The organism is Glycocaulis alkaliphilus, assembly GCF_004000605.1.
GTDB lineage: Bacteria > Pseudomonadota > Alphaproteobacteria > Caulobacterales > Maricaulaceae > Glycocaulis > Glycocaulis alkaliphilus.
On record NZ_CP018911.1, the window covers coordinates 171,298 to 227,207 of the forward strand.

57 protein-coding genes and 1 tRNA gene (2 of these 58 only partly in view) are annotated in these 55,910 nt (G+C 64.2%); 18 read left to right on the forward strand and 40 right to left on the reverse strand.

The features are described 5' to 3' along the window. The 5 genes from mtaB to X907_RS00840 all read left to right on the forward strand — a co-directional run. Nucleotides 1-176 carry the final stretch of a tRNA (N(6)-L-threonylcarbamoyladenosine(37)-C(2))-methylthiotransferase MtaB gene (gene mtaB, locus X907_RS00820; RefSeq protein WP_127569214.1) on the forward strand. It extends 1,132 nt beyond the left edge of the window, so only the last 176 of its 1,308 coding nucleotides appear in the window; its start codon lies off the left edge, out of view; its stop codon occupies nt 174-176. Next, nucleotides 173-1,330, forward strand: coding sequence for a signal recognition particle-docking protein FtsY (gene ftsY / locus X907_RS00825; protein ID WP_127565175.1), 1,158 nt, complete (start codon nt 173-175; stop codon nt 1,328-1,330). The genes mtaB and ftsY overlap by 4 nt, the downstream gene beginning before the upstream one ends. Then, nucleotides 1,330-2,175: a DMT family transporter gene (locus tag X907_RS00830; RefSeq protein WP_127565176.1), complete on the forward strand. Its 846-nt coding sequence runs from the start codon at nt 1,330-1,332 to the stop codon at nt 2,173-2,175. The genes ftsY and X907_RS00830 overlap by 1 nt, the downstream gene beginning before the upstream one ends. A gap of 254 nt (nt 2,176-2,429) precedes the next feature. After that, nucleotides 2,430-3,164: an inner membrane-spanning protein YciB gene (locus X907_RS00835; protein ID WP_127565177.1), complete on the forward strand. Its 735-nt coding sequence runs from the start codon at nt 2,430-2,432 to the stop codon at nt 3,162-3,164. 90 nt (nt 3,165-3,254) lie between these two features. Further along, nucleotides 3,255-3,986 (forward strand): DUF1223 domain-containing protein, encoded by a 732-nt coding sequence (locus X907_RS00840; protein ID WP_127565178.1) that lies wholly within the window; start codon nt 3,255-3,257, stop codon nt 3,984-3,986. Between the two features lie 12 nt (nt 3,987-3,998). Here the strand turns inward: X907_RS00840 and X907_RS00845 are convergent, their stop codons facing one another. From X907_RS00845 to X907_RS00860, 4 genes are read right to left on the reverse strand one after another with little or no spacing between them, the layout of a single operon-like run. Beyond that, on the reverse strand, nt 3,999-5,036 hold the full coding sequence (locus X907_RS00845) for a DUF4340 domain-containing protein (protein WP_127565179.1): 1,038 nt from the start codon (nt 5,034-5,036) through the stop codon (nt 3,999-4,001). Beyond that, nucleotides 5,033-6,871, reverse strand: coding sequence for a Gldg family protein (locus tag X907_RS00850; protein ID WP_127565180.1), 1,839 nt, complete (start codon nt 6,869-6,871; stop codon nt 5,033-5,035). Before X907_RS00850 ends, X907_RS00845 begins: the two co-directional genes overlap by 4 nt. Then, nucleotides 6,868-7,608 carry an ABC transporter permease gene (locus X907_RS00855; protein ID WP_127565181.1) on the reverse strand — a complete coding sequence of 247 codons (741 nt, stop codon included), beginning with the start codon at nt 7,606-7,608 and terminating at the stop codon, nt 6,868-6,870. The genes X907_RS00850 and X907_RS00855 overlap by 4 nt, the downstream gene beginning before the upstream one ends. After that, nucleotides 7,605-8,372, reverse strand: a complete 768-nt coding sequence (locus X907_RS00860) for an ABC transporter ATP-binding protein (RefSeq protein WP_127565182.1) — start codon at nt 8,370-8,372, stop codon at nt 7,605-7,607. The genes X907_RS00855 and X907_RS00860 overlap by 4 nt, the downstream gene beginning before the upstream one ends. Before the next feature lie 331 nt (nt 8,373-8,703). Here X907_RS00860 and X907_RS00865 point away from each other — a divergent pair, with 331 nt between their 5' ends. Continuing rightward, a complete protein-coding gene (locus X907_RS00865; protein WP_127565183.1) occupies nt 8,704-9,030 on the forward strand; it encodes a DUF2794 domain-containing protein in 327 nt (108 codons plus the stop codon). Nucleotides 9,031-9,254: 224 nt separating this feature from the next. On the opposite strand, the gene X907_RS00870 is transcribed toward X907_RS00865, so the two are convergent. From X907_RS00870 to X907_RS00940, 15 genes are all read right to left on the reverse strand, one after another. Beyond that, nucleotides 9,255-10,016, reverse strand: a complete 762-nt coding sequence (locus tag X907_RS00870) for a Bax inhibitor-1/YccA family protein (protein ID WP_127565184.1) — start codon at nt 10,014-10,016, stop codon at nt 9,255-9,257. A 121-nt stretch (nt 10,017-10,137) separates the two neighbouring features. After that, nucleotides 10,138-10,827, reverse strand: coding sequence for a tRNA (guanosine(46)-N7)-methyltransferase TrmB (trmB, locus tag X907_RS00875; protein ID WP_127565185.1), 690 nt, complete (start codon nt 10,825-10,827; stop codon nt 10,138-10,140). A gap of 4 nt (nt 10,828-10,831) precedes the next feature. Then, on the reverse strand, nt 10,832-12,016 hold the full coding sequence (gene metK / locus X907_RS00880; RefSeq protein WP_233352446.1) for a methionine adenosyltransferase: 1,185 nt from the start codon (nt 12,014-12,016) through the stop codon (nt 10,832-10,834). Nucleotides 12,017-12,089: 73 nt separating this feature from the next. Beyond that, on the reverse strand, nt 12,090-12,509 hold the full coding sequence (locus X907_RS00885) for a helix-turn-helix domain-containing protein (protein WP_127565187.1): 420 nt from the start codon (nt 12,507-12,509) through the stop codon (nt 12,090-12,092). Between the two features lie 91 nt (nt 12,510-12,600). Then, nucleotides 12,601-14,217 (reverse strand): apolipoprotein N-acyltransferase, encoded by a 1,617-nt coding sequence (gene lnt, locus X907_RS00890; RefSeq protein WP_127565188.1) that lies wholly within the window; start codon nt 14,215-14,217, stop codon nt 12,601-12,603. Further along, nucleotides 14,217-15,089 carry a hemolysin family protein gene (locus tag X907_RS00895; protein WP_233352447.1) on the reverse strand — a complete coding sequence of 291 codons (873 nt, stop codon included), beginning with the start codon at nt 15,087-15,089 and terminating at the stop codon, nt 14,217-14,219. The genes lnt and X907_RS00895 overlap by 1 nt, the downstream gene beginning before the upstream one ends. Nucleotides 15,090-15,124: 35 nt before the next feature. Next, a complete protein-coding gene (gene ybeY, locus X907_RS00900; protein ID WP_233352450.1) occupies nt 15,125-15,589 on the reverse strand; it encodes an rRNA maturation RNase YbeY in 465 nt (154 codons plus the stop codon). Continuing rightward, a complete protein-coding gene (locus X907_RS00905) occupies nt 15,579-16,577 on the reverse strand; it encodes a PhoH family protein (RefSeq protein WP_127565189.1) in 999 nt (332 codons plus the stop codon). The genes ybeY and X907_RS00905 overlap by 11 nt, the downstream gene beginning before the upstream one ends. After that, complete coding sequence (miaB, locus tag X907_RS00910) at nt 16,574-17,968, reverse strand: tRNA (N6-isopentenyl adenosine(37)-C2)-methylthiotransferase MiaB (protein ID WP_127565190.1); 1,395 nt, start codon at nt 17,966-17,968, stop codon at nt 16,574-16,576. Before miaB ends, X907_RS00905 begins: the two co-directional genes overlap by 4 nt. A gap of 12 nt (nt 17,969-17,980) precedes the next feature. Then, nucleotides 17,981-18,403 carry a Fur family transcriptional regulator gene (locus X907_RS00915; protein WP_127565191.1) on the reverse strand — a complete coding sequence of 141 codons (423 nt, stop codon included), beginning with the start codon at nt 18,401-18,403 and terminating at the stop codon, nt 17,981-17,983. Nucleotides 18,404-18,486: 83 nt separating this feature from the next. Continuing rightward, entirely contained in the window at nt 18,487-18,930 is a 444-nt protein-coding gene (rimI, locus tag X907_RS00920) for a ribosomal protein S18-alanine N-acetyltransferase (protein ID WP_127565192.1), read from the reverse strand. Continuing rightward, nucleotides 18,927-19,583 carry a tRNA (adenosine(37)-N6)-threonylcarbamoyltransferase complex dimerization subunit type 1 TsaB gene (gene tsaB, locus X907_RS00925; protein WP_127565193.1) on the reverse strand — a complete coding sequence of 219 codons (657 nt, stop codon included), beginning with the start codon at nt 19,581-19,583 and terminating at the stop codon, nt 18,927-18,929. Before tsaB ends, rimI begins: the two co-directional genes overlap by 4 nt. A gap of 7 nt (nt 19,584-19,590) precedes the next feature. Beyond that, nucleotides 19,591-20,217 (reverse strand): malonic semialdehyde reductase, encoded by a 627-nt coding sequence (locus tag X907_RS00930; RefSeq protein WP_127565194.1) that lies wholly within the window; start codon nt 20,215-20,217, stop codon nt 19,591-19,593. A gap of 334 nt (nt 20,218-20,551) precedes the next feature. Next, nucleotides 20,552-21,112, reverse strand: a complete 561-nt coding sequence (locus tag X907_RS14705; RefSeq protein WP_127565195.1) for a NifU family protein — start codon at nt 21,110-21,112, stop codon at nt 20,552-20,554. Nucleotides 21,113-21,217: 105 nt separating this feature from the next. Next, entirely contained in the window at nt 21,218-21,691 is a 474-nt protein-coding gene (locus X907_RS00940; protein WP_127565196.1) for a universal stress protein, read from the reverse strand. A gap of 55 nt (nt 21,692-21,746) precedes the next feature. Between X907_RS00940 and X907_RS00945 the strand changes: the two genes are divergently transcribed. Beyond that, nucleotides 21,747-22,334 (forward strand): hypothetical protein, encoded by a 588-nt coding sequence (locus tag X907_RS00945; RefSeq protein WP_127565197.1) that lies wholly within the window; start codon nt 21,747-21,749, stop codon nt 22,332-22,334. Here the strand turns inward: X907_RS00945 and X907_RS00950 are convergent. After that, a complete protein-coding gene (locus X907_RS00950; RefSeq protein WP_127565198.1) occupies nt 22,331-23,227 on the reverse strand; it encodes an ATP-grasp domain-containing protein in 897 nt (298 codons plus the stop codon). The genes X907_RS00945 and X907_RS00950 overlap by 4 nt on opposite strands. A 164-nt stretch (nt 23,228-23,391) precedes the next feature. Between X907_RS00950 and X907_RS00955 the strand changes: the two genes are divergently transcribed. The 6 genes from X907_RS00955 to X907_RS00980 all read left to right on the forward strand — a co-directional run bounded on the left by X907_RS00955 (nt 23,392) and on the right by X907_RS00980 (nt 29,127). Next, nucleotides 23,392-24,402 carry an adenosine kinase gene (locus X907_RS00955; RefSeq protein ID WP_127565199.1) on the forward strand — a complete coding sequence of 337 codons (1,011 nt, stop codon included), beginning with the start codon at nt 23,392-23,394 and terminating at the stop codon, nt 24,400-24,402. A gap of 145 nt (nt 24,403-24,547) precedes the next feature. After that, nucleotides 24,548-26,644 (forward strand): putative bifunctional diguanylate cyclase/phosphodiesterase, encoded by a 2,097-nt coding sequence (locus tag X907_RS00960; protein ID WP_127565200.1) that lies wholly within the window; start codon nt 24,548-24,550, stop codon nt 26,642-26,644. A gap of 326 nt (nt 26,645-26,970) precedes the next feature. Next, entirely contained in the window at nt 26,971-27,585 is a 615-nt protein-coding gene (locus X907_RS00965) for a hypothetical protein (RefSeq protein ID WP_127565201.1), read from the forward strand. 26 nt (nt 27,586-27,611) lie between these two features. Continuing rightward, nucleotides 27,612-28,421: an exodeoxyribonuclease III gene (xth, locus tag X907_RS00970; RefSeq protein ID WP_127565202.1), complete on the forward strand. Its 810-nt coding sequence runs from the start codon at nt 27,612-27,614 to the stop codon at nt 28,419-28,421. Nucleotides 28,422-28,513: 92 nt separating this feature from the next. Then, nucleotides 28,514-28,795: a type II toxin-antitoxin system RelE/ParE family toxin gene (locus X907_RS00975; protein WP_127565203.1), complete on the forward strand. Its 282-nt coding sequence runs from the start codon at nt 28,514-28,516 to the stop codon at nt 28,793-28,795. A gap of 29 nt (nt 28,796-28,824) precedes the next feature. Beyond that, complete coding sequence (locus X907_RS00980; RefSeq protein ID WP_127565204.1) at nt 28,825-29,127, forward strand: HigA family addiction module antitoxin; 303 nt, start codon at nt 28,825-28,827, stop codon at nt 29,125-29,127. A gap of 9 nt (nt 29,128-29,136) precedes the next feature. Here X907_RS00980 and pgeF read toward each other — a convergent pair whose 3' ends face one another. The 4 genes from pgeF to X907_RS01000 all read right to left on the reverse strand — a co-directional run bounded on the left by pgeF (nt 29,137) and on the right by X907_RS01000 (nt 32,580). Then, nucleotides 29,137-29,922 carry a peptidoglycan editing factor PgeF gene (pgeF, locus tag X907_RS00985; protein ID WP_127565205.1) on the reverse strand — a complete coding sequence of 262 codons (786 nt, stop codon included), beginning with the start codon at nt 29,920-29,922 and terminating at the stop codon, nt 29,137-29,139. Further along, nucleotides 29,919-31,367 carry a protein adenylyltransferase SelO family protein gene (locus tag X907_RS00990; RefSeq protein WP_127565206.1) on the reverse strand — a complete coding sequence of 483 codons (1,449 nt, stop codon included), beginning with the start codon at nt 31,365-31,367 and terminating at the stop codon, nt 29,919-29,921. The genes pgeF and X907_RS00990 overlap by 4 nt, the downstream gene beginning before the upstream one ends. After that, nucleotides 31,367-32,275, reverse strand: coding sequence for an alpha/beta hydrolase (locus X907_RS00995; protein ID WP_127565207.1), 909 nt, complete (start codon nt 32,273-32,275; stop codon nt 31,367-31,369). The genes X907_RS00990 and X907_RS00995 overlap by 1 nt, the downstream gene beginning before the upstream one ends. 65 nt (nt 32,276-32,340) lie before the next feature. After that, complete coding sequence (locus X907_RS01000; RefSeq protein ID WP_233352452.1) at nt 32,341-32,580, reverse strand: hypothetical protein; 240 nt, start codon at nt 32,578-32,580, stop codon at nt 32,341-32,343. A 296-nt stretch (nt 32,581-32,876) separates the two neighbouring features. Here X907_RS01000 and X907_RS01005 point away from each other — a divergent pair, with 296 nt between their 5' ends. Continuing rightward, nucleotides 32,877-34,181 (forward strand): UDP-glucose dehydrogenase family protein, encoded by a 1,305-nt coding sequence (locus X907_RS01005; RefSeq protein WP_127565208.1) that lies wholly within the window; start codon nt 32,877-32,879, stop codon nt 34,179-34,181. A 9-nt stretch (nt 34,182-34,190) separates the two neighbouring features. Here the strand turns inward: X907_RS01005 and X907_RS01010 are convergent, their stop codons facing one another. The 8 genes from X907_RS01010 to X907_RS01045 form a co-directional block, all read right to left on the reverse strand. Continuing rightward, on the reverse strand, nt 34,191-36,356 hold the full coding sequence (locus tag X907_RS01010) for an AGE family epimerase/isomerase (protein WP_127565209.1): 2,166 nt from the start codon (nt 36,354-36,356) through the stop codon (nt 34,191-34,193). Nucleotides 36,357-36,517: 161 nt separating this feature from the next. Further along, a complete protein-coding gene (locus X907_RS01015; RefSeq protein ID WP_127565210.1) occupies nt 36,518-37,189 on the reverse strand; it encodes a spermidine synthase in 672 nt (223 codons plus the stop codon). After that, nucleotides 37,186-37,500: a DUF6481 family protein gene (locus tag X907_RS01020; protein WP_127565211.1), complete on the reverse strand. Its 315-nt coding sequence runs from the start codon at nt 37,498-37,500 to the stop codon at nt 37,186-37,188. Before X907_RS01020 ends, X907_RS01015 begins: the two co-directional genes overlap by 4 nt. 100 nt (nt 37,501-37,600) lie before the next feature. Next, entirely contained in the window at nt 37,601-37,963 is a 363-nt protein-coding gene (locus X907_RS01025) for a TraR/DksA family transcriptional regulator (protein ID WP_127565212.1), read from the reverse strand. 11 nt (nt 37,964-37,974) lie between these two features. Beyond that, a complete protein-coding gene (locus X907_RS01030; protein WP_127565213.1) occupies nt 37,975-38,829 on the reverse strand; it encodes a universal stress protein in 855 nt (284 codons plus the stop codon). Nucleotides 38,830-38,839: 10 nt separating this feature from the next. Further along, a complete protein-coding gene (locus X907_RS01035) occupies nt 38,840-40,345 on the reverse strand; it encodes a SulP family inorganic anion transporter (RefSeq protein ID WP_127565214.1) in 1,506 nt (501 codons plus the stop codon). Between the two features lie 245 nt (nt 40,346-40,590). Beyond that, nucleotides 40,591-45,447 carry an autotransporter domain-containing protein gene (locus X907_RS01040; protein WP_127565215.1) on the reverse strand — a complete coding sequence of 1,619 codons (4,857 nt, stop codon included), beginning with the start codon at nt 45,445-45,447 and terminating at the stop codon, nt 40,591-40,593. A 272-nt stretch (nt 45,448-45,719) separates the two neighbouring features. After that, nucleotides 45,720-45,796: transfer RNA gene (locus tag X907_RS01045), tRNA-Arg, on the reverse strand. 117 nt (nt 45,797-45,913) lie between these two features. On the opposite strand from X907_RS01045, the gene X907_RS01050 reads away from it, so the two are divergent. Then, nucleotides 45,914-47,962: a potassium/proton antiporter gene (locus X907_RS01050; protein WP_127565216.1), complete on the forward strand. Its 2,049-nt coding sequence runs from the start codon at nt 45,914-45,916 to the stop codon at nt 47,960-47,962. Between the two features lie 11 nt (nt 47,963-47,973). On the opposite strand, the gene X907_RS01055 is transcribed toward X907_RS01050, so the two are convergent. The 4 genes from X907_RS01055 to X907_RS01070 form a co-directional block, all read right to left on the reverse strand. Further along, complete coding sequence (locus tag X907_RS01055) at nt 47,974-48,591, reverse strand: hypothetical protein (protein WP_127565217.1); 618 nt, start codon at nt 48,589-48,591, stop codon at nt 47,974-47,976. 1 nt (nt 48,592) lies between these two features. After that, entirely contained in the window at nt 48,593-48,838 is a 246-nt protein-coding gene (locus X907_RS01060; RefSeq protein WP_127565218.1) for a helix-turn-helix transcriptional regulator, read from the reverse strand. A gap of 117 nt (nt 48,839-48,955) precedes the next feature. Beyond that, nucleotides 48,956-49,306 carry a hypothetical protein gene (locus X907_RS01065; RefSeq protein ID WP_127565219.1) on the reverse strand — a complete coding sequence of 117 codons (351 nt, stop codon included), beginning with the start codon at nt 49,304-49,306 and terminating at the stop codon, nt 48,956-48,958. 45 nt (nt 49,307-49,351) lie between these two features. Continuing rightward, complete coding sequence (locus X907_RS01070) at nt 49,352-50,332, reverse strand: ABC transporter ATP-binding protein (protein ID WP_127565220.1); 981 nt, start codon at nt 50,330-50,332, stop codon at nt 49,352-49,354. A gap of 145 nt (nt 50,333-50,477) precedes the next feature. On the opposite strand from X907_RS01070, the gene X907_RS01075 reads away from it, so the two are divergent. Together X907_RS01075 and X907_RS01080 are read left to right on the forward strand one after the other, a co-directional pair. Then, entirely contained in the window at nt 50,478-50,714 is a 237-nt protein-coding gene (locus X907_RS01075) for a zinc-finger domain-containing protein (protein ID WP_127565221.1), read from the forward strand. A gap of 100 nt (nt 50,715-50,814) precedes the next feature. Further along, complete coding sequence (locus X907_RS01080; RefSeq protein ID WP_127565222.1) at nt 50,815-52,332, forward strand: SLC13 family permease; 1,518 nt, start codon at nt 50,815-50,817, stop codon at nt 52,330-52,332. On the opposite strand, the gene X907_RS01085 is transcribed toward X907_RS01080, so the two are convergent. From X907_RS01085 to X907_RS01100, 4 genes are all read right to left on the reverse strand, one after another. Continuing rightward, the gene (locus X907_RS01085) at nt 52,333-52,629 is read right to left on the reverse strand and encodes a winged helix-turn-helix domain-containing protein (protein ID WP_127565223.1); all 297 of its coding nucleotides are present in this window, start codon (nt 52,627-52,629) and stop codon (nt 52,333-52,335) included. Between the two features lie 4 nt (nt 52,630-52,633). Continuing rightward, nucleotides 52,634-53,263: a hypothetical protein gene (locus X907_RS01090; RefSeq protein ID WP_127565224.1), complete on the reverse strand. Its 630-nt coding sequence runs from the start codon at nt 53,261-53,263 to the stop codon at nt 52,634-52,636. Between the two features lie 427 nt (nt 53,264-53,690). Beyond that, the gene (locus X907_RS01095; protein WP_127565225.1) at nt 53,691-54,626 is read right to left on the reverse strand and encodes a tyrosine recombinase XerC; all 936 of its coding nucleotides are present in this window, start codon (nt 54,624-54,626) and stop codon (nt 53,691-53,693) included. Continuing rightward, the gene (locus X907_RS01100) at nt 54,623-55,306 is read right to left on the reverse strand and encodes a DUF484 family protein (RefSeq protein ID WP_170175406.1); all 684 of its coding nucleotides are present in this window, start codon (nt 55,304-55,306) and stop codon (nt 54,623-54,625) included. The genes X907_RS01095 and X907_RS01100 overlap by 4 nt, the downstream gene beginning before the upstream one ends. 148 nt (nt 55,307-55,454) lie before the next feature. Here X907_RS01100 and X907_RS01105 point away from each other — a divergent pair, with 148 nt between their 5' ends. After that, nucleotides 55,455-55,910, forward strand: partial view of a primosomal protein N' gene (locus tag X907_RS01105; RefSeq protein ID WP_127565227.1) — the 5' end (the start) only. It continues 1,734 nt past the right edge of the window; the window shows 456 of its 2,190 coding nt (coding positions 1-456); the start codon lies at nt 55,455-55,457; the stop codon falls past the right edge of the window.

A 55,910-nucleotide genomic window follows, 5' to 3' on the forward strand; every position in this document is an offset into this window, starting at 1 on the left:
CCTCCATGGTGGGGCGCGAAGAGGTGCTGCTGGTTGAGAAAGACGGTCTGGCGCGCGCGGGCAATTTCGCGCCCGCCCGCATGGACAGCCCCGCCCGGCCCGGCGCGCTGGTGCGCGCGGCCATTACGGGCCATGACGGCACCCATCTCATCGCAGACGCGCTGGAGGCGGTATGAACTGGTTCGGCTTTGGCAAGAAGAAGAGCAAGCCCGAAGAGGCCGCGCCGGAACAGCCTGCCGAAGCTCCGGCAGAGCAGCCTGACGCGCCTGCCCCGGCCCCGGTGGGGGAGACACCTGCGCCGGTTGCCGGTCCCGTACAGGGTGATGCGCTGACGCCGGTACCCGATCCGGCGATGGAGCCCGCGCCCGCGCCGGCGCCAGCACCCGAACCCGAAGCGCCGCCTGCCGCGCCGGTTCCGGCCAAGCCTGAAGGCTTCTTCAAGCGGCTCTCATCCGGCCTCTCCAAATCCTCCGCCCAGCTGTCTGGCGTGTTCACAAAGCGCAAGCTGGATAGCGAAGCGCTCGACGAGCTGGAAGAATTGCTGATCGCGGCCGATCTCGGCGCCGCCACAGCGGCCAAGGTGATCGACCGGCTGGCAAAGGACCGCTTCGACAAGGACGTTACCGACACCGAAATCCGTCAGGCGCTGGCCGATGTCATCACCGAGACGCTGGAGCCCTTTCAGGCCCCGCTCGATATTTCCGGCTCCGCCCCGCAAGTCCTGCTCTTCGTGGGCGTCAACGGGTCCGGCAAGACGACGACGCTCGGCAAGCTGGCGGTGAAGATGACGCGCGAGGGCGCCAATATCATCACCGCGGCGGGAGACACGTTCCGCGCAGCGGCGGTGGAGCAGCTGGAAGTCTGGTCAAAGCGCGCGGGCGCGCACTTTCTCTCCCGGCCCCACGGGGCGGACGCGGCGGGCCTCGCCTATGACGCCGTGCAGGAAGGTCGGCGCATTGGCGCCGACGCCGTCCTCATCGACACGGCAGGCCGCCTGCAGAACAAGGCCGAGCTGATGGAGGAGCTGCGCAAGATCCTGCGCGTGATCGCCAAAGTGGACGAGGCCGCGCCCCACCATGTCGTGCTGGTGCTGGACGGCACGGTCGGCTCCAACGCCATCTCGCAGGCTGAAGCTTTCATGGAGGCGGCAAAAGTCACGGGGCTCGTGATGACCAAGCTGGATGGGACAGCGAAAGGCGGCGCGCTGGTCCAGGTGGCCGAAAAATTCGCCCTGCCCATCCATTTCATCGGCGTCGGCGAGGGAGAGGACGATCTCCAGCCCTTCATTGCGCGTGACTTCGCGCGGGCGCTGGCGGGGCTTGAGGCCTGATGGACGTAACAGCGCTCGCCGCGCTCGCCATGATCGGCTCGGCCATGGCGCATTCGGTGATGACGCTGTTCACCAAGCAGGCAAAGGACACGCTGGTCTTCCGCGCCGTCACGATCGTGCTGTGCGTGCCGGTCTGCCTGCCGCTGGCGATTATCCTGCCCTTTCCCGGCTGGGAGGTGTGGCGCTTCCTGCTCCTGGGTGCCGCCATCATCTGGGCGTTCAACATGTTCCTCATCGCCGCCTTCCAGCGCGGCGAGATGAATCTGGTCTATCCGGTGATGCGCGGCGCTGCGCCCGCCATGGCGGGGCTGTTCGCCTTCTTCTTTCTCGATGAAACGCTGAGCCTCATTGCCATTATCGGCCTTGCTACCGCGTCAGGTGCCATCGTTGCCTTCGCCTGGCCGGAGAAGAACGGCGTGCCCAAGGCGGCGGCGCTGGGTTTTGCGCTGTCTGCCGCTGTGATGACGGCGGGCTATACGGTGGTCGACGCATCGGGCGTGCGCGCCGCCGGAGACCCGATCCTCTATGCGGTCTGGTTCTTCCTGCTGTCGGCGGTGACAATGTCGCTGACGGCGATTGCCCGGCGTGGCCGCCGCATCGTGACAGCGGCGCTGCAGGAGCTCCCCGGTTCTGCCAAGAGCATGATCTTCAATCTCGCCACCTACACGCTCGCGCTCTACGCCTATTCGATCGCGCCCGTGGCGCCGATGGCCGCACTTCGCGAAACCTCCATCGTGTTCGGGGCGGTTCTGGCGGCCCTCGTGCTGAAAGAGCCCTTCGGCCTGCGCAGGGGCGTGCTGGCGCTGATCCTGGCAGGCGGTCTGGCGCTTCTGCAGCTGGGGTAATGCTATTCCGGGGAGGTCGGTTGTCCTCCCCCGTTTACGGGGGAGGTGTCGAGCGCAAGCGAGACGGAGGGGGGGAGCATTTCTGAGTTATCCCCCCCTCGGCCTTTCAGGCCACTCCCCCCGCAGGCGGGGGGAGAAACCGTCAGTGGCTCAGCTCTGACAACACCCCCACTACCAATCCGGCTGGCCAAGGCTTGCGTAATCAGGCAAGGCTGCGCTGAGCAGATAAAGACGCCCCGGAGGCAAGGACACGCATGAGCACCAACGGCAAGACACTCTCCCAAGGGTCCAGACTGCTGGTTGATGTCGGCCCGGCTGCGGTCTTCATGATCAGCTATAATATCGCCAACCGGGTGCTGGACGAGGGCGCGATCTACTGGTCGACCGGCCTGTTCATGGCGGCGACGGCGATTGCGCTCGCCTATGCGGCGATCTCCCAGAAGCGTTTCCCGCCCATGCTGATCGTCACCTTCGTGATCGTCACCCTTTTTGGCGCGATGACGATCTATCTGCAGGACCCGATCTTCATCTTCATCAAGCCGACCATCATCAACCTGTTGTTTGCGTTCACGATCCTGTTCAGCTTCGCCTTCGGCTTCAATGTGTGGAAGGCGCTGTTCTCCTCCGTCTTCGAGATGCCCGAACGCATCTGGACCATTCTGGCGATCCGCTGGGCGCTGTTCTTCATCTTCCTGGCGGCCGTCAACGAAGTGCTGTGGCGCCACATCACCGACAGCGTGGTGGTGGACTCCGCGCGCATGTTCGACTGGTTGGAGCTGTCGGAAGCCTTCTGGGTCAATTTCCGGCTTCTGGGCACCTATCCGATCTTCGCGGTCTTTGTGGCCCTTAACATCCCGATCACGCTGAAATGGGCGCGCGCACCCGGCGAGGGCGAGGATGAGGAAGGCGGCGAGCGGGAAGAGACCGGCGAGGAAATTCCGCAAGGCGAAACCGCCGGGAGCGAACCGGACGCCACGCCTGCTCGGTAGTGCCGTGAAAAGCTCTCTCGCCAGCGCTCTTGACTATGGTCACGGCGAGTTGATTGTGCAGGTGCGAGCCTCGCGCATTACAGTTAGTTCATGATGATGATCCCAGCTCTTCTCGCCCTGTCGCTCATTGCGGCGGACGTCCACTATCCCGCCGGTATCGGCGAGACGCCCAATCCGGATCATTCCGAGGACCGGCCGGTCGTGGTGGAGCTGTTTACCAGCCAGGGCTGCCCGCCTTGCGTGGAAGCCAATCGCCGTTTCGGGGACATCGCGGCGCGCGACGGTGTGATCGCGCTCTCCTACGGGGTCGATTACTGGGACATGTTCGGCTGGGAAGACCAGTTCGCCCAGCCCGCCTTCGCAGACCGCCAGAAGGATTATATCCGCGCGGGCGAGGCGAACCGGGTGTTCACGCCCCATTTTGTCATTAATGGCGGGCCGGAGCGTTTGCGCTTCACCCGTGACGATGTGCCAGGGCGCGTAGCCAGAACCCTGCCTTTGTCAGGCATTATCAGCCTGACCCCGCTTTCCGGCGGCCAGGTCCAGCTGGAGCTTGAAGGCCCGGTGCGTGCCAGTCCCGCAGAGGTCTGGGCGATCACCTACCGGCCTGGCCTCATCGTGGTGCCGATCGAGGGCGGGCGTAATGAGGGCGCACAGATGGAGCACCACAACACGGTGGCCTCGCTGGAACGCCTCGAGGACTGGCATGGCGGCGATTACAGCCTTGAATTTGCCGGTCCGGCGGAGGATTTCGGCCTCGCCGTGCTGGTGCAGGATGGTCCCGGCGGGCGGCTGCTCGCGGCCTCGCGCCTGCGCGACTAGCGTACAGGCGCCCTATTCGGTGACAGGCGTGACAGAGCGCGTGGCGGCCTGCTCCAGCGGCCGGGTCATGCGCTCATAGGCGTCCTCGCTGACGGCGAACCAGAAACCTTGCGCATTGCGGCGCAAGCCCGACGCCTCGTCCATCACATCGTGATCGCTGGCATCGATGTTGATCCGGGCCCGGATGGCGCCCTCTTCCCGGTAAAAGCGGTACTCATAGACCAGCCCGTCAAAGGTGGAGGCGCGGTGAAGCGCAACCGGCGCGCCGGCATCGCCGCTGGCCTCGCCCACATCGCGAAAGCGCACGCGCGCGCCGGCGCTCGCAACCCCGTTGGCGGCGCCGGCCGTAATCAGCTGCCATGTGCGCGGGCTGGCAAGGTCGAAATTGCGCGTTGCCGGGCTTTCGCGTTCCAGAATATAGGCCGGGCCGCTCTCCGGCACGATATAGGCCCGCGCAATGCGTGACGGCTCCACATTGAAGAAATCAAGGCCCAGCCAGCGGCCCGGATCGGCAATGTCCGGCAGGCTGCCCTGCACGGCGAAGGCGCGCTCCTGTCTGCCGGTGCGGATATAGAGCCGGTCGTCTCCGCGCGTATGGCCCACGATCAGCGAGGCGAGCCGGTTCCCGTCTGCATCGGTGATGACCAGGCTGGTGCCCGATCCGCCTGCCGCCGGATCATCCACGCCCAGCCGGTCAAACCGGCCGGCATCATTGGTCAGCGCTGCCGCATAGCTCAGTGATGACAGGCCTGCATCAAGCTCGGCCAGATGTTCCGCCCTCACGGGATAATTGCCCCGCGACGGCATGGTCCAGCCCTCTGGTGTGCGCTCCATGCGGAACAGAGTGTCAGGTGTGATGATCTCTATCGCCGCGGCCTGTCCCGCCATCTCGCTCCAGCCCGGCAGAACCGGCCCGGACACGTCCGGGCGGGCATCGCGCACCGCATCGGCCACCAGTGCAGCCATTCCGGCAGCCAGAAGCACCAGTCCGCTCCCGGCGATGATGAAGGCGCGGCGGGCGCGCCGTCCGAACAGGCGATAACGGATCATGGGCGCCGCCTCCGCCGTAACAGGGTTGTCAGTATCGCCAGGCCGATCACCAGCAAGGGGGGCACCCAGATGGTCCAGAATTGCAGCCGGCTTTCCAGGGCCACGATCTCACGCCGGAAACCGCGCTCCACATCGCGTAGTGCCGCGCGGGCAGCGACAATACGCTCCCTGAGAGCCTCCGCGCGCGCGGCGCTTGCCGGAGCGGCTCCGCCGAGCGTGGAGGCCTCTCCGGCGGCACTCAGGCGTGCCAGAGAGCCTTCCGCATCGGAGAGCTCGGCGCGCAGCGCGTCCTGCAGCTCCCGGAAGCGCGTCTCGGCTTCGCTGCGTAAGGCCTCCACCCGCAGCATGGGCCGCGCAGATCCGGTGCGCGAGCGCAGATTGACCAGTGCCGGATCACCGGCCAGCGCGTCAGCCAGATTCAGCATCAGGGCCAGATTGTCAGCGACCATCTGCTCGCCGCCTGCGCCGTCGGCCCGCAGATAGAAGGCCGGATCAAGCCAGTCGGCATCAGCGATCACGATAATCTCCGCGTCCGCCGGCCCGGCAAGGTGCTGCGAGGCTTCAAAGCGGATGTCGCCAGTGGGCGGACCGTCCGGGAAGGCGGTGCTGACAGGGCCGCTCAGCCGCGCGGCAAGGGCCAGCGGCGCGTTGCTGTCCGGTATGTAGTCACGCTGCAGCACATCCGGCGACGGCGAGGTGGCGGCGATATCGCTGTCGATGCGCGCACCTTCCTGCCCTGTGGCGGCCAGCACGGTGAAATCGGCCTCCCCGCCGAGATGTTGCACGATGCCGGGCGATCCGAAATTCACCCCCTGGGACAGGGCCGCCGTCGCAGGCATCGTGCCGGACAGTCCTGATGGCGGCACGGAGAACCAGAGCGGATAGGCGCGCGTGCGCGTCCGGCCCGCCTCATTCACCTGTACCGGCAGGCCGTGCTCACGGTCCATGGCGGTATAGGTCGGATCATAGCCAATGCCCCAGCGCGACAGGAGGCGCGGCAGGCGCGAGGTGCGAAGCGCATTGACCGGCGGCAGGCCGTCCGGCCCTGTGCGTAGTGCCAGATGGGCCAGAGGGTCGATACTGACAAACACCCGGCCGCGGCGCAGGACATGCTGGTCGACCAGATAGAGCTGCTCTTCGGTCAGGTTGGGCGGGTGCAGCAGGAAGAGGGCATCGGCGTCGGGAATGGCGCTGAAGCGCTCATCCAGCCAGCGCACATCATAGGTCTGCGCGAGCGCATCGATCATGGGATTGGCAGAGCGACCGTCCTGTCCCGGCGCGAAGGGCAGGGAGGAAATGATGGCGATGACGGGGGTGCGCGCGCGTTCCAGCTCGGCAATTACCCGCACGATCTCATATTCCAGCCGGGCTTCTTCCGCCGGATCGAAAAAGGCGATGATGCGTGTGCCGTCCAGCGTATTGGTGCCGGCCAGACCGAAGAATAGCTGGCCGCCATCTTCTGTCGGCACCGCTTCCAGACCGGCGGCAATGGCGGCGTCTTCTGCCGTGCTGAAGGGCTGCGGGTCTATTTCTGAAAGCTGGATACGTCCGCCGGAGCGCGCCGCGACACCGCGCAAAAGCTCGCGCACGCGCGCGCCATAGGCGCGCAGCGCCGGATAGCGGGCCGCCGCCCCGCGCGAATAGTAGAAATTCAGGGTTATCGGCTCTTCCAGCCGGTTGATGACCTCTATCGTGCCGGGGCTGAGCTGGTAGAGCCGCCCTTCGGTGAGGTCCAGCCGCACCCCGTCGGCAAACAGGCTCGCCAGCAGGTTCAGGCCCAGAAAGCCCGCCACCAGACCTGAAACGACCAGTGCCAGAAGACGCGCCGGATTCATCGCCCGCCTCCGCGCCGCGTATCGATCAGCGCCATGGCAAGGGCGAGGCCCGTGGCGATGAGCGATATGAAATAGATGAGGTCAGCCAGGCTGATGACGCCGCGCCGCAGGGAGTCAAAGCGCGACAGCGCGGACAGGCCTGCCATGGCCTCGGCAAACACGCCGGGCAGGCGTGAGGCGACGGCGTCCAGCACCAGCGGCAGGCCGGCCGCTGTCAGGACAAGGCAAACCCCCATGGCCAGCACGAAGGCGACAACCTGGTTGGAGGTGGTCCCCGAGAGGGCCTGCGAGATTGCCAGATACCCGCCAGCCAGCAGCAGGCCGCCAAAATAGGCGGTCGCAATGGCGGCATTGTCAGGATTGCCCAGATAATTGACCGCCATCCACAAAGGAAAGGTCAGTGCCAGTGCCAGCGCGGCGATGGTCCAGGCGGCGAGGAACTTCGCCAGCGCGGCTGCCCAGAGCGGTATGGGCGCGGCCAGCAGCATTTCCAGCGTGCCGGTTTCACGCTCCTCCGCCCAGGCGCGCATGGCCAGCGCGGGCATCAGCACCATCAAAAGCCAGGGCAGATAGTCAAAAAGCGGTGTCAGATCGGCGCGCCCGGACTCAAACAGTCCGCCCACATGCCAGGCAAAGCTGGGCGCGGCGATCGAGAAGGCGGTCAGGAACACCCAGGCCAGCGGCGTTTCAAAATAGGCGGCGAGCTCACGCCGGTAGACAGCCCATAATGGCGTCATGGCAACGCCTCCTTGCGGCTGCGTCCCGGCTTTTGCGTTGCCTGTTCCTCGCTATGACGCGTCAGCAGGCGGAAAGCCCCTGCCAGGCTCTGGTCCGGCGCTGTGCTGATGAGGCCGGCGGGCGTCGTATCGCTGACAATCCGGCCGCCGGTGATGAGAATCGCGCGGGTACAGATCGCCTCCACCTCATCGAGCAGGTGGGTGGAGATCAAAATGGTCTTCTCTGGCGCCATCATGCGGATCAGGGCGCGCACCCCGTCCTTCTGGTTGGGATCCAGACCGTCGGTCGGCTCATCAAGGACGAGGACCGCCGGGTCATGGGCAATCGCGGCGGCCAGCGCGGCGCGGCGCTTGAAGCCTTTGGACAGCATGCCGATGGGCCGGTCTGCCGCCTCGCCCATGCGCGCGCGCTCCAGCGCCAGCTCTGCCGCATCACGAAGCGCCTTGCCGGTGAAGCCGCGCACGCGCAGATGAAAGCGGGCAAAGGCGCGCGGTGTCATGGCCGGATAGGCGGGGGCGCCCTCGGGCAGATAGCCAAGCGCACTCTGGGCGGCGTGGCGCGCGCGCACCGCATCATGGCCGGCGATCAGGGCGGTGCCCGAATCCGGTTCAAGACACCCGGTCAGCATGCGCATGGTGGTGGATTTGCCTGCCCCGTTAGGGCCGAGCAGGGCAACGACCTCGCCCTTCTGCGCGGAAAAGCTGATCCCGTCGACGGCGCGCGTGGAGCCGAAATGTTTCACGAGGTCATGCGCGTCGATCATGGGCGGGCAAGAACCTGAGTGGCAGGAAAGGGATGAGCCAAATCCATAGCGTGCCTTGCGCGCCGCGGCTAGCGGATCATGCGTTCTGGCTGCAGGTTCTGCGTCGGAATTTCTGGGTGTACCGGCCAGCCCGGCAGGCCCGGATCCGGGGGGCTGGGGGGGCTGAAATCCAGATCAGGCCTGTGGCCCGGAACCGGCCGGCAGGGTCAAAATGGGCACGCGGTGAGGCGCGCGGACGGCGGGAATAAGGCGGGACTGTGGCAGAGCATGAAATCTTTGTAAGCCGCGCCGAATTCGCGCAGTGTGTCTCTCACGCAAGCTGGACCCGGAAATGAAATCATTGAATGCGCAGACTGCGGAGCCGAAGGTGATGTTTGATCGCCGCGAGCTGGATACGATTTTGCGCGTGTATGGCATGATGGTGGCAGCGGGCGAATGGCGCGACTACGCGATTGATGGCCTCAAAGACCGCGCGGAGTTTTCCGTTTTCCGCCACGCCGCCGAGTTTCCCCTCTACCGTATCGTCAAGACGCCCGCCGATGCGCGAAAGCAGGGCGCGTGGAAGATAGTGTCGGCCACGGGTGTGATCCTCAAGCGCGGCCACGAGCTGCATCTGGTGCTCAAGGTTTTCGACAAGGCGCGCCTGCGGCTGGCGTGAAGTGGCGATCTCTCTTGTCCTCCCCCGTTTACGGGGGAGGTGGTCCGAAGGACCGGAGGGGGGATGTTTTATTATGAGTTCCCCCCCCCCTCGCCGCTTCGCGGCACTCCCCCCGTGAACGGGGGGAGACAGGGACAAGCCGGGCCATGACAACAATCAGGCAATAAAAAACGCCCCGGCCAGATGACCGGGGCGCTTGCTGTTTCACTTAGGGGCGTTGAAGCCTAGTCGCGGCCCAAGAGCGACATCAGCACCTGGAAGATGTTGATGAAGGCGATGTAGAGGTTCAGCGCGCCATAATTGGTCAGCACGGCCATGGAACGCTGGTCGCCTGCAACGCTGGCATAGGTCAGCTTCAGGTTCTGCGTCTGCCAGGCGGTGACGCCCGCCATCAGCACCAGCACCGCGATCTGGATCAGCAGCTCGGTCATGCCGGACTGGATGAAGAAGGCGTTGATCAGGCCAATGGCGATCACACCCAGCACACCCATGAAGAGGAAGACCCGCAAGGGCTGCAGGTTCGTCTTCGTGGTATAGCCGTAGAGCGAAAGGCCAAGGAAGGCGGCAGCCGTCATGGCAAAGGCCTGGGCGATGGTGCCGAAATCAACACTGAGCGTTGCCCCGCCAGCCGTCTGCACGGCCATTCCGCCGGTGGCCATGGCCACCCAGATGGACAGGCCCGTGCCGATCAGGGCGACAATCGTCCAGTACAGCAATGCCGATCCCATCGGGGAGGGATTGCGCATGAAGAACATGGAGCCGAACAAGAGCACGATCGGGCCGAACTGCACGACGAACAGAAGCGGCGTGCCCAGCACGGCCTGGGTCAGTGCCGGAACGCTGCCGACAACAAAGGCCAGCGCGCCTGACACAAGCAGGCCAAGGGCCATCTTGTTGTAGACGCCCAGCATGAAGCTGCGAAGCCCGGCATCGACAGATGTGTCGAGCGTGCCTGCGCCATAGGCGGGTCTGGAAAACTGGTTCATGGGTGTCTCACTAACCTCATTGCAAACAGGGGCAGCGGACGGGTGCGAAGGCACCCACGCTTGGAGCTATATATCAGGGTGAAACCCGCGCAGTTCAAGGAAAACCGGCTGATATTGTGCGTCAGGCGGCTTTGCGCTCGAAATCCATGAAGACCGGCTCGATGTCGCCCAGATGCTTGGACTGGTAGCGCGTCGTGATGTGGTCGGTGGGCGCGACACGCCAGTCATCGGCGCCGCTGGCTGTCCAGCTGAACTCTGGCACGTCCAGAAGCAGGGGCAGCGCCCAGTCGGCATAGACCCGCACATCGGTGGCGACACGCAAAGTGCCGCCGGGTTTGAGGATGCGCGCCAGCTGCGCTGCCGTATCTTCCTGCACAAACCGGCGGAAGGCGTGGCGCTTTTTCGGCCAGGGATCAGGAAAGAGCAGAAACACCCGGTCAAATGAGGCATCGGGCATGCGCTCGATCTCGTCACGCGCATCGGCGCGTTTCACCCGCACATTGGAAAGCCCGTGCTCCTCAATGCCGGTGAGCGCCTTGGCCACGCCATTGAGGAAGGGCTCGATACCGATAAAGCCGGTATCGGATGCACGCGCCGCCTGTCCGATCAGATGCTCGGACGCGCCAAACCCGATCTCCAGCACATGGGTGTCAAAGCCCGCCAGCAGGGCGCGCGGATCAAGCGCGCCCTCATCGGCCCAGCTCAGCCCCGGCAACATCGTGTCGACAAGCTGCTGCTGGCGCGCGGACAGGGGATGGCCCTTCGCCCGCCCGTAAAGGCGGCGCGACTGGGGGTGCGGCGCGTCACTCATGGCGTCAGGCAAGGCCCTTGAGCTGGTCAACGAGGTCGGTCTTCTCCCAGGAGAAGCCGCCATCAGCGTCCGGCGTGCGGCCGAAATGGCCATAGGCCGCCGTGCGCGCATAGATGGGCTTGTTGAGCTGGAGATGGGTGCGGATGCCGCGCGGCGACAGATTCATCAGCTGCGGCAGGGCGCTTTCCAGCTTGGCTTCATCAATCTGCCCGGTCCCGTGGAGGTCCACATAGACCGCCAGAGGCTTGGCCACGCCGATGGCGTAGGCGAGCTGGATGGTGCATTTGCGTGCCAGACCTGCAGCCACGACATTCTTGGCCAGATAGCGCGCCGCATAGGCCGCCGAGCGGTCGACCTTGGTCGGATCCTTGCCGGAGAATGCGCCGCCGCCATGGGGCGCCGCGCCGCCATATGTGTCCACGATGATCTTGCGGCCCGTCAGGCCGGCATCGCCGTCAGGCCCGCCAATGACGAACTTGCCGGTCGGGTTCACATAGAACTCGTCCTCGGGCGGGAACCAGCCCTCCGGCAGGACCGACTTCACCACCGGACGCACCAGATCACGCACCTCGTCGAGCGAGGTGGAGGCGGTATGCTGGGTGGAGACGACCACGCTGGTTACACCGACAGGGCGGCCATTCTCATAACGCAGCGAAACCTGCGACTTGGCGTCCGGCTCGAACTGCTTGACCGCGCCGGTTTTACGAAGCCGCGCCATCTCTTTCAGGATCTGGTGGGAGTAGAGGATGGGGGCAGGCATCAGCTCGGGCGTCTCGTCGGTGGCAAAGCCGAACATGATGCCCTGATCGCCCGCGCCTTCCTCGGTGTAGGAGCCGGTGCCCTCATCCACACCGGCCGCGATGTCGGCGGACTGCTCGTGGAGATAGTTGGAGAAGGCCGCCGTTTCCCAGTGGAAGCCGTCCTGCTCGTAGCCGATATCCTTTACCGCCGCGCGCACCGCCGCCTCGATCTCGCCGCTGGAGACGTCATGGGCGCTGCGCACCTCGCCTGCCAGAACAATCCGGTTGGTCGTGGTCAGCGTCTCGCAAGCCACCCGGGCAACCGGGTCCTTGTCCAGGTAGAGGTCGACAATCGTGTCGGAAATCCGGTCACAGACCTTGTCAGGATGGCCTTCGGATACACTCTCGCTGGTAAAGATATAGGATGAACGCGCCACTAGCGACCTCATATAAAGCTTCCTTTATATGAGGGCTTAAAGACCATCTGGGCCGCGAACGCAAGCGTGTAAGTGTAAGCTTGCCCTATTCGGCGGCCTGATCGGTATCGGCCAGAGAGCGGACAAGCTCCAGTACGCGGCGGCGCACCTTGGGGTCGGTGATCTTCGAGAAGGCCTGCGCGAGCGCCACGCCGTCGGGCGATTGCAGGAAGTCATTGACGATCGGGGTCTGGTCGCCTTCGGCAAATCCGGTGGGCTGCTGTGCCGTGCCTGTGGCGCCATCGTAGAAGAAGGCAACCGGCACTTCGAGAACCCGCGCCAGATGCCAGAGCCGCCCTGCGCCTATGCGATTGGCCCCGCGCTCATATTTCTGCACCTGCTGGAAGGTGACGCCGAGCTCCTCGCCAAGCTTCTCCTGGCTCATCGCCATCATCTGCCGGCGCAGGCGGACGCGCGAACCGACATGACGGTCAATCGGATTGGGCTCTCGCGGGTTTGGCGACATGACAAACTATCCTCGAATAAACGAGCCCGCATGTCCTTGATAAACAATACCACGGTTAGTTTCACTATCGAAGTGAAAACAATCTCCGGTGTTACTGTCTCTGGTTTCGGGCAGAGGCAATGAAAACGGCAAGTTGCAGGCAACCGAGTAATAGAAGCCCACATACAATCCATGGGATGTTCCCGTAGATCGCATAAGGTACTGGTTGGAGCGCTGAAGGCACGTTTATGTCAAGTGTCTCGCTCATTCGCGGATCAGTTAACCGGACTGCCCGGCCATAGGCATCAATCAGGCCCGATGCGCCTAGCGAGGCCGAGCGCACCATGGGCAGACCTTCCTCAATGGCCCGGTAGCGCGCCTGATTGAGATGCTGGCGCGGGCCGGCCGAATTTCCGTACCACGCGTCGTTGGAGATGTTCAGAAGGAAGCCGGGCCGGTTCTCCCCGCGCGGCGCGAAGCGCGGAAAGATCACCTCATAACAGATCAGCGGCGCGAAGGCGGGAAAGCCGGCTATCTGCAAGGTCTGCGCTCCCGGCCCCGGCGTGTAATAGGGCGCGTTCATGGACAGGGTGGTGAAGCCGAACAGCCCGGTGATCAGCTGGACCGGATTGCCCTCACCAAACGGCACCAGACGCACCTTGTCATAAATCGCCTCGACCGCCCCGGCTCCGCCCTCGAAATGCAGCGCGGCCAGCGAGTTGTAGTAAAGTTCGCCTTCGGGGAAGCGCTCGCGGCGGGTGACGCCGCTCCACAGCCGTGTGCCGTCCGGCAGCGTGTCCTCGATCCTCATGAGAACGGAGCTGTCTTCCAGCATCACGGTGGGAATGGCGCCTTCGGGCCAGATGACCGCGTCCACATCTTCAAGGCCGGGCTGCATCGTCAGGTCGAGATAGGTCTGGAGAATGGGCAGCCGGTTGGCAAAGCGCTTTTCGCGCTGGTCGACATTCACCTGCACGATGCGCAGCCGTGTATCGGTGAGGCTGCCTTCAGCTCCGGCGAGCCGCGTACTGCCCCAGCCCCACATGCCGGCCAGCATCACCGTGCTGAGGGCCAGCGGTATGGCGCGCACCAGCCAGTGGCCGCGCCCGGAGAGGGCCGCCGGGCTGGCAAAGGCGAAGAGCACAAAGGCGGAGAGTCCCAGCGCGCCAATAAGGCTCGCCATCTGGCTGATGGGCGTGCCCGCTTCAAAGACATGGCCGGGCAGATTCCACGGGAAACCCGAGAACAGCACCGAGCGGGCAAACTCCACCAAGGTGAACAGGACGGCAAACAGGGCGATGCGCATCGGGCCTTCTGGTGCGAAGCGGACATAGAGGCTCGCCACCAGCCCCCAGAACAGGGCAAGCCCGCCCGGCAGCAGGGTCAGCGGCGCCCAGATCAGCCAGGCATGTTCTTCCGCGCTGACGAGGAAGGCATTGGCGACCCACCACGTGCTGCCAAGGAAATAACCGGCGGCAAATGTCCAGCCGCGCCAGAAGCCGGCGCGCAAGCGCCGCTCGCGCCTCCGCGCCGCGTCCAGAGAGAGGACCAGCAGGACAAGACCGAAAATAAGCGCTGGAGCGGAGTGGAAGGGTGCATGGGCCAGCGTGGAGAGAAAGCCGAGTGCAAACAGGGCAAGCCCGATGCGCCAGCCGCGCGCAGTCTGCCACCAGTCGAGCAGTGCCCCGCTGACGCGTGCTCCGCGGCGGACCATGTCAACTGCGCGCATTATTGCAGATTTCCGGCGTCTCCCGCGCCGTCCTTGCGCGAACGGATACGTACCCGGCGGATGCGCCGCGGATCGGAATCGAGAATTTCAAACTCCAGCCCGGTCGAGTGGGCGATCACCTCGCCGCGTTCAGGCACACGCCCTGTCAGCATGAAGACAAGCCCGCCCAGCGTATCGACATCCTCGATCTCGTCTTCGGTGGCGACCGGACGGCCGATTGCCTCGGCCAGCTCATCAAGCGAGGTACGCGCATCGGCTTCCCACACATGGGGGCCACGCGCCCGGATCAGCGGGCCTTCGGCCTCGTCATGCTCGTCATCAATCTCGCCAACGATCGGCTCCAGCAGGTCTTCCAGCGTCACCAGCCCGTCCGTGCCGCCAAATTCGTCGACGACAAGCGCCATGTGCATGCGGCGTGACTTCATCCGTACCAGCAGGTCGGCGGCGCGCATTGAGGGCGGGACATAGAGCAGGGGACGGCGTACCTGCGGCAGGATTTTTGCCGCCGCCCAGTCTTCCGGGCGCTGGCCATCGGGATTGCCGGCCAGATGCGCGATGAGATCCTTAATGTGAACCACGCCGACCGGATCGTCGAGCGTTTCACGATAGACCGGCAGGCGCGAGTGTGACGCGTCGGCGAACAGGCGCGCTGCATCGCCCAGCGCAGTGTCGATCTCCATCGCCACGATGTCGGCGCGCGGCACCATCACATCGGCCACACGCAGCGCATCCAGCGCGTTCACATTGAAGGAGAGTTCCCGGTCGGCGGTCTGGCCCGCCTGGTTTGTGCCGGCCTCGTGGGTCTCCGTATGGAGAGCTGCCGCGAGGTCCGGGACGGGGCGCCGGTGAATGGCGCCTTTCAGCCGGGCCATGAGACTTCGTCTTGGCGGATCGTCACTCATCACGCTCATATGCGTTCTTTATAGGGATTCGCGATACCCAGCCGGGCCAGAGCCGCGATTTCCACTGCCTCCATCTGTTCTGCCTCGGCCTCTTCCTTATGGTCAAAACCGTTAAGATGAAGAACGCCGTGTACCGCAAGATGGGCCGCGTGATCCACAAGCGCAATGGCGCGCGTGTTCGCTTCGGCCTGACAGGTCTCGAAAGCAAGAGCAATATCGCCCGGATACTGTTCCGATTCCGGCGCCGGGAAGGACAATACATTGGTCGGCTTGTCCTTGCCCCTGAAACGCTGGTTAAGCGATTGCAGCTCGCCATCGCCGGCAAACAGGATCACGGCCGGGCCGGGGCGGGGGTCTTCGATCATTGCAAGGACGGCTGACACCGCTTCAAGACAGCGCGCCTCCAGACCGGCCACCGCTTGCCAGCCTTCGTGTTCGATCACGATCTCGCAGGCGCCCTCATCCACCATGCTTGGCATCCGCACGTTCATAGGCATCGACGATCATCCCCACCAGATCGTGGCGGACCACATCGGCGCGGGTAAACCGCGTGACCGCAATGCGCGGCACGCCAGAGAGGATGTTGAGCGCATCGGCCAGCCCGGACGGTTCGCGCGGGCCCAGATCAACTTGTGAGGGATCGCCGGTAACCGCCATGCGCGAACCCTGACCCAGCCGGGTCAGCATCATGCGCATCTGGGCGCGGGTGGTGTTCTGGGCCTCGTCACAGACTATGAAGGCCCGGTTGAGCGTGCGCCCGCGCATGAAGGCGAGCGGGGCTACCTCGATACGGCGCTCCTCACGCATCTTGTCGACGACTTTCTGGGTCAGCGCATCGCGTAGAGAGTCCCAGATTGGCAGGAGATAAGGATCGATCTTCTCGTTGAGATCACCGGGCAGGAAGCCGAGGCGTTCACCGGCCTCCACCGCCGGACGGGTGATGACCAGCCGGTCGATCTCCCCGCGCGCCAGCTTTGCCGCGCCCCACGCAACTGCGAGCAATGTCTTGCCGGTGCCGGCAGGCCCGACACCAAAAATCATGTCGTAGCGGTCTTCATCCTTCAGCGCGCGGACATACTCCGCCTGGCCATTGGTGCGGGCGGCAAAGCTCACCCCGCGCGGCACGCGGATAATGGTCTCGTCGCCGGCGCTGACGGGCGTGTCGTCCATACGGCAGGCCGCGCGCACGGTTTCAGGGTCGATGACCAGCCCGGATTCGGCGCGCGCATAGAGCGCATGGACCACGCGGGAGGCATCGGTTCTCGCGCGCTTGTCTCCGCCCGACAGCAAAAGCTGGCCGCCACCGGGCGCCTCGACATGCACGCCAAGCTCGGTTTCCAGCGCGATCAGATTGGCATGGCCGGGGCCTGCCAGCGCGCGTACATGGGCCGCTTCATCGAAATGCAGGGTCTCGGCAGGTGCGCGCTCTGTGCGCTTGGGTCGCGGGGTCCGGCTCACGCGGCGCAGCTCTCCCCGCTCAGCAGGCGGCCGCCAAGCGCGTTCTTCGAGGCAGAGACGATCTCTACCATGGCGATCTGGCCGATAAGGCTCGCAGGGCCGTCACAATGGACACCTTGCAGATACGGGCTGCGCCCGCCCAGCTGGCCGGGATTGCGCCCCTTACGTTCAAAGAGCACGGGCAGGCTCTTGCCCACCATCGACGCGTTGAAGGCCTGTTGCTGGGTGTCCAGCAGGGCCTGCAGGCGGGCGAGGCGTTCGGTCTTCACCGCTTCATCCACCTGGCCTGCCATGGCCGCGCCCGGCGTGCCGGGACGGCGCGAATACTTGAAGGAGAAGGCCGATGCATAGCCAACCGTCTCGACCAGCTTCATCGTATCGGCAAAATCGCTTTCCTGCTCGCCGGGGAAGCCGACAATGAAATCTCCGGAGAGGGCGATGTCGGGGCGCAGGACACGCAGCCGCTCGATGAGAGCGACGTACTCAGCCACTGTGTGCTTGCGGTTCATGGCCTTGAGGATGCGGTCAGAGCCCGCCTGCACCGGCAGATGCAGATAGGGCATCAGCTTTTCTTCTGATGCGAAGGCCTCAATCAGATCCTCATCCATGTCGTTCGGGTGGGAGGTGGTAAAGCGGATGCGGTCAATCCCGCCAATCATGGCCAGATGCCGGATCAGGCGCGCCAGTCCCCAGCGCCCGCCTGCTTCTTCGCCGGCCGGCGCTTCGCCCGAATAGGCGTTGACGTTCTGGCCCAGCAGGGTGATCTCGCGCACGCCTCGGGCTGCCAGCGCGCGCACTTCGGCGGTGATCTGGGCGGCAGGGCGGGAGTATTCCGCGCCGCGCGTATAGGGCACCACGCAGAAGGAGCAGAACTTGTCGCAGCCCTCCTGCACCGTCACGAAGGCGCTGAAACCCTCCACATGGCGCTTGGGCGCGGCCAGCGCGTCGAACTTCTCCTCGACCTCGAACTCGGTCTCCAGCGCCTCGCCGCGCTCGCGATGGACCCGCGCGATCAGTTCGGGCAGGCGGTGATAGGTCTGCGGGCCGACGACCAGATCGACGACCGGCGCGCGGCGCTGGATTTCCGCGCCTTCGGCCTGCGCCACGCAGCCAGCAACCGTTACCGTCATTTGCCCGCCAGCGGCTTCCTTCTCGGCTTTCAGCGGCTTCAGACGCCCCAGCTCTGAATAGACCTTCTCGGCGGCCTTTTCGCGGATATGGCAGGTATTGAGGATGACAAGGTCGGCGCCCTCTGGCGCATCCGCCGGCTCATAGCCGAGCGGGACCAGCAGATCGCGCATGCGCTCTGAATCATACACATTCATCTGGCACCCATAGGTGCGGATGAAGAGGCGTTTGCGGGCCGTCGTTTCAGTCTGTTTGGCGGTCATGGGCAGAGGCGATTATCCTTTTTCGCCGTCTTTGAGTTTCACCGCGTAAAGCTCCAGCCGGTGATCGACGAGCTTGTAGCCGAGGCGGCGCGCAATGGCTTCCTTCATCTTCTCGATCTCTTCGTCATAGAACTCGACGATATCGCCGGATTTGAGATCGATCAGGTGATCGTGGTGATCCTCGGTCGCTTCCTCATAGCGCGAGCGCCCGTCGCGGAAATCATGGCGCTCGATAATCCCGGCATCCTCAAACAGACGCACCGTGCGGTAGACGGTGGCCAGCGAGATGCGGTTGTCCACGCTGGCGGCGCGGCGATGCACCTCCTCGGCGTCGGGATGGTCTTCGGCTTCCGACAGCACGCGCGCGATCACGCGGCGCTGTTCGGTCATGCGCAGACCTTTTTCGATGCATAATTGTTCAATGCGATCTGACATGGGTCAGCCTCCATGAAGCGCTCGTCCGCGCAAGGCTATTACACTCTGTCCTTAGCCTTGCAGGCCAAATCTGTCCATTCCTGCTATAGGCTGCGCGACATTACCAGCGCATCCGAGCCATCGCGATAATAGCGCGTCCGGTGTCCGGCCTCGTTCCATCCGGTAGTGCGGTATAGCGCGATAGCCGCCGCATTGTTCACTGACACCTCAAGGAACGCGTTTGCCGCGCCGCGCCGCTGCGCTGCTTCCAGCCCTGCCTTGACCAGCGCCCGGCCAGCGCCAGCCCGGCGCGCCGATGGCAGGACGGCCAGTGTCAGCATCTCTGCCTCATCGGCTATCGTGCGCATCAGTATGAAGCCCAGCGGCGCCTCTCCCTCGCGGGCAATAACCGCATCCATCCCCGGCCCCGCCAGCAGGGCCTCAAAGGCTGCCGCGTCCCAGACCTCCCCGCCATCAAAGGCTTTCGCGTGCAGGGCTGCGAGCAATTCGCTGCTCTCAGGCCCAGCAGCAAGAATGTCCGCGCTCACGGGATGATGCCGCCCGGCAGCGCCGCGTCCGGCGGGCGGGCATAGTGGGGGCTCGGCAGGGGCGTGTCGCTGCCTGCTTCACGCGTCAGTGTCAGCAGCGCCTCAAGGGGTGGATGATCTGCCCAAGTCGCAGACGGGTCGAGAAGCTGTGCGCCAGACCCGGCAAGGTGATCCGCGCCGCTGGCGGTAAAGGCTTCTTGGGCATCTGCCACGTCGCTGCGAACCGGCTCGCCCTGCGCCGCGCCGCGGCTGAACACCTGCCAGACCAGCTCGCTGCGGCGGGCGTCATGGACAGTAAACACCGCCGCGCGGCCTTCCGGATCGGCTTCGTGTGCCATCGCCGCCAGGCTGGAAATGCCAACCGCCTGCGCGCCGCTCCCCAGTGCCAGCCCGCGGGCAAAGGCCGTTCCAGCGCGCGTCCCGGCAAAACTTCCCGGTCCCGTCGCGACGCCGATGCGCCAGAGCTCGCCCGGCGCAATACCAGCCTCATCAAGCAGTTCGCCCACCAGAGGCGCCAGCCTTTCAGCCTGCCCGCGCTCCATCGCCTCGTCGCGCTGGAGGATCCGGCCATCGGCCAGCTGCAGCGCAGCCGCGCACCATCGCCCGGTCGTGTCGATGACCAGAACCGGGCGATGGAGGGGGGCACTTGCCATGAGGGGCCTATTTCAGAATGCGCGCAGCCTCGTCAAAGGCGAGGCGCGGCAGGCGCGGGAAGAGTTTCTCGGTCGTTCCATAGCCGATATTGACCAGGAAGTTCGAGCGCCAGTGCTTCATCTTCGGGTCGGACGCGAAAAACTCCTCATCCACCTTGGCCGCGTCGAACCCGCTCATCGGGCCGCAATCAAGGCCGAGCGCACGGGCGGCCAGGATCAGATACGCGCCTTGCAGCGTGCCATTGCGCACGCCATTGGCCTTGCGCGCCTCGTCGGAGGCAAACCATTCCTTGGCTCCGGGATCATGCGGGAAAAGCTGGGGCACCTTCTCGTGAAATTCCCAGTCCCACGCCACGATGGCCGTCACCGGCGCACTCATCGTCTTGTCGATATTGGACGGGATCAGGAAGGGCCTGAGCCGTTCCTTGGCCGCGCCTTTCAGGAAGATGAAGCGCGCGGGCGAGTTGTTCGCGCTGGTCGGGCCGTATTTGAGAAGGTCGTAGAGCGCCTGGATTGTCGTGTCCGACACATCCTTGTCCTCCCACGTGTAGAAGGTGCGCGCACCCCGGAACAGCTGGTCCAGCGCGTGGTCGGGCAGGGTTTTGTGGCGGTCTTCCAGTACCAGTTCGCTCATGGGGGGACTCCTCATTCTCGTCTTGCGCCAGCTCTGGCTGGCAGGAAGGGCTTCGACACGAGATAAGCCACCAGGGTCGCACTGGCCATGGCCGCGCTGGAAAAACCGCTCTTCCCCGGAATAGTTTTTCCTGATGCTCCGCACATCCGTGCGTCGCTGCGGGCAATCCCCGATCAAGCCGGGGACAGGCAGTGCCCGGCAGCCGGTCGGCCTTGCAGGCCGCAAAGCGGCCTGAAAAGCGCGATCCCCGATCGTAGCCGGGGACGGGCCTTCGCGCCCGCGACTTTTCGCGGAACATCGCAACGCGGATGCGTTGCGGAATCAGAGAACCTGTTTAAACCACCGCCTCGACGCCCAGAACCTCCGGCACATAGTGCTTGAGCAGATTCTCGATCCCGCTTTTCAGCGTCATCGTCGAGGACGGGCAGCCCGCGCACGCGCCGCGCATATGCAGGCTGACAATGCCGGTTTTCTCGTCATAGGCGTGAAACACGATATCGCCGCCATCCTGCGCCACGGCCGGGCGCACGCGCGTATCGATGACCTCGCGGATTTCCTTCACGATGGCCGCTGTCTCGCCTTCATAGACGGTTTCGGCCTCTTCGCCGGACCCGGAGAAAAGCGGTTTGCCCGATTGCAGCACATCCATGATCGCGCCCAGCACGGCAGGCTTGATATGGACCCATTCCACGCCCTCGCCCTTGGTGACAGAGACGAAATCGGACCCGGCAAACACGCGCACCACGCCCTCAACGGCGAACAGTTCGCGCGCCAACAGCGAGGATTGCGCCTCTTCGGCCGTTGCAAAATCGCGCGGCGTTTCCGGCGCGATCTCCTGACCGGGCAGGAATTTCAGCGTATCGGGATTGGGCGTGGTTTCGGTCTGGATAAACATCAGAGGTCGGGCCTTCTTCAAAGCCGGGGCAGGGCTTTCGGGTTCAGCCCTTCACTTGGCCTTGAATGCTTTCCGGTTCAACCCTGCAGGCATCAGGGTTACCGGTCAGGTCAATGCCTTTATCGTCTCTTCGGAGAGATCGCCCGGCACCACGGTGACGGGGATGGCGCGCTCGCCAAACAGGCCGCGTCCGCGCGATAGCGAGGTGACAAGCGGGCCGGGGCCATCGCCCTTGACGGCGGAGCCGAGCACCAGAATCGAGATGCTTTCATCGTCCTCGATCAGCTTGCGGATGCAGTGAATGGCCTCGCCCTCGCGCACCAGCAGTTCCGGCCGCTCGCCGGTGATGCCCTCAATGTCCTCGGCCAGACTCTCCAGCGCCGCCTCGGCTTCCTCCATCGCCTCGCGGCGCATGGTCTCGCCCACACCCAGCCATGGCTCGACGCTCGTGGGCTCAATCACGGCCAGCACGGCCACCTTGCCGCCGGTATTGTTCGCCCGGTGCGCGGCATAGCGCGCAGCGGCAGCGGACTCTTCGCTGCCATCACCGATCAGAAGGAATTTTCTCATGTTCGCCATGGTCTGACCGTGACGCTTTCTTGACGCGGCGGCAAGAGGGCGTCATCTGCCTAGCATGGCCAAACCCCGCAAAACCTCACCAACCGCCCCAAAGCCGCTCGACCGGCTGGATGATTGCCGCTCCGTTGCCTCGCCCTCGCGCCAGATCACGCTCTGGCCAGACCGGCTGGAGGAAACAGCGCAAGGCGCGCTGGTGCGCCGTATCGCCATTGAGGCGGTAGAGGAGGTACGCCTGAGCGTGGAGCCGTCAGGCATTGGCGCGAAAGACCCCGCCCAGATCATCTGCCGGGTCAGTGCAGGCGACAGGACGATCAGCTTTTCCTCGCTGCGCTCCACAGGCATCCTCAAATGGGAAAATCAGGCTGATCGCTTCGCCCTGTTTCTGCGCGAGGTCCATGGCGCACTGAAAGAGCGCGAGGATGTCGCCTATGTCGAAGGCGCACCGCTGGCGGCGAAATTGAAAGCCTTTCTGCCTGCGCTCGGCGTGGGTGTTGCGGGGACGGTGCTGGCGGGCTGGGCGTTTACCGCCGGCCAGATCGTTATCGGCCTGATCGGTCTGGTGCCGGCCGTTACCGGCGGCTACTCCGCCTGGATATTCCGCCCCTTGGGCGAAAAAACCTATGACCCCGCGAAATTCGGCTAGCCCAGAAGTGTCTTGAGGCCCGCTGCAAACAGAGACCCGCAGCGCTCTGCATTGGCCGGATAGTAGAAGGGCTCGATCAGCTCGATCTCCATCAGTTTGAGATGGCCTTCTTGTCCGCGCACCATGTCGACGCGTGCATAGAGCAGCGCCTCCACACCGCAATGGGTGCAGGCGGCATTCAGGCACTGGCGGGCAAGGGCAATGTCGGCAGACGAGGGCTGATAGGGCGTGTCTACCCCGCCATACATACCCTGAATCCGGTAATCGCCCTTGGCAGCCCGTTTGATGACGGCATGGGAAAACTCACCCCCGAAGAAGAGTAGCGAGTATTCACCCTCTTCCTGAATGGCGGGCAGGAAGGCCTGTATCATCGCCCGGCCGGGCGGCAAGGCTTCTGCTGGCGGCAGCGCGTCGCCGCGCTTCACCCGCGCCTGACGCCACGCGCCCGCGCCAACTACCGGCTTGATGACCAGATCATCACTGGCGAGCGTGTCGAAGGCCGGCGCGATGGTCTCCGGCGTGGCCAGATCGGTCCAGACCGTCTCGATCACGGGCGCGCCAAGCGCTGCCAGATCGCGCAAATAGGTTTTGTCCATATTCCAGCGCACGACATTGAGCGGGTTCAGCAGCGGCACGGTTGCGCTGGCCGCTGACAGCACCTGAAGGAAGCGCTCCGTCTTGTCCCAGTAATCCCAGGTCGGGCCAACCACCACGCCGTCAAAGCTCTCCGGGTCAAACCCTTCGTCCCAGACCACCGGCTCCAGCGCGAACCCGGCTTCCCGGCAGGGCGCATCAATGGCGGCGAATTGCTCGGTGAACTCGTGGGCGTCACTGCGCGCTTCACGGCGATGGGCCAGCACATTGGCCGAGACGAGATAGGCTATGGCGCGCATGAAACTCCCCGTTTTCCCTCGTGCTGACGGTCCGGCTCTAGCGTCACCGCATTTTGCGTCAAGGGCCGGGCGGCAGCGCCGGCCTGAATCCGCAGCCGGGCTTGAGTGTATGCCGTGCAGGCGTTAAGCCCACACCCGCACCGCAACCGGAAGGATTACCGCCCATGGCCACCCCCAGCTTCGACATTATCGGTGTCGGCAACGCGATCGTAGACGTGATCGCGACGGCCGATGACGCTTTTCTCGGCCAGCACGGTATCGAGAAAGGTGCCATGACGCTGATTGACGAGGATCGGGCGAAAGCGATCTACGCCGCGATGGGCCCGGGCCAGGAAGTCTCCGGCGGGTCAGCGGCCAACACGCTGGCAGGGGTGGCGAGCCTGGGCGGGCGCGGGGCCTATATCGGCAAGGTGGCCGACGACCAGCTGGGCGAGATTTTCGCCCACGATCTGCGTGCCACCGGCGTTGATTACTCGACAGCGCCGCTGACAGGCGGACCGGCGACTGCGCGCTGCCTCATTCTGGTGACGCCCGATGCCCAGCGCTCGATGAACACCTTCCTGGGTGCATCGACCCTGTTCTCCGGTGAGGATGTCGATGCGGCCCGCATTGCAGATGCGCATATTACCTATCTGGAGGGCTATCTTTTCGACCGGGACGAGGCGAAAGCTGCTTTCGTGGCGGCCGCCGAGATCGCCCGCAAGGCAGGCCGCAAGGTGGCGCTGACCCTGTCTGACCCCTTCTGCGTGGATCGCCACCGCGCCAGCTTCCGCCAGCTGATTGCAGGCCATGTTGATGTGGTATTCGCCAATGAGGCAGAGCTGAAATCGCTCTACCAGCTCGATGATTTTGATGCGGCTCTGGCACAGCTGAGGACGCAGACGCGCATCGCGGCCATCACGCGCTCGGAAAAGGGTGCCGTCATCATCTGCGGAGAGGAGAGTGTTGCGGTTCCGGCTGACCCGGTCGAACGGCTGGTCGATACGACGGGAGCGGGCGATCTTTTTGCTGCCGGCTTCCTGCTGGGGCTTGCGCGCAGCGCGGATCTTGAGACGTGTGGCCGTCTGGGCGTGCTGGCCGCCGCCGAAGTGATCTCCCATGTCGGTGCGCGGCCCCTCGTCAGCCTGGCAGGGCTGGCCGCCCGGCGCGGCATCACCATCCCCGCCGCCGCCTGACGATTACAAGAAGCGGTTTCAACAGGTTAACAGTCTCTATGCGGGTGCTTAACGCGATTTTCAGCAAGCTCTGAAAATCTGCGTCTACCTGCCGCACCATCCGGTACGACAACCGGACAGGTGTGGCCTTGCCCCGTGAGGACTGATGGCTCCGCTTCGCCACGCCCTGTCACGCATGATGCGTTCGCTCGTGATGAAATTCACGGTGCTGTGCGCGTTCGTGCTGATTGCTGCCACATCGGTAATGACCGGCATCGGTTATGTGTCCAAGTCGCACGATAACCGCGTTACCGCGCTTGCCCATGCCGAGTTGATGTCACAGGTGCTTGCATCAAATCTCGCTGAACAGGCCTCCCAGCGCGATGCCCGCCGCCTGACAATGGGGCTGGGCGCGTTCGGCGAGCGCGGCGATGTCCAGGGCGCGTATATTGTCGACCCGGCCCGCGAGGTGCTGGTCAGTGCCGGCAATGTGGAGTTCGCGCCCGGTGAACGTAGCACTGACGCCCTGGTCCACGGTGCGCTTGGCTCTGTTGATACCCGGGTGGAAATTGTTGGCGAGCTGATCCGTGTCGCTCACCCTGTCATGCACCAGGGGCGCCTTGCCGGCGCCATCGTGATTGATGTGCCGATCGCGGCTGTCTCGCGTCCCGCGGCCGAGATTTTCCAGCGCCAGATTCTCGTCGGCCTTGTCGCGCTGCTCATCTTCCTGCCTCTCGTCGCCTACGTCGTGCGGACGGCTCTTGGCCCTATCCACAAGTTGACCGAAGCGGCACGCCTCGCCTCCTCGCGCAAGCTGGACATGCGCATCGACGTGCGCACGGGTGACGAGCTTGAAGTGCTGGCCAATGCCTTCAACCGCATGTTTGCCCGCCTTGATGCGTCCATGAAACGCATTCACCGCCTTGCCTATGTCGACATGGTCACCGAGCTGCCCAATCGCGAGCGCTTCCGCAAGGAAGTCGAGCGCGTGACCCGGCGCGCTGAAGACACAGGCACGGCCGGAGCGGTCTTGTTCCTTGACCTCGACCGCTTCAAGCGCGTGAACGACTCGCTGGGTCTGGGTGAAGGGGACCGCCTGCTGGAAGCAGTTGCCCGGCGCCTGCGCGAAACCGCCCGCGGCTGGGATCTGCGACAGGGCGAAGATGGCGCCGAGCCATCGCTGGTCGCGCGTCTTGGCGGCGACGAATTCACCATCCTTCTGCCCGCTTTGCGCGATCCGGCTGATGCGGCTCGCGTAGCACGCCTGGTGATCGATGCGGTCCGCCGCCCGTTCGAGATTTCCGGCCACCGCGTCTTCCTGGGCGTATCGGTTGGTGTGGCGGTCTTCCCGCGTGATGGCGGTGACCCTGAAACCTTGCTGCGTCATGCCGACCTTGCCATGGCGGCTGCCAAGTGCGCGGGCGGCAATGCGTACGAGTTTTTTGAAGCCAGCATGAACCAGACAGCCTTTGAACGGCTGGTGCTGGAAGGCGAGCTGCGTGAAGCGGTACGCGACGACCAGCTGGTGGTTTTCTACCAGCCCAAGATTTCCATCAAGGACGGCTCGATTGCGGGTGTTGAAGCGCTGGTGCGCTGGAACCACCCCACGGCCGGCCTCCTGTCTCCCGGTACGTTCATCCAGGCAGCTGAAGAATGCGGCCTGATTGGCGAGATTGGCGACTGGGTCATGCGCCGCGCCTGCACCGAAATCGCGGACTTAAACCGTCGCGGCTACAGCGTGCCCGTGGCCGTCAACGTCTCGGCCGTCCAGTTCGAGGATGAAGGCTTCGCCGACAGCGTGCTCGACACGCTGCGCGAAACCGGCCTGCCGGCCTCCCTGCTGGAGCTGGAGCTGACCGAGTCGGTCGCCATGCGCCAGCCTGAGCGTGTGCTTGAACAGATCGAACCGCTGCGCGCGCGCGGCGTCGGCTTTGCCATTGACGATTTCGGCACCGGCCATTCCAGCCTGTCCTACCTGACCCGCATGCCGTTTGACGTGTTCAAGATCGACCAGAGCTTTGTGCGCGATATGTCAAAAGACCCGCACGCCCGCATCGTGGTCGAGACAATTCTGGCCATGGCAAAGGCCCTGAAGCTGCAGACCGTGGCCGAAGGCGTGGAAACCAGCGAACAGCTTGCCTTCCTGCGCGAGCAGGGCGCCACGCTGGCGCAAGGCTATCTCTTTGCCCGTCCGATGCCGCTGGCCGACCTTGTGCGCTTTGCCGATGACGACAAATCCAGGGTGCAGCTCGCCAGCGCCTGAGGGCATGAAATCATCGATTCGGCATGCCTCGGCATGTGGCGAATTGGCAACGCACAACACCTTTCTACAATTTAATTGAACAACGCCCCTCACTTGTGGCATAAATACACGTGCGGGCCGCAAGCACTCTGACCCGCTCGCTCTGGCACGGCGTCGTCCCCCGCAAACCGTCCAGGGTCAGGCCCGCTCCGGTTGATCCCCTCCCGGTGCAGCATGTGGCAGTCAAGCGGTCCCGATCGGCGCCCGATGGTCCCCTCACCGTCGGGCGCCATAGTTTTTGCGGTTGTGCCCTGTTCGGGCATTCGTCAGCGCGCTAGACAGCAGGCATGGCACCGTCTGACTCCCCCGATTCCAGCGATGATGTGATCGCCCGCCTGCTCGAGGAGATACCGCTCCTCTACAAGGCGCGCGCCTTTGCCGAGAGCATAGCTGATCCGGCTTTCTTCTCGCGGCTTGGCGAGCGGCTAGACCCGCGCGAAAAGGCCCTGGCGCGCGCCTATCTTGATGGTCTTGGATTTCCCGATGCCGAGCCTGCGCCGCTGGGCAGCTGGGAAGATGCCGCGATTGCCGCTGAAAGCCTCGACACGGACCCGCTCGCCTGGGAGGCCGAGGAGATGCTACGCGCAGGACTGGTCGAGAGGGCGCTCGAACGGCTCGACCCGGAGGGTCTTGAGGCCGCCCTGACGCTTGTCGCCTCGTCCATCGGGGAGCTGGCGCGCGAGGCGGCCGAGGCAGCTGCCGCGATGGACGACATGTATGATGAGAGCGTGGTCAACATCGCTGCAGGCGGGCTGATCCAGGCCGCCAATGGCGCGGTGCTGGTTCTGCTCGCCGAGGCCGAGGACGAAGAACCCACCCACCCCTTCCTGGCCCGCTGGCGGCTTTATGTGCGCGGGCGCTGGCCGGTGGGCGTTGCTGGCTCCACCTATAATATTCTGTGATCCACTATCTGCAGGAAGGAGCCGTGATGGCCGCCCTGACCCTTGCCACCTGGAATATCAACTCGGTCCGCCTGCGCATCGAACAGGTCGCGCGCTTTGCTGATACGGCAAAGCCGGATGTGATCTGCCTGCAGGAAATCAAGTGCATGGAGGATCAGTTCCCCGCCAAAGCCTTCAAGGATATGGGCTATCCGTATTTCCACGTGAGCGGTCAGAAGGGTATGCATGGCGTGGCCACTGTCTCGCGCACACCCCTTGACGTGCTGGAGGACTGCGAGGTGTGTCCCAAGGGGGAGGCGCGCCACCATGTCGTGCGCGTCGACGGGGTAGAGATCCAGAATTACTACATCCCCGCTGGCGGCGATGAGCCGGATATCGCGATCAATCCGCGCTTTGCCCACAAGCTGGATTTTCTGGACCGCTTTGGCGCGTATCTGGAAAAGCGCGGCCAGAAGGGCGGCGATGTGGTGCTGGTGGGTGATCTCAACATCGCCCCGCGCGAGCACGATGTCTGGTCACACAAACAGCTCTTGAAAGTCATCTCGCATACGCCGGTGGAAACTGAAGGGCTGGAAGCCGCGCGCACCGGAGCAGGCTATCTCGATGTCGCGCGCGAGCTGATCGCCGAGCCGGAAAAGATCTACACCTGGTGGAGCTACCGCAATCGCGACTGGCGCAAATCCAATCGGGGCCGGCGGCTCGACCATATCTGGGTCTCGCCCGCCCTTGCCGCCGCCGCCACGGCTCATGGCCGCGAGGGCTTCACCATCTGGGACGAAACCCGCGACTGGGAAAAACCGTCCGATCACGTGCCGGTAACGCTCAAGCTGGGGTAGGGCGGATCGTCTGCGTGTATCGATAGGCGATACATTTTTCTTGACACGCGTATCGCGCACCGATACTTTAGACCAAGATTCGGGCGGTCTGCATGATCAAGAGCTTTGCCGACAAGATCACAGAGACCGTCTTTCTGGGTTCCTGTCCGAAAGGCTTCCCCGCCGAGTTGTTTGGCCGTACCCGGCGAGCGCTTGAGCGGATACACGCCGCCTCTGATATTTCGGATTTGCGTGTTCCGCCATCCTTCCGCCTGCATCAGCTCAAAGGCGATCAGGCGGGACGGTGGTCGATTTCGGTGAATGACCAGTTTCGCATCACTTTTGCATTCGCAAATGGTGATGCCCGGAATGTTCGTTTTGAAGACTACCACTGACCTGACATGCCGTCCCGATGAGGTTCCCCATGTCCTATAAGTTTCAGGCCCCTGCCAGCACGGTCGGGGAACATCTCAAGGAAGACTTCATGGCGGAGTACGCCATCAAGGCACCGACGCTCGCAAAGAAGCTGGGTGTGCCGCGTGCGCGCGTTGTGCGCCTGCTGGAAGGTGCAGCGTGTGACGGTGATATGGCGCTTCGTCTCGCGCGGGTGTTCGGTACGACGCCGGAGTTCTGGATGAATCTGCAGATGCTTCGCGACCTCTCACTGGCTCAGGTGGAACGCGGCGCTGTCATAGAAGCTGAAGCGACGCCTCTGCAGATGGTGTAGAGGTCTGGCTCACCTCTTCAGTGCGATGATGCCGCACTGGCCGCCAAACTGGCCGGCATGTCCGTCGCGTGCGGCCCGTCTCGACGAGAAAAAGCGGTCCTCATCGGCAAAGGTACAGGCGCGGATGCGGCTGATCCGGTCTTGCGCCACACCGGCTGACAGGAGCTGGCGGTGGACGCCTTCAGCCACGTCCAGCCCTGCCCCGCCTTCGGCATCCTTTGGCCCGACCAGCGGCTCATCAAGCGTGCCAAACAGCCCCTCAAAGGCCTCCAGCACTTCTGGCCCCACCCGGTAGTTCTCTTTCGAGATTGCCGGGCCGATAGCGGCGCGCAAGTCCTCTGCCCGGCTGCCATAGGCCTCGCCCATCGCCTCGATCGTGCGCGCGGTGATATTCTTCACTGTGCTGCGCCAGCCTGAATGAATGGCGCCAATCGCATGATTGACCGGATCATGCAGCAGCACCGGCACGCAGTCGGCAACCTGCGTACATAGCGCAAAGCCGCTCTGGCTGGTGATGAGCGCGTCGCCTTCACCCGCTGACCAGCCTTCAGGCGGCCCGTCGGCTTTCAGCACGGTATCGCCATGCACCTGATTGGCAAAGACCAGCCGGGTAACGCCCAGCGCGCGCGCCACCCGTGCGCGGTTTTCAGAGACATGATCCTTGTCGTCGCCCCGCGACCAGCTGAGATTGAGGCTGTCAAACGGGCCTTCGCTGACCCCGCCACCGCGCGTGGTAAAGGCATGGACAATGCCTTCGCCCAGACTGTCCGCGAAGAGGAATTCCAGCCTGTTCATGACGCGGCCTCATCGAGAAATCCGCTGCGGCCGCGCCCCAGATCATACGCTTCACGAGCGTCAGAGACCCGGCCCAGCAGGGTGTGTAGCGCGGACCAGTCATCATCGGCTGCAATCGGCGCCCAGGCCGCTTCCATTGTCTCGAATACCATGTCCGCCGACTCGTCTTGCGCAAAATAGCGGTGGGACAGGCGCTCAGGGCGCACGGGCGAGCGCGCGTCAAACCCTTGCAGTACCGCTTCAAACGCTTGCTGCCGATAATGCTCACCGCGTGGACCGGCAAAAGCCCGGCTTTCAGAGGCCATGCCGCCAAACCAGTCGAAAACCACGCCTTCAAAGGGCAGCTGGCTCTCATGCATGAAGCGCAGCAGGGATGTGAGGAAGGCTCCGTCCGCCTCACCGCCCTGCGGCGCTATGCCAAGCCGCCGATGCCAGGCTTCGTAGAGCGCGGCGCGGTACTGGTCCGGGAAGGTTGTCAGCGCCTTGATGAGGCTGTCCTCCTCGCCAATCAGCGAGAGCGCGCCGGCCAGCTGCTCCAGCGCCCACAGGACCGATTCCGGCTGCCGGCCATACGCATAAAGCCCACCCTCATCGAAATAGGCGGCTGTAAAGCCCGGCTCGAAAACGGGCAGGAAACGCCAAGGGCCGTAATCAAAGCTCTCGCCCGTCACCGCCAGATTGTCGGTATTGAGCACACCATGGACAAACCCTGCCGCCATCCATTCAGCGCTAAGCCGGGCGAGCGCGGCAGTGGTGTGTTCGAGAAACGCCGCCGCACGCGCGGGCGTATCGCCGCCTGCTGCCTGCGGGTGGAAGTGCTCGATCGCGTAATCCATCAGCGCTTCAATCAGGTCCGGCCGGTTGAAGTAGGCATGGCGCTGGAACATGCCGATGCGCACATGGGAATGGGAGAGCCGCGTCATCACCGCAGAACGCGTGGGGCTCGGCTCATCGCCCCGGTGCAGCGCTTCTCCGGTCTCGAAAATCGCGAATGTCTTGGAGGTGTAGACGCCGCGCGCTTCGAGCATTTCCGATGCCAGCAGTTCGCGCACCGCGCCTTTCAGCGTCAGCCGGCCATCGCCGGTGCGCGAAAACGGCGTCTGGCCCGACCCCTTTGTGCCGAAGTCCAGCAGGCGGCCCTCGTTATCGCGCACTTGCCCGAACAGGAAGCCCCGCCCGTCGCCGATTTGCGGGTTATAAGTGCGGAACTGGTGGCCGTGATAGCGCAGTGCCAGCGGCTTTTCCTGATTGCCCGGCAGTGGCTCGAAACGGTGGAAATGGGCCGCGCGTGCATCGGCTCCCAGATTGTCCAGACCTACCGCTTCGGCCCAGCGCGTATTCCACCAGCGCTCAATGCCTGCGGGGAAGCTGGCGGGCTCTACCGGATCGGCAAATTCACCGCCCAGCGCGGAAAAGCGCGGATCAGCCTGGTAGCGTGCGGCCATCAGGCCAGGCCCTTCTCAAGCGCCTTCGCCGCCCTGACAATCGCCTCAACAGCCTGAGGCAATATGCGCGTCATGTTGAGAAACCCATGGGGCACGGTATTGATGACCACCCTTTCCACCGGCACGCCCGATGCGGCCAGCCGGTCAGCATAGGCTGCACCCTCATTGAGGAGCGGATCAAGCTCTGCGGCCAGAAGGAAGGTAGGCGCAATGCCTTTAAGGTCGTCAGCCAGCAAGGGCGAGACGCGCACGTCGCGTACATCATCGAGACTGCGCAAATAGGTCAGGCGGATGCGCGTCAGCACCTCGCGCGACAATAGCGGGCCCTCCTGCCAGGGCTGGCCTGCGCGTTCAATCTCCAGCAATTGCAGGAGCGGGTAGATCAGGAGCTGGAAGGCGGCCTTGCCGCGCCGGTGCTGGGCGATGACAGCAGCCAGATTGCCGCCCGCCGAGTCCCCGCCAACGGCCAGCCTGTCAGGGGCGAACCCGTAATCGGCCAGCGCGCCCTCCTGCACGGCATCGAATGCCGCCAGCGCGTCGTTTATGGCAGCCGGGAAGGCATGTTCGGGCGCCTTGCGGTAATTCACCGACACCACGCGCACGCCCGAAGCCGCCGCCAGGCGCTGGCAGAGCGGCGCATGGGTGTCGATATCACCAACGACAAACCCGCCACCGTGAAAATAGACCAGTCCGGCGCCGTTCTCCGCCGCGTCGAACGGCACCCAGACCCGCACCGGGATCGGCTCGGACGGTCCGGGCAAAGTCAGATTCTCGATCCTCTCAACGCCCGGTGGCTCAAGCTCTGTAATGGGAATCATGCGCCGCAACGCTTCACGCATGCCCGGCGCGGTGCGCTCAGGCGTGAAATGCGCTGCCAGATCGGCAAAGACTTTTTCAGGGGTCAGCATGTGAGCTGCATAGTTCGGCGCGCGGGGCCTCAATGGCAAGCGCCAAAAGAGGCGGCCCGGACAGCCTAGTGCAGTTGCACCGGGCTTGCGGCATGGATGCGCCCTGACAGGGCATCCTCGATCTCGCTTTTGAGCGCCCGCCACGCGGCGGCACTTTCCGCCTCGCCCTTGTCCTCCATTTCGCTAATCGCCTCACACGCATAGCCGAGCGCGCGCGGGCCATGGCGGTCCACCAGCGTGAAGGCGATCTGGCGGATGTCATCAGGCGTAATGCGTGAGCGGCGCTGGGTGGCTATCGGATGCAAGGGCTGGGTCTCCAGGGCTGGCAGGTGGCAAGTCGGTGGAGGTATGGCAAAGGGCGGGCCACTCTTTCGCGTTCCGCAATGTATTGGATTAATTTGCATATTCCTGACAGGCGCGACAGGTGGAAGGAGGAGGTGCCCGCCGACCGGCCATTCTTGCCCGGCATACTTGTCCGGCGCGCAGCTGGACAGATCCGCAGCCATTGCAGGCCCTGTTTCGGGTGTTGTTCCTTGCCTGAAAGCCGTATTGCGGGCATTACGCAGATCAGAAGCGGAAGATATGACGGAGTGCCCTTTCCATGCGCGTGGCAATGATCGGTACAGGCTATGTCGGCCTGGTCTCTGGAGCCTGTTTTGCCGATTTCGGCCATCAGGTGACCTGCATCGACAAGAACGAGGAAAAGATCGCCCTGCTGCGTTCCGGCGGCGTGCCGATCTACGAGCCGGGCCTCGACCAGCTGGTTCAGCGCAATGTGCGTGAGGGCCGCCTCGACTTTGCCACCGACCTGACCGAAGCCGTGCGCGCAGCCGATGTGGTCTTCATTGCCGTGGGCACGCCCTCACGCCGGGGCGATGGCCATGCCGATCTGTCCTATGTCCATGCGGCTGCCGAAGAAATTGGCCAGGTCATGGACGGTTTCACGGTCGTGGTGAACAAGTCGACGGTCCCGGTGGGTACCGGCGATGAGGTGGAAGCGCTCATCCGCAAGGTGCGCCCGGACGGGGACTTTGCCGTGGTGTCGAACCCGGAATTCCTGCGCGAGGGCGCGGCGATCGACGACTTCAAGCGTCCTGACCGGGTGGTCGTCGGCACCGAGAATGCGCGCGCGCGCGACATCATGCGCGAGCTCTACCGGCCGCTTTTCCTCAACGAGACGCCGATCGTGTTCACCTCGCGCCGTACATCCGAGCTGATCAAGTATGCGGCCAATGCCTTCCTGGCCATGAAGATCACCTTCATCAACGAGATGGCCGATCTGTGCGAGGCCGTGGGCGCGAACGTGCAGGAAGTGTCCAAGGGTATCGGCCTTGATGGCCGTATCGGCGCGAAATTCCTCCATGCGGGCCCCGGCTATGGTGGCTCCTGCTTCCCCAAGGACACGCTGGCTCTGGTGCGTACCGCGCAGGAGGCAGACACGCCCTTGCAGCTGGTGGAAGCGACCGTGCGGGTCAATGATGCCCGCAAGCGGGCGATGGCCGACAAGGTGATCGCCGCCTGTGGCGGGGACGTGTCGGGCAAGACGATCGCGGTGCTGGGCCTGACCTTCAAGCCCAACACCGATGACATGCGCGAGGCCCCGAGCCTCGACATCATTCCCGCCCTTCAGGCCAAGGGCGCACGCGTTCGCGCCTATGATCCTGCCGGGATCGAGGAGGCCGAGAAGCTTCTGAAAGATGTCGAGTACACGACCGGCCCCTATCTGGCGCTGGAAGACGCCGACGCGGTGGTCATCATCACCGAGTGGAACGAGTTCCGGGCCCTCGATCTTGATCGCGTCAAGACGGCTCTGAAGGCGCCGGTCGTGGTGGATCTGCGCAATATCTACGATCCGGCCGAGATGAAGGAAGCCGGCTTGTCCTATACCAGTGTCGGACGGCCGTAAGGCTCCCCGCTAGCGGGCGGCCAGTGGTCCGATGGCCGTCATGATGTGATAGAGCATGCTGGCAGGGATGTCCTTTGCCAGCGGCGCTCCGTCCCGGTCATAGGCGTCCATCCAGCCGCCTTTGCAGGCATCGGCGAGATAGGTGGTGCGAAGCCGCGCCTGCAGGCGTTCTGCTTCCCCCGGAGCCGCCGTTTCAGGGTGGCGCAGGCGCGCGCGCAGCATTTCCAGCTGCGGCCACAGACGCCGGTTCCCGTCCAGAACAGTGCCTTGCGTGTCCACGCTGTTATGCGCAAACCCGCTCTGGCGGTCTCGTCCCTTACTGTCAGCAAACCCGATCATGCGCCTGCGCCAGCTGATGAGATCATGGCCGGTCCGCGCTTCGTATTCGGCCAGCAACCAGGCCCATTCATGGCAATGGCCGGGCTCGGTGCGCCACGGCCCGCTCCCCCTTGACCAGTCTGCGTGCAAATCCTCGACCACTGCCCCGCTGGCCGGATGGAAGAAGCTGTCTTCAAAGCGCTCTACGCAAAGGCGCGCGCAGTCCAGCGCATCGGCAGAGCCACTGGCGGCCTCGAGTGCCAGGCACGCTTCGAGAAGGTGCATGTGCGGGTTTGCGGCGCGCACATCGGGTGCCATTTCCGGATCGTAAAACCCCTCGCCGGATCTGTCCGCCATCCGGCTTGTCACGAAATCCAGCGCTTCCAGCGCCAGTTCCAGCGCCCGCGCCTCGCCAAAGGCCTGAAAAGCGGCGGCACCGGCCAGAATGACAAAAGCATGGTCATAAAGCCCGCGTCTTGGGTCCAGAGCGTTGCCTGAACGGTCCAGACGGTGAACCCATCCGCCAGCCGATGCGCGGGCCGGGCCATCAAGATACTCAAGGCCCAGCATCGCGATGTGGCGCGCCTCGCCCTTGTTCCAGCCCAGCAGGGCGGCCTGTGAGAAGGCGAAAATCTGGCGCGGGATGACCCGCATGCGCCGTTCGCGCTCCGGCTGGGACGTGCCATCCAGCGACAGGGTTTCAACAAACCCGCCTCTGTCTGCGTCCCAGGCAGTGCGCGCCCATAAGGGCAGACAGTCATCGAACAGCCAGCGGCGCGCCCAGTCCGCCGCCGCCGGTGAAAGAGGGGACACAGATTGCGCAGCGCTGACGAGCGGCTTGATACCGGCCGCCTCGTCAAGGCGGGTCACGATGACCGCCTCGCGGGTTGCGGCAATGGCCAGTCCGTCCACGCCTTTCACCGCGATGACAGGGCCCTCGCTGCGGACATAGCTTCCGGTGACGCCATGCAGGACGGCCGGCCCGTCCACCGTGTTTCCGTTCGCGTCTGGCTCTGACAGGGCTTTGAGCGCGGCATAGTCACCCACATCACTCCAGCCCATGTCTACCGGGACCAGGCTTGCCAGAGGCGTTTTCTCCATCACGGCATAATCAATGCTGATGGCCGGGGCCGCCGCAAAGGCAGAGCGTGCCACGATACGCGCGCCGATAACCGTGTCCGTTTTTGCGCCTGCCAGCGCCTCGCGCGCTGCCGACAGCACAGACGGCGCCTCCCGCTCCAGCTCGCCCAGCATCACATCCGCCCGGAACAGGAAAATGCCCGCATTCCAGAAGTATTCGCCCGAAGCGAGATAGTCCCTGGCGGTGGCGAGGTCCGGCTTCTCCACGAAGGCTTCCACCTTGCGTACCGCCCCGGCTTCACAGGCACGGATATAGCCATAGCCGGTCGCCGGGTGGTCAGGCGTGATGCCGAAAACGACGATGCGCCCGTCCGCGGCAGCCTTTGCCCCGCTGGCGATGGCCTCAAGGAAGCGTTCAGGCCGGGCAATATGATGATCGGCAGGCAGGATCAGCACCAGCGCGTGAGGCAAGGCTGACAGGGCCGCCAGCGCCACGGCTGGCGCAGAATCGCGCGCCACCGGCTCCAGAATGAGGGCGGCATCCGGCAGATGCGTGCGCAGGAGGGCGCCGTGGCGTTCAGACCCTATCGCGGTAACGGGCAGAAAGCCCATATCGGTGCGCCCTCCGGCCTCAAGGCGCAGTGCCGTTTCGGCCAGCATGGTGCGTCCCGAAGGCAGGCTCAGAAACGGTTTGGGGCGCAGCGCGTCTGACAGGGGCCAGAGCCGGCTGCCGGCCCCGCCGCACAGGATGAAGGGCATGATCGTGTGCGCACTCATCGACAGCCCTGCCCCCTTCTTCCCTCACGGCCAGACATGCATGCCGGCATGCGCGCTCTTTGCCCATAGCCCGCTTCGCCCGGACATGGCCAGTTCGTGCCAGCTGGCTTTGCCCGGCCGGTCCCTTGCGGGCATTGATGACGATACGGATGAAAGACTGCTTAAGGGGCCGTTGCAAACCAGATCGTGTGCATCGGTCCCTTGCCGTTTTCCCGCGCGCGCACCTTCACCTCCTCGACACGAAAGCCCATGTGTTTGAGCCTCTGGGTGAAGGCCCGGTCCGGGCTTGCAGACCACACAGCGAGAACGCCGCCGGGCTTCAGCGCCGCGTGGGCGCTGGCAAGCCCCTGCACGCTGTAAAGACCATCATTGGCGGGGCGCGTCAGCCCGTCGGGTCCGTTATCGACATCCAGCAGGATTGCATCATAGCTTTGCCTGCCGGCCGCGATTTCTGCGCCGACATCACCAATGCGCAGCTCGACACGGTGGTCATCAAGGCAGCCTTGCGTCATCGCCTGCATGGGGCCGCGTGCCCATTCGATAATGCCGGGAACCAGCTCTGCCACCACAAGGCGGGCATCACGCCCGAGCTCTGCCAGGGCCGCCCGCAAGGTAAAGCCCATCCCATAGCCGCCAATCAGCAGCCGGGGCGCGGGCCGCGCGCCCAGCCTCTGGCACGTCATAATGGCGAGCGCCTTCTCAGAGCCGCTCATGCGGCTGCTCATCAGCTCGTTGCGGTCCAGCATGATGATGAAGGCATTGTCGTGCCGGACCAGCCGCAGCGGCGGGCCGCCGGGAACCTCGGCCTCGCCAATCAGCTCGCGTGGTTTCATTTTTGCCGGGCTTTACGAGCCGCATAGCGGGCATCACGCGCGGCCTTCAGTTCAGCTTCGGTCCGCTGCGCTGCTTCGGCCTCTGCCGCCGCCTGTGCCTTGTCTGCCTCCGCCTTGGCAATCCTGGCCGCAGCCGCCTCGGCCTTTCTGGCCGCCCGGCGTTCTTCGCGTTCCGCTTGGGCGGCCTTGCGCGCTGCCAGAACGGCCGGATCGGGCGCGGGCTTGTTGCGTAATTGCTCTATGGCGCCTTGTTTTGCGGCGCGCGCCGCTGCTCTGCGTTCGTTGAAATCGGGAGCCTTGAAGCCTGCCATTACTGTTCCATTGTGTTGCGGCGCGCATGATGGACGCCTTCAGGCCTGCATATAACCTGATCGGCATCCGCATTCTTCTGCACGTAGCAGATTTTACGCGTCAGTCATTCTCCGAGGCGCATGTAACGCATCGTGTGACCGCAGGATCGGCTTCCAGACGCTTCAGCGCGATGGCCTCACCGCATTCATCGCACCAGCCGAACTCGCCCGCCTCCAGACGGGTCAGTGCGTCCTGAAGATGACGGCGGCGGGCGGTGCGGCGGCGCTCGGCGGCCTGCGCCATGGCCTGGACCTGAAGCGAGTCGATACGCGAAACCCGGCCGATACTCTGCTGGTCCAGCTCCACCGGCGAGCGGTCTGCGCTGCCCGCATCGGTAAGTGCCCGGAGCTGTTCCAGCTCCGCTTCTATCGGCGGGCGGAAATGTGCATCAAGGGCTTCGGGGGAGAGGCTCTCTTCCGTCATCAATCCCGATACTAGCGGAACAGCATGACAGGCACAGGGCAGGAGCGCAGCATTTCTGTCGTCGTGCTGCCGATGACCAGATTGCGGATGCGCGAATGACCATACGCACCCATGACCAGAAGGCCGATACCGCGTGCCGTGATGCGCTGCGAGATCGCCTCTTCGGGTTTGCCGGGGAGAATTTCCGCCGTCACCTCATGCCCGCCTGCGCTCAACAGGGCGGCGGCATTGTCCAGCTTTGCCCGGCGCTCAGGGGTCTCTTCACCCACTGACACGATATCAATGGGCGTTCCGGCCAGCAGCCTGCCTTTGGCCAGATGGGCAACCGCCCTGTCCCCGCTTGCCCCGCCATCATAGGCGATGAGAGCACGTTCCACGGGCTGGAACGCCCGCGATGCCGCCAGTACGGGCTTCGTGGCGGCTCGCACGATGCGCTCCAGATTGGAACCCAGATGGCCCTTGGCGAAGTCTGCCGCCTCACCGCGCTTGCCCAGTATGATGAGGTCGGCCTCCGCCTCGACATCGTGGATCGCTTCCACGATATCGCCGTGGCGCAGGCGGGTGGTAACAGGGTTGACGCCTGCCGCCTCCATCTCGGCTTTTGCCGCGTCCAGAATGATCCGTCCGCGCTCCTTGGCGAGCTTTGCGCGTTCGGCATCATGTTGCGCGAGCTTTTCCAGAAGCTCTGAGCGCGCGCCAAGGGTGAGATTGCCGGAAAGATTGACCGGCTGGCTGGCAGTATCCCGGCGGCCAAGCACATGGAGAAGCTCCACGCTCGCGCCGGTTTTCGAGGCGGCCCACGCCGCGTGATCGCAGACGCTGCTGGCGTATATCGAGCCGTCAATCAGAGCCAGGATATGGGTCATGTCCGGCCTCCTAATGGCCCATCAGGCGGTCAAGCGCGCCGGGTTTGTCGTGAATGCCAAGACGGTCAACCAGGGTGCGGCTGGCCGTGTTCATGCCCTTGAGCTCCACCTCCGCCCCTTCGCGGCGGAACTTCAGCACGGCCATGTCAATCGCCGCGACGCTGGAGAGATCCCAGATATGGGCAGCGGACAGGTCTATCGTCACCTTGTCCAGCACTTCCTTGAAATCAAACGCCTTCATGAAGTCCTCCGAAGAGGCGAAGAAGAGCTGGCCGGTAACGGTATAGGTCCGTTCGCGGCCATCCTCGCTGGCAAGGGTGCTGACCGCAAAATTACGTGAGACCCGCCAGGCAAAGAAAATCCCGGAGAGCAACACGCCCACCCCCACACCGATGGCTAGGTTATGGCTGAAGATGACCGTAACCACCGTGGCGATCATCACAAAGCTGGAGCTTTTGGGGTGATCGCGCAGATTCTTCACCGAGCGCCAGGAGAAGGTGCCGATGGACACCATGATCATGATGGCCACCAGGGCGGGCATCGGAATCAGTCCCACCCACTCTCCCAGCACCAGGATCATGAAGAGCAGGAACAGGCCCGCCATCAGCGTGGAAAGCCGCCCGCGCCCGCCGGATTTTATGTTGATGATGGACTGGCCGATCATGGCGCAACCCGCCATGCCTCCGATAAAGCCGGTCGCGGTATTGGCGATGCCCTGTCCGATGCATTCGCGGTTGCGGTCGGACGGGGTGTCTGTGAGATCATCGACGATCTGCGCTGTCAGGAGCGATTCCAGTAGGCCCACCATCGCCACGGCTGCCGAGTAGGGCAGGATGATCATCAGGGTTTCGAAGTTGAACGGAATGTCCGGGATCAGGAAGACCGGCAGGGTGGAGGGCAGCTCGCCCATATCCGACACGGTGCGCACATCCATACCCAGCCACATGGCGAGCCCTGTCAGCACAATGATGCAGACCAGCGGCGAGGGGATGGCTTTGGTCAGATACGGAAAGCAGTAAATGATCGCCAGCCCGCCTGCGACCATGGCGTAGGTCACCCACGTCACATTGATGAGTTCGGGTATCTGGGCCAGGAAGATCAGGATCGCCAGCGCATTGACGAAGCCGGTCAGAACCGAGCGCGACACAAAGCGCATGACAAAGCCAAGCTTGAGCACCCCCGCACCGATCTGGATGAGCCCTGCCAGCACCGTCGCGGCCAGCAGGTATTGCAGGCCGTGATCGCGCACTAGCGTCACCATCAACACCGCCGTGGCCGCCGTAGCCGCCGAGATCATGCCCGGACGGCCGCCGGTAAAGGCAATCAGCACCGCAATGGAAAAGCTGGCATAGAGCCCAACCTGCGGATCGACACCGGCAATGATGGAAAACGCGATGGCTTCGGGTATCAGCGCCAGCGCCACGACCAGCCCGGCGAGCACATCGCCTCGCACATTGCCAAACCATTCAGCCCGGATACGGCGCAGAATCTCGAAATCAAGGGAAGGAAGGGTCATAGGCGGTCCCGCAAGGCGCGCGCCGGACCGCTGACTACCTGCGTTCAGGTCAGCCATGGGTGCCGGACACCGATTGTCAGATTGCGCGCCAAGCCGCAGCGAGGGCGGGAGCGCTATTCAGCGCCGCTCTATATGCTGCAGTGCCGCATGGCAAGGCGGAATACCGGCCTGCTTGGCAGGTATTCCGCCTTTGTGCCCCCTGAAACCTAACTGGCCGGTTTCAGGAGGTGCTTGCCGCCTTGCCCCTAGAACGCCCATCTTGCGCGGAATTCTGCGCCATGATTGCGGGCGTTGGAGCCGATTTCGCCTGCATAGCCGAGCTCGAGGCTCATCCGGCTCATCGGTTCGATCGTGATGCCTGCCTCGATGGCGGCAGCGTCGCGGTTCACACCATTGCCCTCGAAGAAGACCGGAGCGCCGGACAGATCGCCGGAGACGAACTGGCGTTCACCGCTGAACACGCGCCGCCAGCCGAGTGAGCCGTCAAACCGCACATTTGTGCCGCCTGTCTGCCAGTCATGGCTGAACCGGGTGCCGAGCGTGCCTTGCGTCATCTGGCGGGTCTCGCTGTCAATGGCGAGTGCCGCTACGCCGCCCGCTTCGCTGAAGCCTCCCGTATCAAGGCGGACATGGGCCAGCGAGAGGAAGGGCTCGAACCCCGCCGGTCCGGCAAGTCTGGCCTCGCCGAACACCTGCACGCTGTCGGCGCTGTGGCTGGAGCGCAAATGCTCGTCAAAGCCCGGGAAAATGATGGCCCGGCGGGTGGTCAGATCATGCCAGCCATAGATCGCGCCGGCGCTGAGGCCAAAGCCGGCGAACTGACCGCCGCCATAGACGCCCAGCGAACGGCTTTCAGTACTGCCTGACGCGCTGCGTCCGCTCAGACTGAAGCTGTTCTCGCCAAACCCGGCCATGACGCCGATGCGGGCGGTATCGTACACGGGCGTGTCGATGCCGAAGATTACGCCGGACGTGTCTGCCGAGGCGCGCGACACGCCGGTGTGGCTGCCAGATTGCGCGCCGCCGAAATGCCCGCTGATCCAGGCAGAACCGGCCTCTTCGCTGCGCGCTGCGGCGAGGCGCGAGGTGACGGCCCGGCGGGTGTGGATTGTATCATCCATTACCAGCTGGCGATGGGTGGCGTGGATTTCGCCATTGAGCGCTTCAAAGGCGGGCGGCGCGGCGGCTTCCTCCAGCAATACCAGGGCTTCCCAGAGCGGATTGCCGGACCCGAGCGTATCCGCGGCGTTGGCAACCGAGCGCTGGTTACGGGTTTGCGCGAACTGGACAAAGTCCACATTGTTGCGCTCCAGCTGCAAGGTCAGGCTTCCCCCCGTCAGCGACAGGCTCGGGTTCAGGAAGGCAAAATTGCTCGATACGCTGTCGAATTCGCCGGTAATGCCGCCGGCCGCCGAAAGGATGGTGTAGCTGGTATTGGCGGCAAACCCGCTATCTGTACCGACCACCAGAACCGAGCCGCCATTGATCGTGACCGAACCGGACACGTCGATAAGGTCAGACTGGCCATCGGGCAGGGCGGTGGCTTCATAGAGCGAACCGCTCTCGAATACGAGATCACCATTGATGGTGAGCGTGCCGGCAGAATTGCCCGGCGCGATGGTCGAGCCCGCCAGCAGCCGGGTGGAGCCCAGCGTGCCAAAGCCGCGCAACACACCGCCATCGGCCACGTCGACCGTGCCGCCCAGCGTGCCGTTCACCAGCACATTGCCGGTAATGACGGTGTTGCCGCTAAAGGCCGAACCATTGCCGGTGAAGATGAGCGTGCCCGCCCCGCCAAGCGTGAAATCACCTGACCCGGCCAGCGACCCGGCATGGGTGGCGGTGCCGGCACTGACGATGAGACTGTTGGCGCCAGACAGGCTCAGCCCATTGGCCACCGAGATACCGTCAGCATAGGTCAGGTCCGCATCGCTCAGGGCGATCGCGCCCGTGCCAGCGCTATCACTGGCCGTCAGTACAAGGCCGGAGCCGTCTGCCTGCGTGCCGCCCGTATAGCTATTGCCAGCGCCAAGCGTGAACTGCGCTCCGCCGGTAAAGCGGAACAGGCCATCGCCGGAAAGCGACTGGTTCAGCACCGCATCGCCTGCCTGATCGAACACCACCACGCCATTATTGGCGATATCGCCCATGATCGAGCTGGTGGAGCCGATGAGCGTACCGCTGCGCACCTCTGTCCCGCCGGTATAGCTGTTGGTGCCGGTCAGGATGAGCGTGCCGAGATCGGTCAGCACCAGAGCCGCATCGCCGCCAAGGTCCGAGCCAATGGTGGCGGTGAAGCCTGCGCCTGCGCCCGTGCCGTTACCGACCCGGAAAATGGCATCGCCATCGCCATTGCCGGCAAGCGTGATCGCGTCACCATCAATCACATAGCCATCGACCGCGAACTGCGCCCCGGCGATCTCGATTGCGCCCTCGCTGTCATCGGCCGTGACATGGCCGGCCGCGCCGGAGAACACGATGAAGCCGGGTGTGGGGCGGGACGGGCCGGACACCAGGCCATCGGCATCGGTGAAGGTGAAGGATGTCGCGCTCCACACACCGTCCCCGCCATCAATCACGCCATTAAGCGCATTGGCAGGATCATCCCCGTCCCAGAACAGGAGATCGACGCCGATATTGGAGACAAGGTTCACCTGGCCCGCCACGCTGGTCTGGAGCTGCAACTCGCCCGGCAACAGGCCGCCCGGTGCCGCACCAATCGCAAAGCCATTATCGGTGAGCGCGCCGCCATAGGTGAGGAGCGCATAAAGTCCGGGCCCGAACCCGCCCGCATCGGAAATATTCAAAAGGCCATCCAGCGTCAGATCACCGCCCACGGCGAACAGTTCCGCCCCGCCCGGCGCACCCAGCGCCACATTGATGGCGCCATCGCCCTGCAGCGTCAGATCCCCTGTGATGGTGAGGGTCTGGCCAGACTGACCGGCCAGAATCCCGCCAGCCCCGATCGTGACATCGCCATCAAGCGTGCCTGAACCTGTCAGCGCGCCGCCATTGGAAACACTGGCAGTGACATCACCAGAGCCCAGAACGCCATCGACTGACAGCCTGCCGCCGCTGACATCCACATCACCCTGATAGCCGGCACTGTCGCCTGTCAGGCGCGTGAAACCGGCCAGCTGGCGGATCAGCGCGTCACCGGCGGCACTGCTAGTGATGTCAGAACCGAATACATGGCCCGTACCGCCCAGAGACGCCGTGTGGTTGAACACCAGACGGCCACTGCCGTGCCAGAACGCCAGCGTGTCGCTGTCCAGCGCCCCCGCCGCCACAGCCGCATCACCTGCCGCCGCTCCGATATTCATGGTGCCGGTGCCGCCCGCGAAGCCGGCCAGCGTGACGCTTCCGGCGCTCACCTCGCCGCCATCGGCAATAGTCAGCGTGCCATTGCCGCCGAACGCGCCCAAACGCAGAAAGTGCTCTATGGTCCAAGTGCTGTCTGCGCCGGTCACGGTCACATCACCTGTCGCGTCGACAAAGTTTCCAATATAGCCGTACAAGCTGCTGGCGCTCCCGCCATTCTCGATGGTCAGGGTGCCCTGGCCATCGAAGCCAACAAACAGGTCTGCCGAATTGATCCATTCCGATCCCGTACCTGTCACGGTGGCAACGCCAACCGAGCCTATATCTCTCCCGACCGCTCCGCCATCAGAAATGGTCAGCGTTCCATCCCCGAAATTGCCGACTTTCACATCAACCGAATTAATCCATTGCGACCCAGCGCCGGTGACGGTGACGGCTCCGGTGGAGCCAGCCGCGTCACCGATATAGCCGATCCGGTTGCTGACCGCGCCGCCATTGCTGATGTTGAGCGTGCCGTTGTCACCATTCAGGCGGCCTACATAGAAATCCTGGCCCGCCGCCAGAGCCACCGAGCCGCCATCAAAGGTCAACGCGCCAGCCGAAATCGTCGTGTGGCCCGTCCAGGTGTTGGCCGCCGTCAGAATGAGCTCGCCATCGCCAATTTTCTGGAAGGGGCGCGGACCGCTGGCTTGTGAGATCACGCCGGACTGCGTGGCCGAGCCGGTGAACACCTGAAACTGCGTGGTGTTGGAATCGATGATGATGGAGTTGGCGATATTCACGCCGTTCGCATAGTCCACCACCGAGCCCGTCGTGCGCAGGGTGGAACCGCCAAGCGCATTGTCCGAGCCGAGCGTCAGTGTGCCGCCCTCCAGCAAAGTACTGCCGGTATAGGTGTTGTTGCCGCTCAGAGTGGTGCGCCCGGCCAGAAGCCGGATCGTGCCATTGCCGGAAATGCCGGCCTCCAGCTCGAAATCGTTGTCCGTATGGTTGAAGACAATAGTGCCGCCGCCATCGCCGAACGCGATGGTGGGCGTATCCAGCGTTCCGGCCGCCACGGCCGCATCACCTGCCGCCGCGCCGATATTGAGCGTGCCCGAGCTGGAGTCATTATACGCGAGAACAACGCTGGCGGCGCTCACATCGCCGCCATCGGCAATCGTGAGTGTGGCGTTGCCGGACACGCCGACGAACAGCCCGTCCGAATTGATCCATTCCGCCCCCGCGCCGGCAACCGATACAGCCCCGGTGGCATCGGAGAACATACCGATATAGCTAGTTGTGCTTCTCACCCGGGCGCCGTCTTCAATGGTCAGCGCGCCATTACCCTCCCTGCCGACAAACAGCAGGCTCCCATTATTGACCCATTCCGAGCCTGCGCCGGTAACGGTGACGGTGCCGGTGGAATCGCTTGTGAAATCAGCTATGGCGCCGTTCAAGTTTTCCACACGGCCACCATTTCGGATGGTTAGCGAGCCGGCGCCTGTACCACCGATACTGAGCGTTGAGCCGCCGAGAATCCATGCGCCGGGCCGATTGGAAGCCGGCGCGCCTTCACCCGGACCGTCGCCATCCACAATCGCGTGATCGCCGCCGTCAACAATTTCCTGAGCCAGGGCGTCCTGTGGCGCCAGCACCACCGCCGAAACCGCACCGGCCAGCATGGTCGCGCCCATCAGGGCGGCGCGCAGCCGGGGCGCTGGTCTGCGGGAGGCAATAACAGGCACAAAAGCGCTATCATTGCGGCTTGTGCCGCAAGTACCGGACTGGCGATCAGACATTTGGGATACCTCTGTATGCCAGCGGCCCGCAGGCCCCACTTTCCCACAAATCTGCCTGGCCCCCGCCCCGGCAAGACGTCGAAGCGCAATCTAATTGCTAGTCCTGGTGGGACGCACAACAGAAAAAGCGAATTCGGCTGCAAAATGGGAAATTTAGCCGGGTAGTGACGCCAGGCAGGCGCGAAGATGGCGGTATCCGGACCTGCCGCAAGGCGCGCGATGGCGGCCGGCAAGCACGTGCTTCCACGTCATGGACGCGGGTTCAGGGGAAATGGCGCACCCGACAAGATTCGAACTTGTGACCTCTGCCTTCGGAGGGCAGCGCTCTATCCAGCTGAGCTACGGGTGCGTCGAACCGCTCTCTTACAGGGCCGGGCGGCACTATTCAATGGACAGTCACCGCATAAGGTGCCGGGTGCTTTGCCCGGGTTTGCAGCATGAGTGTGCCGGATTGCCATGACGCGCGGTGATCGCGCTTCCCTGCCTTGCCCCGACCGCCTATATCGGAACCATCATGGATACAGCCGAGCTCATCTTGCTGGCCGCGGCAGGCCTTGTCCTGCTGGCCATTGCAGGGGCTGCCGCGACGCGGCAGGCCGGGGCTCCGCTATTGCTGATCTTCCTGGTCATCGGAATGCTGGCAGGAGAGGAGGGGCCGGGCGGCATCGCCTTCCATGCCCACGACACGGCCTATCTCTTCGGCTCGCTGGCCCTTGCGCTGATCCTGTTTGATGGCGGCCTGGGCACCAAGCTGCGCCGGCTGCGCAGCGTGCTGCGCCCCGCGCTCAGTCTTGCCACGCTGGGCGTCATCATCACAGCAGGCATCACCGCCCTCGCGGCCAAATACCTGTTCGGGCTGGGCTGGGTCGAAGCGGCCCTGATGGGCGCTATTGTTTCCTCGACAGATGCCGCAGCCGTGCTGATGCTGATTGCAGGCAAGGACATCCGGGCGCGCCCGCGGGTCGCCACCACGCTGGAAGCCGAATCCGGATTTAATGATCCGATGGCGGTGATCCTCGTGGTCACCTTCGTGGCCTGGCTGACCGGGCAGGGCATTCCTGACCCTCTCATTGCGGCTCTGTCGATCATATGGGCGATTGTGGCGGGCGGCGCCATTGGCTGGTTCGGCGGCCGCCTGATCGCCTATGTCGAGCGCAAGATCGGCCTGCCCATCGGGCTTTATCCCATCTTCGCTTCGGCCGGCGCGGTCTTCCTCTTTGCGTTTGCCGAGGTGATTGGCGGTTCGGGCTTCCTGGCGGCCTATCTCGCTGGCGTGGCGATGGCCTCTGCGCCCAAGCGCCGCGCGGCAGAAGCCACGGCGCGCTTTTCCGACGGGCTCGCCTGGATTGCCCAGATCGGCCTGTTCCTGATGCTGGGGCTGCTGGTTACGCCCAGCCACGCCGCAGAAGTGGCGCTGCCTGCCCTCGGGCTTGCCTTTGTGCTCATTCTCATTGCGCGCCCGGTGGCAGTGCTTGTGTGTCTCGCGCCGGAGCGCTTCCGGATCAATGAGCGCGCCTTTATCGGCTGGATGGGTCTGCGCGGGGCGGTGCCGATCTTCCTTGGCGCCTTTCCGGTTCTGGCAGGCGTCGAGAACGCAAACCTTTACTTCTCCGCGGCTTTTGCGGTGGTTATCGCCTCTCTGGTCATCCAGGGCTGGACCGCCGGCCCGGTCGCGCGCCTGTTTAACGTGGCGCCGCCACTGGAGCGCGGCGGCAATCTGGCCAATGCCGGCATGATCGCGGCTGTGGCCATCGGGTTCACGCTGGCAAGTGCGCTGGTTTCGTTCGGCGCCAATGAGCGCGATGCGGGCCGTGAACCCATTTCGCCGTTAAACATGCGCGAGCTGCTGGCCGTTCTGGGCCCGGACGGCTCCATGCGTGCGGTACGGCTGGAAAGCTTCCCGTCCGACTGGGACGCGATGGATCCGGCCGAGCGCCGCGAGACATTCGGCCGGATTGCCGCCGGACTGGTGGCCGCCCAGAACGAGCGCATCATGGAAGAGCGCGAGCAATTACTGGTCATGCGCGCCCAGGAAGAGGCCGGCATCCCGTTGAGCCTGCCCCAGCAGGCCCGCCGCGATACGCTGGCACGGCGCTATGGCGGGCGGTATGACGATCTTGATGATCTGCTGGCGCGCGTCGATATTGTTCCGCCCTCTCTGGGTGCGGCGCAAGCCGCGCTCGCCACGGGGTGGGGTTCCAGCACGGCGGCTCTCGAACGCAATGCGCTCTACGGCCGCACACCGCGCGAGGGCCGTTTTTCGAGCCTCACCAGCGCGGCAGCAGACTATGTTGATGTCTTCAACACGCACCGTGACTTCGCCAGCTTCCGCGCCGAACGTGCCCGGCTGCGCGAGCAGGGCGCCCCGCTTGTTGGCCCGGCACTGGTAGGCCAGATCGGCCCCTATGCCGAGAGCGGAGATGCGTACGCGGCGCAGGTCCGTGCTGTCATGAACAGTGGCGGCCTGACGCGCTTCGATCCGGCCCGGGATGCAGGCTTCATCGAGGAAAGCTAGGGCGGCCCGCGCTAGGTTATCACGCGGGCGAGAATGAAGCCGGCCAGCCCGCCCGCAATGATCAGCCCCCACAACCACCAGCGTATGCCCGGCTTGCGGGCTGGTTCGCTATCGAGCTCCTCATCGGCAAACTCGTGGGCGATGTCAGGCATTGTCCAGGCCAGATAGGCCGTCGGCAGCGTGAAGCAGTAAAGCAGCACCCCCCAGAAGATCGTGTTCCAGTGGCTGTAGGTGGACGGCGCCCACAAGGTCAGACGCGTATCATCATTGGCGACAGCGAGGTAGAAAATGAAGGCGGCCACCAGCCCTGTCAGCACGTGATAGGCAAAGGCATAGGCCTTCTGGCGCAGATCGCGTTCCAGATCGTCCAGCTCGCACACCTGCTCGCCGATAATGCGCTGCATGTAGGATGGCGCAATGTAGAAGAAGGCGAAGACAGCCATCGCGATGACGCCAAGCCCCGCCATGGACACCACAAAGCCAGGCGAGCCATCCCCGGCCAGCGGAGCGTTGAGCATGACCAGGCCGCCGAGCGGATAGCCAAAGAGCGTGAGGCTTGTGGCCAGACGCATCGCATTGCGGCTGCGCCGGGGAGTCTTGCCGTTGGCCGTACGCATATAGAAGGACATGTCACTGATCCCGTTGGTTCGCGATCCGCGAAAGCGGCTCGAACGGCTTGAGCGAAAAGATCATTTCTATCGGCAGGTCGAAATACTCGGCGAGCTTGAGGGCAAGCTCGAGCGAGGGGCTGTAATCGCCGCGTTCCAGATACCCGATCGTCTGGAAGTTGACGCCCACCGCGTCGGCCAGCGCCTTGCGCGACAGGCTGCGTTCGGCGCGCAGCACGGGCAGGCGGTTATAGATGGGCGAACTCATCAGGGGACCTTCACACGAAACGCCGGACTCTCATGACGGCAAGCTATAATCGCGCCCTGTGCAGATCACAAGCGTTTTGTTGTATATGTATAACATTTCATATATCGGCAATTCTGTTCAGAGCAAGCCGTCTTCACCGCCGCTATCGTCGACGCCGCCGCTGCCACGCCGCAAGGAGGCGTCCGGATCATCCTCCTCGTCGCGCCGCCGCCGCGAAGCGCGGCCAAATCCGACGCCGGTGGCATAGCCTTCGCCGTGGCTGCCTTCGCTGTCCTTGGGATAAAATTCTGCGCCCATCATCCAGCGATAGGCAATTAGGGCCGTGGCAAAAGCGGCAAGTGCCAGAAGGCCGAGCACGGCCCAGCCTGCGAGCGAGACCGGCTGGATGTGGAAGATCAGGATAAATGCGAGCCCCAGTCCAATAGCGCACAGGCTCGCGGCTCCGACGGATTTGAAAAAGCGCATCATGGCCGGTTCTCCCGGGGGGTAGCTAAGCGGCCTGGTTCACGCCGATCAGCGCGCCGTCTTGGCCTCCTGCGCGCCATTGTGCCCGGCATTATAGGTCAGGGCGAGGAAAACATCCTCCAGGTCTGGCTCTTCCGTTCTCAGATCGCGGATACGCTGGCCGCTTTCATTGAAGCGGGCGATGAGATCGCCCACCGATGTCTGGCCGGCCCGGTAGGTAATGGTCAGGGCCCCCTCGCGCACATCCGCATCCAGCCCTTCAAACCCGGCTGGAATGGCTGACAATGTGTCTTCGGCCTCGATAATCAGCGTCTTGCGGTCCAGACGGCGCAGCAGGCTGTGCTTGGGTTCGCACGCGACGACGCGCCCCTGGTCGATAATGGCGATCTCGTCGCACAGCTCCTGCGCTTCCTCGAGATAGTGCGTCGTCAGCACGATGGTAACGCCCAGCCCGTTCAGCTTGACCACATACTCCCAGAGCTGGCGGCGCAGCTCTATATCCACGCCTGCCGTCGGCTCGTCCAGCACCAGAACGGGCGGGTTATGGACCAGCGCCTTGGCGATCAGGAGGCGGCGCTTCATGCCGCCCGATAGCTGACGCACATAGGCATTGCGCTTGTCGGCAAGGCCCATCACCTCAAGCAGTTCATCGGAGCGCCGCTCGCCCTTGGGTACGCCGTAAAACCCCGCCATCAGCTCCAGCGTCTCAAACGGCGTGAAGAACACGTCCATATTGATTTCCTGCGGCACGACACCGATCGAGGCGCGCGCCTGACGCGCGGCTGCGGTGATGTCATGACCCCAGATGCTGGCCGTGCCGCCGGTCTTGTTGGTCAGCCCGGCGAGGATGTTGATGAAGGTCGATTTGCCTGCGCCATTGGGCCCCAGCAGTCCGAAGATCGAGCCGCGGCGCACTTTCAGGTCAATGCCTTTGAGCGCCTGCTTGGGTTCGCGTTTCTTCGATCCGGCATAGGTCTTTTCAAGGCCTTCGGCGATGATGGCATAATCGGGCAGGTCTGGCTGGGTCATGGCATTGAGGCCCTGGATGTGTGAGCCGGGCGCGGGCGTGATGATTGACGCGCGTAGCGGCTAAAACTAAAGCAGAGTGAACTTAAGGGGCTTGCGCACTGGCGTCCACGCTGGCGCACGCCTGAACTGCCATCAGGGGATATACATGGCCCGTACGCGCGAAAAGGCTCCTGCGGAAAAGGTGAATTCACCCGTGGCTGCGCGGGCGGCTTTTCCTGCACCTGAAGTGATCGAGGTCACGTCCAAGCGCGTCATGTGCGATGGCGGCGGCGGTGCGCTCGGCCATCCGCGCGTCTGGTACGATATGGGTGATGATGATTTCGTCGAGTGCGGTTATTGCGACCGCCGCTTCGTGCTGAAAGCCGGATCTGACGGTCATTAGTCCGGGCCGGTCAGTTGCCCTGACAGTGCCAAACCGGCTTAAATCCTGAGGGAATGCGCCCGCGAGAAGAGGCGCGAGGTTAAACCGGGGAGTTTCTCACGTGAATTTTGCGTGGACGCCGCGCCGTATCGGGCTGGTGACGGGGATCGTGCTGGCCATCGGCCTGCAATGCATTCCCCTTCCTGACGGCGTGTCACGTGAGGCCTGGCTGTGCCTGTCTCTGGCTCTCATGATGGCGAGCTGGTGGGCGAGCGAGGCTATTCCGATTGCTGCCACCGCCCTTGTCCCGCTGGCATTGTTTCCCCTGTTCGGCATTGCCAGCGCCCGCGATGCCGCCTTCCCCTACGCCGACCCCATCGTGCTGCTATTGCTGGGCGGGTTTATCGTCGCGCTGGGCATAGAGCGCTGGAATTTGCACGCGCGTATCGCACTGAATGTGGTGGCGGCCTTTGGCTCGCGCCCCTCGCTCATGCTTCTGGGCTTCATGATCGCCTCTGGCGTGCTGTCGATGTGGATTTCCAACACCGCAACCACGCTGATGATGATCCCCATCGCGCTGAAAGTCGCCGAAGCGGTGGAGAAAGAGGGTGTCGATGCGAAAATGTTCGCGCCCGCACTGGCACTGGCGATTGCCTACTCAGCCTCCATTGGCGGGCTCGCAACGCCTGTCGGCACGCCGTCCAACCTAATCGCCATTGGCTATCTGGAGCGCACGGTAGAGCGCTCGATCAGCTTTCCTGAATGGATGATGCTGGGCCTGCCCGCCGCCGCGCTCATCATTCCTGCAGCGTGGATCATCCTGACGCGCTTCGCCTTCAAAATCCCGTCTCGCGCGGGCAGCGGTGAAGGTCATGCGCTGGTCATCGCCGAGAAGAAGGCGCTAGGGCGCATGACAACGCCCGAACGGCGCGTCGCCATGGCGTTTGGCACGGTCGCGCTGCTCTGGATGGGGCGTGACCTGCCGGGCGTGCTGATCGGCATGCCCGATATAAGCTTTGGCTGGAATCCGCTCCTGTCATGGCTCTCGGCAGCGCTGAACCTGCCCATCACGCTCAGCCTCAATGACATGCAGATTGCCATGATGGGCGCGCTGGCCATGTTCCTCATCCCTGCCGGAGGGCCCGATGGCAAAGGCCGCGCCCTGATGGACTGGGAGACGACCCAGCGCCTGCCCTGGGGCGTGCTCATCCTGTTCGGGGGCGGCCTCTCACTGGCAGCGGCCATGGACGCGACGGGGCTGTCGGCGTGGATCGGCTCTCACCTGGCGATCGTGGCTGAGCTGCCCTTGCCCATCGTCGTGCTGATCCTTGCCTTCATGGTCGTCTTCCTGACCGAGCTGACATCCAACGTCGCCACCACGACGGCTTTTCTCCCCGTGCTGGGCGGTGTCGCGGCGGCGGCGGGTGTGCCAGCAGAGCATCTCATCCTGCCGGTGGCGCTGGCGGCGAGCTGTTCCTTCATGTTGCCGGTGGCGACCGCGCCCAATGCCATTGTCTATGCGTCCGGCGCGGTGACGATGGGGCAGATGATCAAGGCGGGCTTCCGCATCAACCTGGTGGCCGCCCCGCTCATTGCGATGCTGGCCAGCTTCCTGGCGCCCTTTGTCTTTCCCGCCTGATTACTCGCCCACGAGTTTTTTCAGATCATCAAGATAGGCGATCCAGGCCTTGCGTCCGGCATCGGTCAGGGCCGCGTCGGTACGCGGCTTGCGGTCGACAAAGCGCTTGGTGATGGCGACATAGCCAGCGTCCTCCAGCTTTCGCAGGTGCGTGGACAGATTGCCGTCGGTGGCGCCGGTGCGGTCTTTCAGCTCGCCAAAGCTCGCCGCCTCGACACTGGCCAGATACGCCATCAGCCCCAGGCGCATGCGCCCGTGAATGACGTCATCGAGGTCTGAGGAGTTGAAGTCCGACATCACTCTACACCAGGTCCTTCGGTTCCCTGGTCATCACCCACAGGCCGGGCAGGAAGGTGCCAAGGAACATGCCTGCTGATGCAACCAGATAGGTTTCGACAGTCATCATCAGGGCGGCGCAGGCGAACGTGGCGGCGAACGACATGATCGCGGGTATCAGAAGCATACGCTGGCGCGAGATCAGCGCATCAACCATCCATCCCATGCCGTAACCGGCAAACCCTACGGCCAGCATGCTGTTGAAGAAGACGGCTGGCAGCCCGCCCACATAAACGCCGGCCAGTACTCCGAAAAAATAGGCCATCAGGGCGGCGCCAACGGACGGCCAGACGGCACCCTGCACACGGTTTCCCATTGAGCCCGCGCCCGGCTTGCGCCGTACCGTCCGGACCAGCAGGAACTGACCTAGGCTGCCCACTACCATGAAGCCGATCCACATCGGTAGCAGTACCCCCCAGCCCAACGGCAGAATGCCGGCGACGATGGCCCAATGGGTCAGGAATGTCAGGCTTGCCAGCCCGCCCCACCAGGCCATGAAGCGCCCGCCCAGCAGGGGTGCCTTGGCGCCAGCTTCTGCCATCTCGCGTAAGTAAGCCAGATCGGCGCTGGCGGTGGTCTTGCGGTCGGTATTCATGGGCGCGGCTCCTTCACACGGCGAATGCGCTGATTCGGATCAGCTCACACGCTTATGGCGCAACTCAAATTACTTTGCAATGCAAAGTTTGTGGGGAGATTGGCTGGAGTTCTGTCATCGTCCGGCCCCTCTATTGTCATCACCCGCTTCATGCGGGTGATCCATGCCTGCAAGGGCGCCACGCCCTCGTCCTTCCAGACGCCCTTCGGGCTCCTCAGGATGAGGGCTTTCGTTGCGCTTTTCCTTCATTCTTTCGAACGCAGTGGCGCTCGAAGGGCGAGGGAGTTGGCAAACTCTCAGGCATGGGTGGCCCGGACAAGCCGGGCCATGACAGAATGGGGTGCCTTCGATTGATGGCTTCTCCCGGCCATCCGCGTTTCACCGGCGCAAGCCGGTGCCCAGGCCAAGCTGCGGCAGCGGCATAGCGCTATCCGCCCGCCGCCCGCCTTGCCCTTGGGTGCGTAGCCGCATGCACCGACAAAAGGCGCGCCGTATCCACCTCGGCATAGATTTGCGTGGTTGAAAGCGAGGCGTGGCCCAGCAATTCCTGTATCGCGCGTAGGTCCCCGCCCCCGGCCAGCAGATGCGTAGCGAAGGCGTGGCGCAGGGCATGGGGTGTAGCCGTCGAGGGCAGGCCCAGCGCGCCGCGCATACGCTCGACACAGCGCTGCACCGCGCGCGCATTCAGCGCCCCGCCGCGCGCACCCTTAAAGAGCGGCTGGTCTGCAGCCAGCGGAAAGGGGCAGACGGTGACATAGGCATCCACGGCCTCCCGCACAGGCTGGAGAACCGGCACCAGCCGGGTGCGTCCGCCCTTGCCCGTGATACGCAAGGCATCCGCCAGCGGATAATCGCGTCCTGTGAGTGAAAGCGCTTCTGACACGCGAAGCCCCGCCCCGTAGAGCAGGGCCAGTACGGCTGTATCGCGTGCGCCATGCCAGGCTTCGCTATGGGCAGTCCCTGCATCGTCCAGCATCGCCTTTGCCGCCGCTTCGCTGACCGGCCTTGGCAGGCGGCGGGGCGCGCGCGGCGCCTCGACCAATGCCAGCGCGGCATTATCGATGCCGTGACGGGCGCGCACGAAGGCGTAGAAGCTGCGCACGGCCGAGAGGGCACGTTGCAGCGTGCGCGGGCCTGCCCCCTCCCTGCGCCGGTCAGCCAGCCAGGCCCGCCAGTCCGTGCCGGAGAGTTCAGAGAGGTCTTTTGACGTTACGGCGCGGCCCTTGTGAGCGGTCAGAAAGGCGAGCCACTGACCCAGATCGCGCTCATACGCTTTTACCGTGTGGGCGCTATAGCGCCGCCCGCCCTCAATATGCGCGAGGAAACCGGCCACAAGGGCCGTGGGGGCGGCGCCTTGCGTCATCGCGGCAGAAGGGCCTCCAGCCGGCGTTCGAGAATACGGGCCAGGAAATGGGCCAGATCGGCCGCATCACTCGGGCGGAAGGCGTCCCGGCGTGCGGAACCCAGACAGAGCACGCCGGAAAAGCCGCGCCCCTCAAGCGCGATGACGGCTTCGCTCGCCACCCGGCTGGCCTGCACACCGTAAATCGGCCCGGAAAGGCGTGGATCAGGCGCGCCAAGGCGTTCGGACGCTTCGCCAAGCATGGCCGCTTTCAGGCCCGGTGCAGCGGGCAGTATCGCAATCGCGCGCGGCAGGGCGGTGATGCCTTCCAGGCATACCCGCACAGCCTCAAGGCCCAGCGTGGTCGCCGTATGGCCTGCCAGACGGCGGTCGAGCGCGGCCAGTGTCGGCTCGTCCATCAGACCCATCACAGCAGCATGTGCGCTCGCCTGAGCGGCCAGATTGCCCCGCAGCATGTCCTGCAAATCTTCATTGGCGGCTTTCAGCAGGGTGATTTCACTCTGCAGGCGCGCGCGGGCTGCCGCATTGAGATCGGCGATGTTCCCGTCATGGCGCACGCCCAGCAGCGCAATCATCAGCTCGCCATCAGCCAGCACGCGCGACGGATCAGCCAGTATGGCGCCCCGCCAGTCTGGCGTGTCGTCTGCATTGCGGGTTGCGGGCATAGCGTTGCTGCGCATGCGTTTCATGCCGATCATTATCCATCCATCCTGTTTGTCTGCCCCTCTTGGCGGGGGCGTTCGTCGATGGACAGGATCATGGCATGAGGGGGGTTCCAGATGCGTTAACTCACCTGCACGAATCCCGCCCGCCCGCTAGGATGCGGACATGACCGCGAATCGCGACCCGTCTGCCCCGCAGATCGCCACCGTGCTGCTGCCCCTGCCCTTGCCGGAGGCGTTCGATTACGCCGTGCCGGAAGGCATGGTGGTCGCTGAGGGCGATCATGTCGTGGTGCCGCTGGGCAAACGGCTCAGCCATGGCGTCGTCTGGGGAGTGCGCGACGGAACCGGCGGCAACCGGCCCTTGAAGCCTGTGGCTGAACGTCTGGATGCGCCGCCCTTTACCGCCGCCATGCGCGATTTTGTCGACTGGACGGCGCGCTATCTGGCTGAAAATCCCGGCCTCGTCCTGCAGGCGACATTGCGCAGCCGGGGCGGGCTCTCGCCATCCCCCACCGAGACGCTTTATCACCCCACGGGCCAGACGCCGGACCGGATGACGCCTGCGCGTCAGGCCGTGCTGGATGCGGCCGCTGAAGAACCCGCCAGCGGCGCCGAACTC

Coding starts and splice junctions, on each gene's coding strand:
- ftsY (WP_127565175.1), top strand. CDS start 173: ATGAACTGGTTCGGCTTTGGCAAGAAGAAGAGCAAGCCCGAAGAGGCC.
- X907_RS00830 (WP_127565176.1), top strand. CDS start 1,330: ATGGACGTAACAGCGCTCGCCGCGCTCGCCATGATCGGCTCGGCCATG.
- X907_RS00835 (WP_127565177.1), top strand. CDS start 2,430: ATGAGCACCAACGGCAAGACACTCTCCCAAGGGTCCAGACTGCTGGTT.
- X907_RS00840 (WP_127565178.1), top strand. CDS start 3,255: ATGATGATGATCCCAGCTCTTCTCGCCCTGTCGCTCATTGCGGCGGAC.
- X907_RS00845 (WP_127565179.1), bottom strand. CDS start 5,036: ATGATCCGTTATCGCCTGTTCGGACGGCGCGCCCGCCGCGCCTTCATC.
- X907_RS00850 (WP_127565180.1), bottom strand. CDS start 6,871: ATGAATCCGGCGCGTCTTCTGGCACTGGTCGTTTCAGGTCTGGTGGCG.
- X907_RS00855 (WP_127565181.1), bottom strand. CDS start 7,608: ATGACGCCATTATGGGCTGTCTACCGGCGTGAGCTCGCCGCCTATTTT.
- X907_RS00860 (WP_127565182.1), bottom strand. CDS start 8,372: ATGATCGACGCGCATGACCTCGTGAAACATTTCGGCTCCACGCGCGCC.
- X907_RS00865 (WP_127565183.1), top strand. CDS start 8,704: ATGAAATCATTGAATGCGCAGACTGCGGAGCCGAAGGTGATGTTTGAT.
- X907_RS00870 (WP_127565184.1), bottom strand. CDS start 10,016: ATGAACCAGTTTTCCAGACCCGCCTATGGCGCAGGCACGCTCGACACA.
- trmB (WP_127565185.1), bottom strand. CDS start 10,827: ATGAGTGACGCGCCGCACCCCCAGTCGCGCCGCCTTTACGGGCGGGCG.
- metK (WP_233352446.1), bottom strand. CDS start 12,016: ATGAGGTCGCTAGTGGCGCGTTCATCCTATATCTTTACCAGCGAGAGT.
- X907_RS00885 (WP_127565187.1), bottom strand. CDS start 12,509: ATGTCGCCAAACCCGCGAGAGCCCAATCCGATTGACCGTCATGTCGGT.
- lnt (WP_127565188.1), bottom strand. CDS start 14,217: ATGCGCGCAGTTGACATGGTCCGCCGCGGAGCACGCGTCAGCGGGGCA.
- X907_RS00895 (WP_233352447.1), bottom strand. CDS start 15,089: ATGGCCCGGCTGAAAGGCGCCATTCACCGGCGCCCCGTCCCGGACCTC.
- ybeY (WP_233352450.1), bottom strand. CDS start 15,589: ATGGTGGATGAGGGCGCCTGCGAGATCGTGATCGAACACGAAGGCTGG.
- miaB (WP_127565190.1), bottom strand. CDS start 17,968: ATGACCGCCAAACAGACTGAAACGACGGCCCGCAAACGCCTCTTCATC.
- X907_RS00915 (WP_127565191.1), bottom strand. CDS start 18,403: ATGTCAGATCGCATTGAACAATTATGCATCGAAAAAGGTCTGCGCATG.
- tsaB (WP_127565193.1), bottom strand. CDS start 19,583: ATGGCAAGTGCCCCCCTCCATCGCCCGGTTCTGGTCATCGACACGACC.
- X907_RS00930 (WP_127565194.1), bottom strand. CDS start 20,217: ATGAGCGAACTGGTACTGGAAGACCGCCACAAAACCCTGCCCGACCAC.
- X907_RS14705 (WP_127565195.1), bottom strand. CDS start 21,112: ATGTTTATCCAGACCGAAACCACGCCCAATCCCGATACGCTGAAATTC.
- X907_RS00940 (WP_127565196.1), bottom strand. CDS start 21,691: ATGGCGAACATGAGAAAATTCCTTCTGATCGGTGATGGCAGCGAAGAG.
- X907_RS00945 (WP_127565197.1), top strand. CDS start 21,747: ATGGCCAAACCCCGCAAAACCTCACCAACCGCCCCAAAGCCGCTCGAC.
- X907_RS00950 (WP_127565198.1), bottom strand. CDS start 23,227: ATGCGCGCCATAGCCTATCTCGTCTCGGCCAATGTGCTGGCCCATCGC.
- X907_RS00955 (WP_127565199.1), top strand. CDS start 23,392: ATGGCCACCCCCAGCTTCGACATTATCGGTGTCGGCAACGCGATCGTA.
- X907_RS00960 (WP_127565200.1), top strand. CDS start 24,548: ATGGCTCCGCTTCGCCACGCCCTGTCACGCATGATGCGTTCGCTCGTG.
- X907_RS00965 (WP_127565201.1), top strand. CDS start 26,971: ATGGCACCGTCTGACTCCCCCGATTCCAGCGATGATGTGATCGCCCGC.
- xth (WP_127565202.1), top strand. CDS start 27,612: ATGGCCGCCCTGACCCTTGCCACCTGGAATATCAACTCGGTCCGCCTG.
- X907_RS00975 (WP_127565203.1), top strand. CDS start 28,514: ATGATCAAGAGCTTTGCCGACAAGATCACAGAGACCGTCTTTCTGGGT.
- X907_RS00980 (WP_127565204.1), top strand. CDS start 28,825: ATGTCCTATAAGTTTCAGGCCCCTGCCAGCACGGTCGGGGAACATCTC.
- pgeF (WP_127565205.1), bottom strand. CDS start 29,922: ATGAACAGGCTGGAATTCCTCTTCGCGGACAGTCTGGGCGAAGGCATT.
- X907_RS00990 (WP_127565206.1), bottom strand. CDS start 31,367: ATGGCCGCACGCTACCAGGCTGATCCGCGCTTTTCCGCGCTGGGCGGT.
- X907_RS00995 (WP_127565207.1), bottom strand. CDS start 32,275: ATGCTGACCCCTGAAAAAGTCTTTGCCGATCTGGCAGCGCATTTCACG.
- X907_RS01005 (WP_127565208.1), top strand. CDS start 32,877: ATGCGCGTGGCAATGATCGGTACAGGCTATGTCGGCCTGGTCTCTGGA.
- X907_RS01010 (WP_127565209.1), bottom strand. CDS start 36,356: ATGAGTGCGCACACGATCATGCCCTTCATCCTGTGCGGCGGGGCCGGC.
- X907_RS01015 (WP_127565210.1), bottom strand. CDS start 37,189: ATGAAACCACGCGAGCTGATTGGCGAGGCCGAGGTTCCCGGCGGCCCG.
- X907_RS01020 (WP_127565211.1), bottom strand. CDS start 37,500: ATGGCAGGCTTCAAGGCTCCCGATTTCAACGAACGCAGAGCAGCGGCG.
- X907_RS01025 (WP_127565212.1), bottom strand. CDS start 37,963: ATGACGGAAGAGAGCCTCTCCCCCGAAGCCCTTGATGCACATTTCCGC.
- X907_RS01030 (WP_127565213.1), bottom strand. CDS start 38,829: ATGACCCATATCCTGGCTCTGATTGACGGCTCGATATACGCCAGCAGC.
- X907_RS01035 (WP_127565214.1), bottom strand. CDS start 40,345: ATGACCCTTCCTTCCCTTGATTTCGAGATTCTGCGCCGTATCCGGGCT.
- X907_RS01040 (WP_127565215.1), bottom strand. CDS start 45,447: ATGTCTGATCGCCAGTCCGGTACTTGCGGCACAAGCCGCAATGATAGC.
- X907_RS01055 (WP_127565217.1), bottom strand. CDS start 48,591: ATGTCCTTCTATATGCGTACGGCCAACGGCAAGACTCCCCGGCGCAGC.
- X907_RS01060 (WP_127565218.1), bottom strand. CDS start 48,838: ATGAGTTCGCCCATCTATAACCGCCTGCCCGTGCTGCGCGCCGAACGC.
- X907_RS01065 (WP_127565219.1), bottom strand. CDS start 49,306: ATGATGCGCTTTTTCAAATCCGTCGGAGCCGCGAGCCTGTGCGCTATT.
- X907_RS01070 (WP_127565220.1), bottom strand. CDS start 50,332: ATGACCCAGCCAGACCTGCCCGATTATGCCATCATCGCCGAAGGCCTT.
- X907_RS01075 (WP_127565221.1), top strand. CDS start 50,478: ATGGCCCGTACGCGCGAAAAGGCTCCTGCGGAAAAGGTGAATTCACCC.
- X907_RS01085 (WP_127565223.1), bottom strand. CDS start 52,629: ATGTCGGACTTCAACTCCTCAGACCTCGATGACGTCATTCACGGGCGC.
- X907_RS01090 (WP_127565224.1), bottom strand. CDS start 53,263: ATGAATACCGACCGCAAGACCACCGCCAGCGCCGATCTGGCTTACTTA.
- X907_RS01095 (WP_127565225.1), bottom strand. CDS start 54,626: ATGACGCAAGGCGCCGCCCCCACGGCCCTTGTGGCCGGTTTCCTCGCG.
- X907_RS01100 (WP_170175406.1), bottom strand. CDS start 55,306: ATGCGCAGCAACGCTATGCCCGCAACCCGCAATGCAGACGACACGCCA.